Raw genomic sequence first — 42,036 nt, forward strand, 5'->3', positions numbered from 1 at the left:
CGGGGACGGGCGCGATGGACGGCGACCGAGACGCCGTCCGGTTCGGTCGCGTCGGGCGGGAGTACGTGAGCGCGCCGCCGACGTCTCCGGCGAAGCCCTACGAGTACGTCGACGCCGTCGAGCGCCTCGCCGCGACGGTCGAGGCGGGGTCGCCCTCGCGGGCGGGCGGGCGTCGGGGCGCCCACGTCGTCGCCGTCTGCAACGCGATCGAGGCGGCCGCCGAGGGGGACGGACCGGTCGCCGTCGACGACTGCGGGGCGACCGCCGACCCGCCGCCGGCGCCGGTCGTCAGGCCGGCGTCGGACGGGTGTAATACGGGCACCGGGGTCGAGGGGACGCCGGGCGCCGCCGCGATCCGCCTCCCGCCGGTCGGCTTCGGCTGCTCGCGCTACCGCGACGGGGAGTACGTCGAGCGCGCCGACTCGATCGCGACCGCGCTCGACGCCGGCTACCGCCTCCTCGACTCCGCCGAGCTGTACGGCAACGAACACCGGATCGGGGAGCTGCTCGCCGCGCCGGGCGCGCCCGACCGGGAGCGGGTGTTCCTGCTCGGGAAAGCGTGGCGCACCAACCACCGCCGGGAGCGCCTGCTCGCCGCCTGCGCGGGCAGCCGCGAGGAGCTCGGGATCGACGCATTCGACTGCTACGCGCTCCACTGGCCATCGGCGCTCGAACACCGGGGGGAGCTGAGCCGGCTCGCCGAGGAGCCGGTCGAGCGACAGGAGGCGCTCGCCTTTCCCGAGGACGCGGACGGCGAGCTCGCGACCGACGACGTGTCGCTGGCGACCGCGTGGGAGAACCTGGAGGCCGTTTACGAGAGGGGATGGGCCCGGACGCTCGGGGTCTGTAACGTCTCGCGGGCGCAGCTGGAGACGGTGCTGGAGACCGGCGACGTCGACCCGGCCTTGGTGCAGGTGGAGCGACACCCCTACCGCCCTCGGACCGGTCTCGTCGACTGCTGTCACGAGCGCGGAATTCGGGTGGTCGCGCACTCGCCGCTGTCGGCGCCCGGCCTCCTCGACGAACCCGTGCTGGACGCGATCGGCACGGATCGGGGTCTCTCGCCGGCCGCGGTCGTCGTCGCGTGGAACGCCTCGCGAGGGGTCGTCCCGATTCCGTCCAGCACCACGGAATCGCACGTCGTCTCGAACCTGGCCGCCGGGAGCGAGCGGCTGACCGCCGACGAGCTCGCGCGGATCGACGCCCTGCGCGACCCCGACTTCGAGCGGTAGGGCGCCGGAGTCGATCGCCCTCGTCCGCTCGGGCGGTATTTCTATGTGACAGAAGTCCATGTGTGTAATATGGCAACAACCAAGTCGCAGCGGCCCGCGGTCGACATCGGCTCGCTGAACGGCCTCCACTGGGTGGGTATCGTCGCGGCGCTGGTCTCCGCCGCCGTCCACCTCTTTCTCGGCGTCAGGATGTTCCCCTCGCCGATGGGTATCAGCTTCGTCCTCGCGGGGCTCGGCTTCGTCGGTGGCGTCACCCTCCTCGCGATCGACTACCGCCGACGGACGGTGTACGCGGTCGGGATCGCTTTCACCCTCGTCCAGATCGTCTTATGGTACGTCATCAACTTCGCGGGCGGGACGAAGTCGTTCCCGGCCGACGTCGGGACGCTCGGCGGCGTCGACAAGGTCGCGCAGGTCGTGTTGATACTCGTTCTGGTCGCCCTGCTGCGCCGGTAGCCGTGGCGGACCGCGAGCGCCGACGGCGACGCGAGCACGCCGTCGCGATCAGCGACGCGCTCCCCGACGGCTCGGCCGTCGACGCGGGCGTAAACGCGACCGTTCGGCGCGTAAACGTATCCCCGGGCGGCGGACCCCTCGCGGGCCCGGTCGCGACCGGAGGTGGCGTGTAGATGGCCGAGATCCGCCGTCGACGCTCCGTTCGCGTCGGGATCGGTTTCGGGCTCCCGCTCCTCGCCGCACTCACGCTCGCCGCGCTCCTCCTGCGGCTGTTCCCCGCGGACGCGATGGGCCGCTGGGGACTCTCGCCCGCCGTCGTCGCCGGCCTCTGTTGGGCCGGACAGCTCTGGTACGTCGGGTACGGGCTCGATCCGGAGGGGCTGACCGGCGGCTTCTGGCGACAGCTGTTCGGACTGGCGAACGCGGTCACGCTCGTTCGCGGGGCGCTGTACGCGGTCGTCGCCGGATTCGTCGTCGCGCCGCCGGAGACGGCGCTCGCGTGGGTGCCGGCGCTGTGTTACGGGACCGGCGTCGCCCTCGACAACCTCGACGGGAGCGTCGCTCGAACGGTCGGGCGGGAGACCGAGGTCGGCCGCCGGCTCGACATGGCGTTCGACACCTTCGGATTCGTCGCCGCGCCGCTCGTGGCGGTGTTGTGGGAGCTACTCCCGATCTGGTACCTCTCGATCTCCGCCGCGCGCTACGTCTTCCGCGGGGCCGTGTGGCTGCGGCGCGTCCGCGGGCTCCCCGTCGGCGACCTGCCCGACAGCGACCTCGGCAAGTACCTCGCGGGCGTCCAGATGGTCTTCGTGACGGTCGCGCTCGTCCCGCCGGTGCCGACCGACGTCGTTCGGACCCTCGCGCCAATCGTCCTCGCGCCGTCGCTGGCGGTGTTCGCGCGCGACTACCTCGCCGTCAGCGGTCGACTCCCGTCTCGCCGGTGAGAAAGCAGACGGTCACGAGTACTCCAGGATGACTTGGACCGCCGCGTCGGGTTCCGAGTCGAGCAGTTCGTACGCTTCCGGCGCGCGCTCGAAGGGGATCCGGTGGGTGATGAGCTCGGCGGCGGGGATCGCGTCGATCCGGTCGAGCGCCGCCTCCATGCGGCGGTCGCGGTCCCACCGCCCGCGCAGCTCCGGGCTGATCGTCGACACCTGACTGGAGACGATGTCGATGCGGTCCCGGTGGAACCGCCCGCCGAGGTCGATCGGCTCGCGCTTGGTCCCGTACCACGAGCCGACGACGATCCGCGCGTCGTAGCCGACGACCCCGATCGCGTCGTCGAGCGCGCTCGGCTGGCCGGACAGCTCGACCGCGAGGTCCGCGCCCCCGATGGCGGAGTCCCCGGCGAGGTCGACGGCGCCGAGTTCGGCCGGCGTCGTCGTCCGGTCGGCGCCGAACGCAGCGGCGAGCGTTCGGCGGCGCTCGATCGGGTCGACCACGACGAGCGACTCCAGCGGAAAGTCGGCCAGCAGGCGGACGACGCAGAGTCCGATCACCCCGGCGCCGAACACCACGACCCGCTCTCCGAGACGGGGGGCGGCGTCGAGGACGATGTTCGTCGCGGTCTCCACGGAAGGGAGGAGCGAGCCGGCGGCCGGCGTCGTCTCCGGCGGGAGCGCGACGACCGAGTCGGGGGTCGCGCGGAAGCGCGTCTGGTGGGGGACGAACGCGAACACCGACCGGCCGACCCACTCCGAGTCGACCTCGGCGCCGACCTCGCGGACGACGCCGCTCGCGGCGTAGCCGTACCGGAGCGGGTACGAGAGGTCGCCGTCGAGCGCGTCGAGCGCCTCGTCCGCCGGGAGATCCGCCGGCGTCTGGTCGCGGTACACGAGCAGCTCCGTCCCGGCGCTGATCGCCGACGCGCGGGTCTCGACGAGCAGCTCGTCGTCCGCCGGCGGTCCGACCGTCGCCTCGCGCACCTCGACGGTCTCCGGGGCCGTGAAGTAGAGCGCGGCGTCGGTCATCGGGTCGCGGACCCGGTCCGGTCGCGGGCGACGCCCGAGCGAGGCCACGGGCTTCGGCTCGGCTGGTGGCGTAACACGTGGATCCCCACGCACTGTGCGATGTTAAGTCCTCGCGCCGTCCGACGGGTCAGACCCGGAGGTAAGCGAGCGGATCGGCGTCGACGGCGCGAAAGAGAGACGGTCGATCGGAAAGCGAACGACTGCGACGGCGGCGGTCCGTCAGCGACGCCTAGCGGATGACGTCGAGGCCGTTGTTCCGCTCGGTCTGCTCGGTGCCGCCGTCGGACTCCCAGCCCCGGTCGGCGCCGCCGGAGGCCGTCGCGCCGGCCGTGCCGTTCGCCTCGGCGGCGCGCGAGCGCGAGTCGCCGAGGTCCTCGGCTCCGGCCGCGGCGCGGGACTTGTCGGCCTGCTTCTGGGTCGACGGGCCGAGCACCTGCGCGCTCTGGACGCCCGTCATGATCGCCATGACGCGGACCTTCCCCTTGTACTCGTCCTGAATTCGGGCGCCCCAGATCACGTTGGCGTTCGCCTCCAGCCGCTCGGTGATGTTGTTCGCGATCCCCTCGGCCTCCTTCAGCGTGAGGTCCGGACCGCCCGTGATGTGGACGAGCCCGCCGGAGGCGCCGCGGTAGTCGACGTCCAGGAGCGGGTGGTTCATCGCGTCGTTGACCACTTCCTGGGTCTTGTTCTTGTCCTGGGTCTCGCCGACGAGCATGACGGCCACGCCGCCCTGGTTCATGATGGTGGACATGTCGGCGTAGTCCAGGTTGATGAGGCTCGGCTGGGTGATCGTCTCGGAGATCCCCTTCACCGTCTCCGCGATGATCTGGTCCATCACGGAGAACGCCTTCCCGATCGGCAGGTTCGGCACGTAGTCGAGCAGCCGGTTGTTGTCGAGGACGATGATCGAGTCGGCCTCGTTGCGGAGGGTCTCTAAGCCCTCCTCGGCCTTCACGGTGCGGGCGCGCTCGACGTTGAACGGCGTCGAGACCATTCCGACGACGATGGCGCCCTGCTCTTTGGCGATCTTCGAGACGACCGGCGCCGCGCCGGTGCCGGTGCCGCCGCCCATTCCGGCCGTGACGAAGACGAGGTCGGCGTCGCCGAGCACCTCCTTGATCGTCCCCTGGGCCATCTCGGTGGCGCGCTCGCCCATCTTGGGGTCGCCGCCGGCGCCGAGCCCCTGCGTGAGCGACTTGCCCACGAGGATCTTGGTGTCGGCCTCGACCATCTTGAGGTGCTGTTTGTCCGTGTTGATCGCGACGGTGTCGGCGCCGTCCACGCCGATGTTGTACAGCCGGTTGATCGTGTTGTTTCCGGCGCCGCCGGCACCGACGATGACGATCCGGGGGTCCCCGAACTCGTCGTCGTCCATATCGACGGAGTCCATGTCGCGCTTCTCCGCTTCCGCGTTGTCGAGGGCGTCCTGAACGAGATCTTGCATCAGTTCACACCTTCGCCCAGTTGCGGTTGCGGCCGCGCTCGTCGCGCTCGCCGTCCTGTTCGTTCAACATGTCGCGAACGGCCGACCGGATCGCCTCGCTCCGGTTCGGGAACTCGCCCGTTTCGACCATCTGTTCGACCTCGTCTATCTGCTGTTTCGGGATTCGTAGTGTCACACGCTCCATTGGTATTCCCCCGGTAAGACGGCGAGCACGCGACGCGTGTGTCTTACAGCGACGAATCGCCCGTCGACGGGATCATCCCCGCCGCGGACGGCCGCTGTAAGACGACCGTCTTACGCAGTTCAATTCACCGAGTCTACCAATATAAAGCTATCGCCGAGTGTAAGACAACCACCCGAAGAGACGAATTCGGCCGACTGGCGGCCTGAGTCAGGCGTTACCTATCATTTAACACGTCTGCGGCGGGGGTCCGCCGACCGCAGCCGGGGCAGAACGCCCAGTCGGTCCGCAGCTCGTCGCCGCACTCGCAGAACGCCCGGTGAGACTGCTTTTCTCCGCAGTTCGGACAGTACACGTGTTCTTCAGGGACGTTCTCTCCGCAGCCGCCGCAGGCGTTTTCGCCAGCGTTCGCGCTCGCCGGCGTCTTACGCGTCTCCGTCTCAGCGTCCGCCGACGTCTCACGTGTCACACGCGTGTCGGCGGCGTCGGCGTCAGGGGCGTCGAGAGAGACGTTCACGTTGACCTCGGCCGGGTTCCCCGACGCATACGTCGCGTCGGACGGAGCGCGCCGTCCGCCGAGGCGGTCGTCCAACGCGGCGTCGAGCCGCTCCGCGATGAGGTCGTCGACGCGGTCTGCCAGCGCGGCGCCGACCGTCTCCTCGGCCGTCGGACCCGCGTCGGGAGCAGTCGCCTCCTCGGCGTCGTCGAGGTGGGTGCGGAGGGCCTCCCGCATCACCTCGCTCTTGGAGGCGTCACACGCTTCCAGCCGCTCGACGAGGTCGTCGTCGGCCCGGAAGGTGATCTTACTCATACGGACGCCATATCGACCGTACTACAAGTATCTTCCCCCCGATATCGGACGGTAGCCGCGAGACGTTTCAGCCCCCGGAAACGAGCGCGCCGAGCCGCCGCGGTCGGCGAAAATCATGTCACATGGTCACACGTGTGTCTGACGCAGATTTATACGGCCCGCGTGGGCATACGTGTGTATATGAGTAACCGCGTCGAGGACCTCGAACGACAGGTCGCGGAGCTGCAAGCGGCGGTCAACGGGCTCACCGAGGAGCTGGTCGAAATGAAGGAACGCGTCCGACAGCTCGAGGACGCCCAAGAGGTGTCCGTACGGGCGGACGCCGCGACCGAGGAGGCGCGGGAGACGGCCGAACCGGCCGAGGAATCGACAGAGTCCGCCGGCGGCGAGACGCGGACCCACTCCGACGACCACGTCGAGGTCGTCGAGCGGACCGACGACGGGAGCGCGTCGACCGGCGGCGAGGGCGACGACGACATGGTCGTCCCCGAGCAGGAGGCGACGACGCCGGACGCCGAGGCCGGCGGGGCGGAGGGAGAGAGCGACGACGAGGAGTCGGACAGCGACATCATCGTCGCGTAATCCGACCTCGCACTCCCGCGTCACATGCACATTACGGAAGTCGTTTTGGACGGATTCAAGAGCTTCGGGCGGACGACGAGGATCCCCTTTTACGACGATTTCACGGTCGTCACGGGACCGAACGGCTCCGGGAAGTCGAACATCATCGACGGAGTCCTCTTCGCGCTCGGATTGGCGCGCACCCGCGGGATCAGAGCGAAGAAGCTCACCGACCTGATCTACAACCCCGGTCACGACGACGGCGACGGGACCGGGGGCCCGAACGAGGCGTCGGTGACCGTCGTGCTCTCGAACGAGGACGGGGCCTTAGACCGGTCGCAGGTCGTCTCCGCGGCCGGCACGGAGAACGTGGGCGACGTCTCCGAGATCACGATCAAGCGCCGCGTCAAGGAGACCGAGGACAACTACTACTCGTACTACTACCTCAACGGACGCTCGGTGAACCTCTCCGACGTGCAGGACCTGCTCGCGGCCGCCGGCGTGACGCCCGAGGGGTACAACGTCGTGATGCAGGGCGACGTCACCGAGATCATCAACATGACCCCCTACCAGCGGCGGGGGATCGTCGACGAGATCGCGGGCGTCGCCGAGTTCGACGAGAAGAAGGAGGCCGCCTACGAGGAGCTGGACACGGTCGAAGACCGGATCGGCGAGGCGGACCTCCGCATCGGCGAGAAGCAGGACCGGCTCGACCGGCTGTCCGACGAGCGCGAGACCGCCCTCCAGTATCAGGAGTATCGGGACGAGCTGGAGGAGTACCGCGGCTTCCTCAAGGCCTCCGAGCTGGAGGAGAAGCGGGAGGCCCTCGGCGACGTCGAGGACGACATCGACGACGCGGAGGCCGAGCTCGAAGAGCTCCGCGCGGAGCTCGACGCGAGACAGGGGAAGCTCACCCGCCTCGAGGAGGACCTGGCCGACCTCAACCACGAGATCGAGACGAAAGGCGAGGACGAGCAGATCCGGATCCGCTCGGAGATCGAGGAGGTCAAAGGCGAGATCTCCCGGCTCGATGACAAGATCGAGGCGGCCGAGGAGCGCGCCGCGGAGGCCGAGACGGAGCGGCGCGACGCCTTCGTCCAGATCGACCGGAAGGAGGAGACGATAGCGGACCTCGAAGGCGAGATCCGCGAGGCGAAAGTCGAGAAGGCCTCGGTCAAGTCCGAGATCGCGACGAAGCGGTCCGATCTCGCCGACGTCGAGGCCGAGATAGAGGGCGCCGACACCGAGTTCGACGAACTCAAAGCCGAGCTCGCCGACAAGAAAGAGGAGATCGAGTCGCTTCGCGAGGCGAGAAACGAGACGCAGCGCGAGAAGGACCGCCTGCTCGACGAGGCGCGCCGGCGCTCGAACGCGGTGAGCGAGGCGCGGACCGACCTGGAGGAGGCCCGCGAGTCGATACCGGAGCACAAGGCGCGGATATCCGAACTCCGCAGCGAGCTCGACAAGGCCGAGAAGAACGAGGAGAAGATCGAGGAGGTCGTCGCGGACCTCTTCTCGGAGAAGGCCGAACGGAGCGAGGACCTGGAGGCGGTCGAAGCGGACCTCCGGGAGAAGCAGAACGAGTACGCGAAGCTGGAGGCGGCCGCCGACGAGCGCGGCGATACCTCGTGGCCGCGGGCGGTGACCGAAGTGAAGAACGGCGGCATCGACGGGGTCCACGGCGCGGTCGGCGAGCTTGGCTCGGTCGAGGCCGAGTACGCGGAGGCGTGCGAGACGGCCGCCGGGGGGCGGCTCGCGAACGTCGTCGTCGACGACGACGGCGTCGGGTCGACGTGTATCGACTACCTCAAGCGGCGGAACGCGGGCCGGGCGACGTTCCTCCCCATCACGGAGATGGACGACCGGAGCCTCCCGCGGAAGCCCTCGCTGCCGGGCGTCGTCGACTTCGCGCGGAACCTCGTCGACTACGACGGCAGGTACGCCTCGATCTTCTCGTACGTGCTCGGCTCGACGCTCGTCGTGGAGGACATGGCCACCGCCCGCGAGCTGATGGGCGACTACCGGATGGTCACGCTCGACGGCGACCTCGTCGAGAAGTCCGGCGCGATGACGGGCGGCTCCGGCGGCGGCTCGCGGTACGCGTTCACGAAGTCCGGCGGCGGGAAGCTCGAACGGCTCGCGACGGAGATAGCGGAGCTGGAGGACGAGCGGCAGTCGCTGCAGTCGGAGATCGACGACCTCGAGGGCGACGTCGACGACGCGCGCGACCGGAAGGCCGACGCCGCCGAGCGCGTCCGGTCGCTTGAGGCCGACGTCGAGCGCGCCGAGGACGAGCTGGCGGACGCCGAGGAGCGCATCGACGAGGTGGAGACCGAGCTCGAGGAGCTGGAGGCCGAACGCGAGTCGGTCGACGCGGAGATGAGCGAGCTCGACGCGGAGCTCGACGAGCTCGATACGGAGATAGCGGAGTTAGCGTCCGAGATCGAGGAGATCGAGGCGGAGCTCGCCGACTCGAAGATCCCGGAGCTCTCCGAGCGCGCCGACGAGATCCGCGCCGAGATATCCGACCTGGAGGACCGGATGAGCTCGCTCGACGGGCGGCAGAACGAGCTGGAGCTGGAGAAGGGGTACGCCGAGGACGCCGTCGACGAGCTCCACGACACCGTCGAGGAGGCACAGAATCGGAAGGCCGAGGCCGAAGAGCGGGTCGCCGAGCACGAGGCCGCGATCGAGGAGCGGGAGGCCGACCTCGCGGAGAAGAAGGAGGCGATCGCCGACCTCGAATCGGAGCTCACGGAGCTGAAGGCCGACCGCGAGGACCTCCGCGAGGAGATCAAGGCGGCGACCCGCGAGCGAGACGAACAGCGCGCGCTCGTCTCGGAGGCGGAGTCCGACCTGGACGATCTGACGGACCGCCGGGACCGACTGGAGTGGGAGATCGACGAGCTGGAGTCGCAGGTCGGCGAGTACGACGCCGGCGAGATCCCCGACCTCGGCGAGGTCGAGTCGCGGATCGAGGAGCTGGAGGCCGAGATGGAGGCGTTAGAGCCCGTCAACATGCTCGCGATCGACGAGTACGACGAGGTGCAGGAGGCGCTCGACCAGCTCCAGGAGCGCCGGGACGTGCTCGTCGAGGAGCGCGACGCGATCGAGGAGCGCATCGAGGGGTACGAGGCGGCGAAGAAGGAGACGTTCATGCAGACGTTCGAGTCGATCAACGACCACTTCGAGGAGATCTTCGCGCGCCTCTCGGCCGGCAGCGGCGAGCTCCTCTTGGAGAACCCCGAAGACCCCTTCGAGGAGGGGCTGACGATGAAGGCGCAGCCCGCGGACAAGCCGGTCCAGCGGCTCGACGCGATGAGCGGCGGCGAGAAGTCGCTGACCGCCCTCTCGTTCATCTTCGCCATTCAGCGGCACAACCCGGCGCCGTTCTACGCGCTCGACGAGATCGACGCGTTCCTCGACGCGGTCAACGCCGAGCGCGTCGGCGAGATGATCGAGGAGCTGGCCGCGGACGCGCAGTTCGTCGTGGTCGGCCACCGCTCGGCGCTGTTGGAGCGCTCCGACCGCGCCATCGGCGTCACGATGCAGGGCGACAACCTCTCTGCGGTCACCGGGATGCAGTTCGGCGACGATCGCGACGGCGACGGGGAGGTGACCGCGGATGACTGAGCCGCCGGAGTCGGCGGGCGCGGGCGGCGGATCCGGCGACCACGTCCCGGACCTGGACCTGACGAGCGAGCGGGACGGCTCGGCGCGAGACGGAGCGATGCCGGAGACGCCCGGAGGAGACGGGGCCGCGACGGGCGACGGCGAGTCGAGGGACGGTGCCGCCGGCGACGAGGCGGACGGCGGGGAGTCCGGGGACCCCGGCGAGGACGGGAAAGTCGAGCCCGTCGAGCTCCTCGTCCAGCTCGCCGAGGAGGGCGAGATCGAGCCGTGGGACATCGACATCGTGCAGGTGACGGACGCCTTCTTAGAGCGGCTCGACGAGACGGACCTCCGGACGACGGGGCGGGCGCTGTTCTACGCCAGCGTCCTGTTGCGGATGAAGAGCGACGGCATGCTGGCCGACGACGACGAGGACGAGGAGCCCGAGCCGGAGCCGTGGGAGGTCGCGATGGAGGGCGGCGCGCCGGACCCCGCCGCCGACGACTTCGATCCGGTCAGCGAGCTGGAGGCGGAGATGGACCGACGCCTCGACCGGAAGAGCACCCGGGGATCGCCGGAGACGCTCGACGAACTGGTCCGGGAGCTCCGCGAGGCCGAGCGCGGATCGTGGTGGAAGGACTCCCGCGAGTACGACACCTCTGAGTCGCCGCACGGGTACGACCGCGGCACGCAGACGCTCGACTACCACACGGGCGACGAGTTCCGGCGCGACGGGGAGCCGACCGCGGGCGAGGCGACCGACCGCACCCACGACGAGGATATCGAGGAGGTGATAGTGGAGATCGACAACGCCCTCCGGACCCACTTCGACCGCGGGCGCACGGAGGTGCTGTTCGGGGAGATCGAGAGCGCGGGCGGACGCCCCTTCATGACGTACCTCGCGCTGCTGTTCATGGCCCACCGCGGGTCGGTCCGCCTCCAGCAGGACGACCTGTTCGGCGACCTGTGGGTGAAAGACCCCGCGGCGATGACCGGGGAGTCGGAAGCGATCGCGGACTAGTACGTTTTCGAGAGCGGTGCCGATTCTGGATTCTGTGGTGATCATTTATAATCAGATGAAGCGGTGGCGCGTGCCTGCGAGCGCCCCTTGGGCGCGAGTCAGCACGCGCGAGGGAGTCGCTGGCTCCCGAAGCGAAGCGGAGGGTGCCAGCGACGAGGCTGGGGAGGCGTGAGGCTGCAGTTGCGGGGCGGGATTCAAAGGGGCAAGTCGCGAGGTGGACGCAGGCGACGTAAGGACCGCAGGGAGCGTGCGTCCCCCTCGCGACTGGGGCTTTAGCGGTGTTCTCCGTCGATCCGGAGTTAGCGATTTATAAGTAGTCGCCGAGCAGCGGCTCGACGCGCTCCTGCGTTTCCTCGGGGATCGCCTCGGTCGGCGTGTTGACGGTGCCTTCGAGGGAGGTGTGAGCGTCGCACTCCAGGTCGTCCGGGAGCGTCCGAACGGCCTCCTCGACGGCGGCCTTGATCGCCTCCTGGTTCTGCTCGGCGTTCTCGAGGACCTCTTCGAGCGTCACCTCGCTGTCCTCCTTCCAGACGTCGTAGTCGGTGACGCCGGCGATCGTCGCGTAGGCGATCTCGGCCTCGCGGGCGAGTTTCGCCTCCGGGATCGCCGTCATGCCGACGAGATCCCATCCCTGCGACTTGTAGAACTCCGACTCCGCGCGCGTGGAGTACTGCGGGCCCTCAATGCAGACGTAGGTGCCGCCCTTCACGACGTCGGTGCCGGCGGGCGCGGCGGACTCGGCGGCCGCGGTGAGGTGGTCGACCAGCTCCGGGCTGTACGGGTCCGCGAACGGCTGGTGGACGACGACGCCGTCGCCGTAGAAGGAGAGGTCGCGGCGCTTGGTCCGGTCGTAGATCTGGTCGGGGACGACGAGGGTGCCGGGCTCCAGCTCCTCCTTGAGGCTCCCCACCGCGTTCGACGCAAAGACGTGGGTGACGCCGGCCTGCTTCAGCGCGTACATGTTCGCGCGGTACGGGAGGTCTGTGGGCGAGACGCCGTGCTCGGAGCCGTGCCGGGGGAGGAAGGCGACCTCCGTGCCCGTGTCGGCGAACTCGCCGATCGTGATCGCGTCGCTCGGCTCGCCGTAGGGGGTGTCGTACTCCACCTCGCGCACGTCGTTCAGGGGCAGCGCCTCGTAGATGCCGCTGCCGCCGATGAACCCGATGGTGCTCATACCCGGAGTCCGGCCGCTCGCTACTTATAGGAAGTGAACGCGGTCGACGGGGGCGTCGCCGAGAGCGAACCGACTCAGGCCGGCGTCGCCGTCTCCGCTTCGATCTCGGACTCAATCTCGGCCTCGATGAGGTCCCGCGTGTTCTCCAGGTGGGCCCTGAGCTGGCGTTCGTTGTACCGCCTCGCGACCGGCTCCAAGAGGCGGTCACGCAGCGAGTCGCCCATCTCGTACTCCGTCCGATGGAGGATCCGGGTCCCGTCGCCGCTCGCGACGTAGCGGTTGCGCGTTTCGCCGCGCATCCCGTCGCTGTCGATCGCGACCGCGATCTCCGCGTTCGGCTCGACGACGGTTAGCTCCATCTCCATCTCCGTCGCGATCCCGAGCAGCTTGTACGTCGTGCGCATCTCAGCGCCGGTCTCGGTCTCGCTCAGCACCTCGAAATCGCGCAGGCCGGCCATCGTTCGCGGCCAGTTCTCGGGGGCGCTGTTGAACGCGAAGACGCGTTCGACGGGCGCTGCGATCTCGATCTCGTACTCGAATGTTGTCATATTACTCAACTCGGTCGTCGAACCGAACGGTGCGGTACGCCGCCGGAACGGGTCTCGGAGCGGTCGCCTCGGTTGACTCCCTTATATAGGGGCGCTGAGATATTAAATAGGCGTTCACCACTTAGAGACCGTCTGCTCGCTGAGAACGCCCGAGACGAAGCTCAAAGCAGCCACCGCACCGCCGCCAGCGCGAGCGCGCTCACGACGAGCAGGTGGACGAGGACGGCGCCGACGGCGGCGCCGCCGACCTCGCGCATCTCGCGGAGCCGGATCGAGAGCCCGAGGCCGACGAACGCCAGCGTGAACAGCGCGTCCGACACGCGCCCGATCGACTCCAGCACGGCCGGCGAGAGGAGCCCGCTGTTCGCGATCGCGGCGACCGCGAGGAAGCCGAGGAGGAACTTCGGGAACTCCGCCCACAGCCGTCGGACGCCCGGGTCGGTCGCCGACCGCGCCGTGTACGCCAGCGAGTAGGCGACGGCGACGCCCCCCAACAGGGAGTTGCGCGCGAGCTTCGTCACGGTCGCCCACTGGCCCGCCTCCGGCGAGTGGGCGAACCCCGCAGCCGCGACGGGGCCGGTCGAGAACATGCTCACGCCGGCCCAGACGCCGAACTGGCGGCCGGTGAGCCCGAGCCACTCGCCGGCGATCGGGAACGCGACGAGCGTGACGGCGTCGAAGAGGAGCACGGTCGCCGCCGCGAACGTGATGGCGGTGCCGCGCGCGTCGAGCACGCGCCCGATCGCGACGACCGCGGAGACCCCGCAGATGCTCGCGCCCGCCGCCAGCAGCGAGGGCGTGGTCCCGTCGAGTCGGAAGAGCACGCGTGCGATCAGCTCGGCGAGGAGGAGCCCGCCGCCGACCGCGACGACGACCAGGCCGAGCACGGTCGGTCCCGCGGCGAGGAACTCCTCGACGACGACCGCGGCGCCGAGCAGGACGATCCCGGTCTCCAAGAACAGCTTGTCGACGCCGACGCCCGGTTTCGCGAGGTCGGGCGTCCCGACCGCGTTGCCGATGAGCGCGCCGAGCGCGACCGCGACGACGAGCGGCTGGAGCCCGTCGACCGCGCCGGCGATGAGGTGCGCGAGGAGCGCTCCGGCGGCCAGCAGCGCGAGACCGGGGACGAACGGCCGAGCGGCGTCGACGACGCGCATCAGAAGACGCCCGCGGCCTGTCCCGCGACGTGAGCGGCGACGATCCCCAGCCCGAGCGCGAGCGCCTGCCACCCCCGGTCGAGCGCGACCCACCGGTCGACGATCGGCGATCCGGTTCCGGGAGCGCCGTCGGCGTCGGCCGCTCCGTTCCCGGCGTCGCCCGTGCTATCGCCGGCGGTCCGCGGTCCGTCGGCGGCGTCCCGTGCCATGCCCGCGGGTCGGCGCGCTCGGTATTTATAAGAACGGACTCGGGCAGGGCACGCGCTCGACCCGGAACCGAAAGAGGCAGGTTCCGGGCGGTCGTTTCACGGACGCTCGGATGTCGACCACGCAGATCAAGGACCCGGTGCACGGCTACGTTGAGCTGCCGGACGCGCTCGTCGACGGCGTCCTCGACACCCGGCCGTTCCAGCGGCTGCGGTACGTCCGCCAGCTCTCGGCGACGCACCTCGTCTACCCCGGAGCGAACCACACGCGGTTCGAGCACTCGCTCGGCGTCTACCACCTCGGCCGCACCGTGTTCGAGAACCTCCGCAGGCAGTCGTACTTCGCGCAGGGCGCGACGACCGACGAGCTGGAGGAGATCCAACGCACGCTGGAGTGCGCCTGCCTGCTCCACGACGTCGGCCATCCGCCCTTCTCGCACCTCTCGGAGGGGTTCCTCGACGAGGGCGTCCTCCGCGAGCGAGTCGACGCCGCCGGGCTGGTGGACGCCTTCGACCGGGCCGGCGTCGGCGGCGCGCCGCTCCGGTCGGCGAGCCCGCACGAGCTGCTCGGCTGCGTCCTCATAATCGAGGAGTACGGGGACGCCCTGCGCTCGTTCGACGTCGACCCCGTCGAGGTGTGCGCGTACGTCCTCGGCTACAGCCTCGCGTACGAGCGCGGCGCGCCCTGGCAGTACGGGGTCGGCGCGCAGCTGCTGCACTCCCCCATCGACGTCGACCGGCTCGACTACATCACCCGCGACAACCGCATGACCGGCGCGGGCGTGTTGAGCTTCGATGTCGACCGGATGGTCGACGCCTACACGGCCCACCCCGAGGAGGGGCTCGCGCTCACCGAGAAGGCGCTCTCGACGATCGGTAACTACCTCGAGGGCCGGATCGCGCTGTACATGTGGGTCACACAGCATCACAAGGCCGTCTACGCGAACCGGCTCCTCCAGGAGCTGCTCGGCGAGTACGAGCGCGTGACCGGCGAGAGCCCGGTGACCGTCGACGGGGTCCTCTCGCGGGAGTTGGACGACAACGCCGTGCTCGAACGCCTTCGGACCGCCGCCCGCGAACACCCCGATTCGACGCTCGCGTCGATGTACGACCGGTTCCGCGGGCGGCGCTTCCCGGCCACGTGTTGGAAACACCGGATCGCACTCGCCGACCGGATCGGCGGGGACCTCACGGGTGAGGCCGGCGCCGGTCTCGACGAGTTCACGGCGTGGCTCACCGAGGGCGACGACCGGCTGGAGCGGCTCCTCGCCGACGCGCTCGACGTCCCGGTCCACGAGGTGTGGATCGACCGCTCGTACGTGCCCGCGTACGACCCCGACGAGCTGGAGGACATCCCCATCGCCTACGGTGGAACGACCCGGTCGGTCGGCGACTGGGGGCTGTACGGCGACCGCGCGTTCGACGTGCCCATCCCCTTCGTGTTCGTCCCCGACGGGACGAAGCGGCGGGCGATCCGCGTGCTCAGGGAGGCGTTCGAGCGGGAGGTCGAGGAGCGGAAGCACGCGTAGCCGGAGCGACGAGGGGGTCCGGGGCGGAACTCGTCGGTGCTCGCGTCAGTCGTCGGCTTCGGCGGGGACGCGGTCGTCGGCGTCGTCGTCCTCGGGAGCGTCGTCGCCCTCGGCCTCCGCGGCGTCGTCGGCCTCTGCGTCCTCGTCGTCGACGCGCGGGAAGTGCTCGATCGTCGCCTCGCGGAACGCCGCCTCGTCGAACTCGTGGTCGGCGTCGAAGAAGTCGAGGACCGTCTGCACGTCGGTCATCGCGTTCTTCAGCGCGGTCGAGGCGCCGGGCGAGGGGGTGATGTTGAACAGGACGCCGTCGCCGGTGATCTTCGCCTCGCCCATGTCGAGCTCTCTGTTCTCCGTGTCGACGATCTGGGGGCGCACGCCGCCGTACCCCTTCGCGCGCTCGATGTCGTCGGCGTCGACGCTCGGCACGACCTTCTGAACGTCCGGCAGGAACGCGCGCTTGCCGATCTCGGGGATGTCGTACACGAGGTTGCGCACGACGTAGGGGAACAGGATGCGGTCCGAGAGGATGTCGACGTAGCTCAGGACCGACGCGGGCGAGAAGCCGAACACGTCGGCGAAGTCGCTCACGGTGGAGAGCTCGCCGCGCTCGAGCGCGGGGACGAGCTTCGCCGTCGGGCCGAACCGAGTGACGCCGTCGTCGTGGACGTCGGCGTCGCCGTGGACCGCCGCGAACGGGAGCTTCTTCATCTGGAGCGTGTACACCTTCCCGTTCAACAGGTCGTCGGCGAGGAAGAAGCTCCCCGCGACCGGCAGCAGGGACATGTCCTCGCCGTATCCCATCTCCTTGGCGAACTGGAGGCTGTGGGAGCCGGCGGCGACGACGACCGCGTCGGCCTCGAAGTCGCCGTCGCCGGTCTCGACGGCGAACCCGTCGCGGCCCTCGTCGACGCTCTCGACCGCGGTGCCGAGGTGGACGGAGACGCCGTCCTCTGCGCGGGCGTCCTCGACGAACGACTTCGCGACCGCGCCGTAGTCGACGACGTAGCCGTCGGGGGTCTGGAGCGCCGTGAGCCGGGTGTCCGGGTCGCGGCCCTCGACGACCTTCGGCTCCAGCTCCGCGATCTCCTCGCGGCCGATCTCGCGGAGCTTCGGGAAGAGGTCGCCGAACCCGTTCTCGTGGTAGCGCTCCTCCAGCTTCTCGGCCTCCTCGTCGCCGACGCCGAGCACCATCTTGCTCCGCTTGCTGTGCATCTCGCGGTCGGGGTCGGTCCCCTCGAGGTAGCCGGCGAGCAGCTCCGCGCCCTCCTTGACCTCTTCGGCCTTCTCTAAGGTGTAGTTCGTCTCGATGTCCCCGAAGTGGAGGGTCTGTGAGTTGTTCGTGCGGTGGGAGTTCACCGCCGCGATCTCCCGCTCCTTCTCGACCAGCGTGACGTCGTCGACGTCGGTGAACTTCGCGACCGCGTATAAGAGCGACGCCCCGCTGATACCGCCGCCGACGATGACCAGGTCAGTGTGTTCGGACATGCGTGATGAAAGCTCACTCCGCGAGACGGACTCGTCCGTTAACGGTCTTGCTATTCTCGGCGCTAATCCGCCGTCAGAGGGGCTACAGTCGTCGTTTTAGAGGTTCGACGAACGTCGAACAGCTCGGGCGCCCCCGGAGGGCGACCGTCGGGCTATCCCTCGTCGCGAGCTGTTCGGTATCGATTCCGGAGCCGGGCGAACAGCGCCCGGCCGGTATCGGTCCGCAGGCGGGGCTCTGTCGTCGCGAAGAACTCGTCGAGGTCGTCGTACTCGCGGAACGCGTCCGGCTCGCCGTCGGCGGGGTCGTACCGGTCGCCGCGCTCGTAGATCACCGCCTGCAGGCAGACGTCGAGGAGGTCGCACTCCTTCGCCAGTATCGCCTCCGGCGAGTCGCGGGCCTCGTACGACTCCCACGCGTCGCGGACGCGGTCGGGGAGCGGTCCGGCGAGGTCGGCCATCGCCTCGCGCTCGGCGGCCTCCTTGGCCGCGGGATCCGCCGAGTCAGCGGTCGAGTCGGCCCGGGTCGCGACGTCGCCCGTCTCGGCCTCGGCGACGTCGTGGACCACGGCGAGCCGGAGCGCGCGGTCGAGGTCGAGCCCGGGGAGATCCTCGCGGAATCGGTCGCCGAGCGCCAAGACGAGGTAGGCGACGCCCCACGCGTGCGCGGCCACCGACTCGGGGTCGCCGACGCCGCGGAGCTGCCAGCCCGTGCGCCGCTCGTCCTTGAGCGCGTAGGCGTCGAGGAGGGCGTCGATCGCGGGCTCAGCGTCCGATTCCGGGTCGTCTCCGGCCATCGCGGGGGGGGTTACTCGGCGAGCGTCCAGGCGTCGTCGCCGGCGGACGCGGCCACGTCGCGGCGGACCATCTCGTCGAGCACCTCGTCGAGGCGGCCGGGCTGGGCGACCTCCATCTCGATGCGGCCGATGCTGTGGTACTCCTCCAAGTAGTGGCGGACGTCCTCGCGGTCGAAGGTATCCCGGTCGGCACGCTCCATCGCGCCCTCGGTGAGGTCGATCATGTCCTCCAGGAAGTTCCACGGGTAGACGACCCACGTCCACTGTTCGAGCCGCTCGCCGACGAAGTCAGGCTGGAACTCGGAGGTGCCGAGCAGCTGGAGCGTCGCGGTGCGGATCTCGGCGGCGTCGCGGTCCTCGACGTACTCCTCGGCGCGGCGGATCGAGCCGCCGGTGTCCGCGATGTCGTCGATGATCAGGACGTTCTTTCCGTCGACGCTCCCCTCCGGCATGGGGTAGCGGATCTGGGGCTCGTCGGTCTTCTCCGCCGCGCCGACGTAGTGCTCCATCTTGAGGCTCGTGAGGTCGTTGAGCCCGAGGAAGTCGCAGACGCACCGCCCCGCGAACCAGCCCCCGCGAGCGAGCGCGACGACCATGTCCGGCTCGAAGTCGGCCCGTTTCACCGCGTTCGAGACGTTGCGGCAGAGCCCGTAGATGTACTCCCAGTTGGTGAGGGTGCAGTCGAAGTCGTCCGGGAGGTCGCTCATACGGCCGTTCCTCCCACCCGCGCGCTCATAAGGGTTTAGCAACGCCGCCGGAGAGGAGAGCGAGGCGAGCACTTCGGCGCGGTTCACTCGGAAAACGCTGCGGTGGCGCGTGCCTCCGAGTGGCCGCCCTCGGCGGCCGCGAGGAGCACGCGCGAGCGACGAGGCTGGGGAGGCGTGAGGTACGGTCGCGGTGCAGGCGGGCGGGACTCAAAGGGGCAGCCGGGAGGCGGGCGCAGGCGACGCAAGCACCGCAACGAGGGAGCGAACGAAGTGAGCGACCGAGTGAGGAGCACAGCGAGCGTGCGCCCGCCTCCCGGCTGGGGCTTTGGAGGTGTTCTCCGTCGGTCCGTAATCAACGATTTATAACCGTGCGACCGGAGCTTTGGAGGTGTTCTCCGCACCACCGACGGGAACGACGGAGAGAAAGGGGCCACGAACGCCGGAATCCACCCAACTCCGGCGGTAATACACGACGTATCGGTCCCGACACGATTTAGGTGGCCCGCCCGCAACGGGTCGGTAATGAATACTCAGGCCGCGACGGAGGAGCGGACGGTCGTGATCGGGCTGGAGGTCCACGTCCAGCTCGAGACCGACACGAAGATCTTCTGCGGCTGTTCGACGGAGCCCGGAGACGAGGAGGAACCGAACACGCGCACGTGCCCGACCTGCCTCGGGCTCCCGGGCGCGCTGCCGGTCCTGAACGAGGCCGCCGTCGAGGCCGCGGTGAAGGTGGGGAAGGCGATCGACGCCGACATCCCCGAGACGACGACGTTCCACCGGAAGAACTACTACTACCCCGACCTGCCGAAGAACTTCCAGCTCACCCAGTACGACGCCCCGATCTGCCAGTCCGGCGAGCTCGAGGTCCGCGTCGACGGCGAACCGCGGACCGTCGGGATCACCCGCGCGCACCTCGAGGAGGACCCCGGGAGCCTCCAGCACGCCGGCGGCTCCATCGAGTCGGCGACGCACACGCTCGTGAACTACAACCGCGCCGGGACGCCCCTGATGGAGATCGTCACGGAGCCCGACTTCCGGTCGCCGGCGGAGACCCGAGCGTTCCTGGCGAAGCTGGAGGAGGTCCTCGAATATCTCGGCGTCTTCGACCCGACCCGCGACGGGAGCCTGCGCGTCGACGCCAACGTCTCCTTAGTCCCGGCGGACCGGGTCGCCGACGACGGGGCGATCACCGACGACGCCCTCGCGGACGTGAACCGCGCGGAGGTGAAGAACATCTCCAGCCACAAGGGCGCCGAGCAGGCGCTCGCGTACGAGGTCACCCGACAGGAGAACGTGCTCCGTCGCGGCCGCGAGATCGAACAGGAGACGCGCCACTGGGACGAGTCGCGCGGCGTCACCGTCTCGATGCGCTCGAAGGAGGCCGAGAAGGACTACCGCTACTTCCGGGAGGCCGACCTCCCGGCGCTGGAGGTGTCGGACTGGAAGGAGCAGATCCCGATCCCCGAGCTGCCGGACGCCCGGCGGGAGCGCTTCCGCGAGGAGTACGGGCTCGACCGCGAGTCCGCCTCGAAGCTCACCTCGACGAAGGCGGTCGCGGACTTCTTCGAGGACGTCGCCGAGTCGTTCGACCCAGACCTCGCCGCGACCTGGGTCGCCGACAACCTGCTCGGCGAGCTCAACTACCGAGAGATGGCGATCACGGACGTCGAGGACCGGCTCGACGAGTTCACGCGCCTGATCGAGCTGGTCGACGCCGAGGAGCTCACCGTCAAGAACGCCGAGGAGGTCGTCTTACGCGAGATGCTCGACGCGGGCGAGGACCCCGAGACGGTCATCGAGCGCGAGGGGCTCGGCGTGGCCGACTCCGGCGAGGTCGAGGCCGCCGTCGACGCCGCGATCGACGACAACCCGGACGCGGTCGCCGACTACCACGACGGCGACGAGGGCGCGATCAACTTCCTCGTCGGTCAGGTGATGCAGGCGACGGGCGGCAGCGCCGACCCCGGACAGGTGAACGGGCTGCTCCGCGAGCGGCTTGACGGGTAACCGAATGCGTACCACCGACGAGGCGCTCCGCCGATGAACGTCGCCGTCGATGTCGTCGGCGAGGGGACCCGCGAGGTCGACCTCGACGCCGACGCGACCTACGCGGACCTCATCCGCGAGGCGGGATACCACCCGCAGGAGGCGTCGGCCCTCGTCGACGGCTCGCCGGTCCCCGGCGACCGCGTCGTCGACGCCGAGGAGGTCCGGCTGCTCCGACTGGTAAAGGGAGGCGCGACGGACGGCGACGCGAGGGACCGGACCGCGGCGAACGACGGCGCGTGAGCGGGGAGCGAGACGCGGACGGCGCGGACGGTGCAGACGACGCAGACGGCGCGGACGGTGCAGACGACGCGGACGGCGCGGACGGTGCAGACGACGCGGACGGCGCCGGCGACACCGCGGCGACGGCCCCCGGCGGGTTCGCGGTCGAACCCGCCGACCCCGACGACCGGCTCGACGTCCTCCGCGTGCTCGACGCCGCCATGCTGGAGACGGACCCCGAAGTCGTCGACGCCGCGATCGACGCCGGCGACGCGCTCGTCGCCCGATTCGAACGGACGGGCGCGGTCGTCGGCGCGCTGGTCGCGACGCGACCCGAACCGGAGCGACTCCGCGTCGACGCCGTGGCCGTCAGGCGGGCGCGTCGCGGTCGCGGGGTCGGCTCCGCGCTCGTCGCCGCGGCGGTCCGGCGCGCCGAGCGCGACGCCGGTGTCTCGGTCGTCTCCGCGGCGTTCGACCCCGGTCTCCGGGGGTTCTACGAGGGACTCGGATTCGCCGTCCGGCCCGTCGACGCCGCTACCGACGCCACGGGCCGGGGTTCGGACCGCCTCGCGGGACGGGTGCCGGTGAACGGGCGCGACCGGTCGTGAACCGCCCGCAAGCGGCGCGTCCGACTCCCGGCTGACTGACCTTTTTCTACGTGGTATGTGTACACATATCTCACTCAAGAATGCCCTCTACATCCGGCTCATCCGAGACGTCCGGTGGTACCGACGTCGAGACGGCGGACTCCGAGGACGGTCCGCGGCTTCGAGTAACCGCGTCGGTGGGCTCGGCGAGCGACCGCCGTCCCGGCTACCACCACCGCGTCCGCGTCGCCGCGCTCGCGGCCGAACGCGAAGCGCTCGACGAGCAGGTGGACGCGCTCAGGGCCGAGATGGAGGCGCTCGAAGCGGAGGTCGAAGCGCTCGAACGAACCGTCGAGTCGAAGGACCGACAGCGACAGCAGGTGATCGACAACTACGAGACGATCGTCGCGAACCGATCGGAGCCCGACCGCGAGTCCGAGTCGGAGTCCGCGACGGCGGCGGAGTCGACGGGGCGGGGACCGCTGGCCGCGGTCGCGTCGCGGATCAAACGAGTGATAGCGCGGGTACGGCACTCGGACGAGTAGCCGGAGCCCGCGTCCGATCGGGGGGAGCTCGCATCCGATGTCCATTTCCGGGTCGACCTCCTCGTTCCGGGTATGAACGCCGATTCGCCCGCGGTTTCGACGAACGCCCGACCGCGATCCGTGGTGGGAGACGTATGAGCGGAAAAGACGAGTACTACAACCGGTCGAAACAGCAGGGGTACCGGAGCCGGGCCTCCTACAAGCTGAAACAGCTCGATGAGAAGTCGGACCTCTTCGAGCGCGGCGACACCGTCGTCGACCTCGGGGCCGCCCCGGGCGGGTGGCTCCAGGTCGCCGCCGAGGAGGTCGGCGAGTCGGGGACCGTCGTCGGCGTCGACCTCCAGCGCATCGACGACCTCGAGGAGCACGACGTGGAGACGATCCGCGGCGACATGACGGAGGAACGCACCCGTCACTACCTCCGCGAGGCGGTCGGCGAGGGCGGCGCGGACGTGGTGCTCTCGGACATGGCGCCGAACATGACCGGCGAGTACTCCCTCGACCACGCCCGGTCCATCCACCTCGCGCGGCAGGCGTTCGACGTGGCCGAGGAGCTGCTCGCGCCCGGCGGCGACTTCGTGGTAAAGGCTTTCCAGGGAGAAGACCTCGACGCCTTCCGCGAGGACGTCCGCGCGGAGTTCGAGTACCTCCGGACCGTCTCACCGCCCGCCTCCCGGGACTCCTCCTCGGAGGTGTACCTCGTCGCCAAGGGGCTCAACACCGCTCCCGTCGAGGCGGGCGACCGGCTGGAGGTGACGATCGAGGAGCTCGGCGACGAGGGCGACGGGATCGCGTACGTCGAGGGGTACTCCGTCTTCGTCCCCGGCGCCGGGGTCGGCGAGACGCTGACTGTCGTCATCGACGAGGCGAAGCCCCGGTTCGGCTTCGCCGAGCGCGTCGACGACGGCGAGTAGCGGCCCTCTTTTCGGCCGGTCGGCGACGAGTAGCGGCCCGCTTTTCGGCCGGTCGGCGACGTATCGCTCAGGAGGCGTCCGGGCGCCGGGCCCACTCGCGGAGGGTGAACCCCTCGTAGTCGGTCTCGTCCGCCACGCGCCACTCCGTCTCGTCCCACGCGGGGAACCGAGTGTCGCCCTCGTAGGCGCCGTCGATGTGGCTGAGGGCCATCCGATCGACGTGCGGCTGGAACAGCTCGTAGATGGCCCCGCCGCCGAGGACGTAGACGGGGGCGTTCGGGTCGGCGTACGGAACGTCGTCGGCCGGGCCCGTTCCGGCGGGCGACGTCTCGCCGGCGACGGCGGCGTCCGTTCCGCCGGCGACGCCGTCCGCCGCTCCGAGGCCGGCCCGCTCGCCGACGAGCTCGCGGGCGAGCGAGATCGCCTCGTCGACGCCGTCGGCGACCACCGCGGTCGGCACGTCCACCGCGTCGACGCTGCGGCTCACGACTATCTGTCGGCGTCCGGGGAGGTCGCCGCGCATGGAATCGAAGGTCCGTCGACCTAAAATGACCGGCGAGCCGGCGACGCGTTCGCGATACTGGCGGATGTCCTCGGGGAGATCCGGCCACGGGACGCCGCCGTCGTTCCCGATCACCCGGTTCTCCGCGAGCGCGGCGACGCTGACGAGTTGCACGGGATCGGTAGGGGCGGCGGCGGTAAAAAGCGGTCGGGGCGTCCCCGGCTACTCCGCGAGGCCGAGCAGGTCGAACGGGTAGCCGTTGTCGACCGCGTCGGCCTGCTCGTAGACGACGCGGGCGGCCGCCACGTCTTGGATCGCGAGGCCGGTGGAGTCGAAGACGGTGACGCCCGCGACGCCCTCGGCGCCCGTCCCGGGGGCGCTCCCGCCGGCGTCGATCCCCGCCCGACCGGGGCGGGTCCCGACGACGATCTCTCCGATCTCGCCGTAGATGTCCTCGTCCGTGAGCGTCCCCGTCGCGTAGGGGACGTTGATCTCGCCGGAGTGGGTGCACTGCTCGTGGTCGTCGATGACGACCGTGGCGTCCAGCAGGAGCTCGTCAGCCAGTTCGTGTTTCCCCGCGGCGTCGGCGCCCATCGCGTTGATATGGGTGTGATCGCCGACGTCGTCGGCGCCGACGACTGGGTCCTCGACGGGCGTCACCGTCGAGAGCACGTCGCAGTGACCGGCCTCACTGATCGAACCCGCCCGCACGTCGAACCGGTCGTCGAAGGCGTCGACGAAGCGAGCGACGCGCTCCTCGTCGAGATCGCTCACGACGACCTCTCGGATGTCTCGGACCTCGGCGATGGCCTCCAGTTGGGTGTACGACTGGACGCCGGCGCCGACAATCCCGAGCGAGGTCGCGTCGGGGACCGCGAGGTGGTCGGTGGCGACGGCGGCGGCCGCGCCCGTTCGCTTCATCGTGAGCGTCGTGCCGTCGAGGATCGCCAGCGGGAACGCCGTCTCGGGGTCGGAGTAGATCATCGTCCCCATCACTGTCGGGAGGTCGTGGTCGGCGGGGTTGTCGGTGTGGACGTTCACCCACTTGATTCCGGCCGCGTCCCAGCCGGTCTCCTCGTCGGTGTCCTCGGTCCTGACGTCGAGGTAGGCCGGCATCGACCGGAAGTCGCCGTTGTACTCCGGGAGGTCGATGTACGACTTCGCGGGCATCTTCGCGTTCCCGCGCTCGTAGGCGGTGAACGCGCCGCGCACCGCGTCGATGACGCGGTCCATGCGAGCGTTCTCGTCGACGTCGTCGGCGTTCAAAAGCAGCGTCTGCATGTCGCAAGCTTTGCCAGAGGAGTACTTGAACCCTGTTGAATCGACGGCGGGGACGGGGACCCCGGAGTCGGACCCACAGGCGGCGATGCGTCGGGTGTCCACCGGAAACGCTGCGTCAGTGGTTCCGTTGGAACCCGTAATCGAGAAAGTATTCGCACATTCTACTGATATTATATATTAAGCTGACACAGGATTTTAATACCTCGGTGCGCCTTCGAAAGACGATGACTGACGAAGTCGAGACCGGGTTCGAGAATCCGGTAACTGAGGTATGCTCTCCCCAGCAGATGCTGGAGTCAGATCACGTCTACGAGGTGTTAACTCATGCTCGGCGTCGATACGTCTGTTATTCGCTTCTCGGAGACGCGGAGCGGTCGCTGACCGATCTGGCGACGAAGATCGCCGGGTGGGAGAACGACGTCCCCGAACGCGCGGTCACCGAGCGACAACGAGAGCGGGTGTACATCGCCCTCTATCACGCGCACGTCCCCAAGTTGGTCGAGGAAAACGTCGTCGCGTTCGACGAGGCGAGCGAGACGATTTCGCCCGCCGAGAACGCCGACCGAGTCCTGGCGGCACTCGAAGGGACGGGGAGCGCTCTCGACGGCGATCGACGGGCGCACGGTCGCGGTTCCAGGGATGACGGGGACCGGTGACCCCGCGGCGACCGGTGATGGCGATCCGCTTCCCGACGGAGGCGCTCGCTGGCGTCAAGTCGTCGAGCGACGCCACGAACCCGAGCGAGACGACGGACTCACGACGGCGATCGTCTCCGCGATCGCGGACGCGGGGAACGTCTCTCCGAGCAGCCTGAAATCCCCGCCGTTGTACGAGGTGGTCGACGCGGCCGAAATCGAACAGGCGTTCCTCGGTTTGAACGCCGGTGAGAGCGCCCGAAGAGGGACGGGAAGCGTCGAGTTCCGCTACACCGAGTACCTCGTCGAAGTCGGGAGCGACTGGTGGATACGGGTCTACGAGCGGATCGAGGCGGGGGACCCGGATCCGAATACGTCGCCCGCGGAGGAGGTCGACGACGCCGGCGGACTGTGATCGAACGGTCCGCCCGTCAGACGGGCTCCGGAATCGCCGACGACTGCGGGGAGACGGGCTCCGGAATCGCAGACGACTGCGGACGCGAACGGCGCGGAGGGCCGGGAACACGATTATACGGTCTCACCGTCCATATCGACCCATGAGTCTCTCGCTCGACGCCGACCAACTCGATCGGTACTCCAGGCACGTCATCATGGACGAGGTCGGCCCGGAGGGGCAGAAGCGGCTCCTCGACGGGCGCGCCCTCGTGGTCGGGGCGGGCGGGCTCGGCGCGCCCGTCGTCCAGTACCTCGCGGCCGCGGGCGTCGGGACGCTCGGGGTCGTCGACGACGACGTCGTCGAGCGCTCGAACCTCCAGCGACAGGTGATCCACGGCGACGCCGACGTGGGCGAGCCGAAGGTCGACTCCGCGGCGCGGTACGTCGACCGACTCAATCCCGATATCGACGTGGAGACGCACGAGACGCGCCTCGACGAGGGGAACGTCCACGACCTCTTGGCCGGGTACGACCTCGTCGTCGACTGCGCGGACAACTTCCGGACGCGGTACGTCGTCAACGACGCGGCCCGCATCGAGGGGCTCCCCGTCGTCCACGGAGCGATCTACAAGTTCGAGGGGCAGGCGACGACCCTCGTCCCCGACGGCCCCTGCTACCGGTGCCTGTTCCCCGAGGCGCCCGAGCCCGGAACGGTTCCCGACTGCGCGGCGACGGGCGTGCTCGGCGTGCTTCCCGGCACGGTCGGCTGCATCCAAGCGACCGAGGCGATCAAGCTCCTCCTCGACGCCGGGGAGACGCTCGACGGTCGGCTCCTGTTTTACGACGCGATGGACCTGACCTTCGAGACCGTCCCGTATCGTCGCAATCCGGACTGTCCGGTGTGCGGCGACGACGGTATCGAAACGATCGACGGGATCGACTACTCGGGCGGCTGTCGCGTGGACGCGGACTAGCGGTCGCGTCGCTCCCGCCGCGATCCGTGGACGCGGCCGGCCGAAGCGGGGTCGATCCGACCGCCGCTCACAGCGAGCGCTCGGTCATCGTCGGGCCGCCCGCGGCGCCCGAGCCGTCGGCGGCGAACCCCGACCGGACGCACCACCGGCAGTAGCGGAAGTCGGGGCGGTTCTCGGCCCCGCAGTGCCGGCAGACGACGGTCTTCCCGTCGACGTCGAGCGGCGGCGGGTCGCCGTTCGGGTCGGCTCCGGTCGCCGCCGAGCCGGCGTCGGCGCCCGCGGCGAACTCCGGACCGGCGGCCAGGGCGCCGTCCGCGTCGCCCTCGGCGTCCGCGTCCGACGGCGACGAGTCGCCGGTCGAGCCGAGCGCCCCGGGCGGCTCCCAGTCCCGTCTCGCGAGGAACCACGCGAGCGCGACGTTGGCGGCGAGCACCGCGACGAACACCGCGGCGACCGGAAGGAGGTTACCTCCCGTCATGTGTCGTGTGTTAGCAGGCGAGGAATATATGACCAGCGGTGAGCGCGGGGTGATCCGTCCCGGTCCGCCCGAGGGGCCGTCCGCTCTCGTCGGGATCCGCTCCGGTCCCGAGCGGCGGTCCGCTCCGGTCCCCGGTACTCTTACCGCGGCCCGCCGAACGGGAGGGCGTATGAAGGAGATCGTCCACACAGACGCGGCGCCCGAGGCGGTCGGAGCCTACAGCCAAGCGACGACGACCGGCGAGCTCGTGTTCACGGCCGGGCAGATACCGCTGACGCCCGGCGGCGACCTGCTCGACGACGCGCCGATCGCCGAGCAGACGGAGCGGGCCCTCGACAACCTCGTCGCCGTGCTCGACGAGGCGGGCGCGACGCCGACGGACGTGCTGAAGACGACCGTCTTCCTCGACGACATCGACGACTTCGACGAGATGAACGAGGCGTACGCGGGCTACTTCGACGAATCGCCGCCGGCGCGGTCGGCGGTGCAGGCTGGCGCGCTCCCGAAGGGCGTCGGCGTCGAGGTCGAGGCCGTCGCCGCCGTCGAGTAGATGGGCGGCGAGGGCGGCGAGGGCGGCGAGGGCGGCGAGGACGGCGAGGACGGCGAGACCGGAGGGAGAGCAGACGCGGCGGAGCCCCCCGCACGGCCGACGAGGCGCGCCAGAGCGAAATCGGCCGCGCTGTGGGGTATCGTCGGCGGATTCGCCGTTCTCGTGCTCTCGCAGGGGTTCCTGATCGTCGCGGGCGACCTCCCCGTCGGATACGGCGGGATAGTCGGGTTGGCCGCGGCGGTCTCCGTCGCGTCGGGCGGAATCGCTTACGCGGCCGAGCACCGACTGCGGGCGAAGCGCGTGAAGAGAAGGACTTAACAGTCACAGCGGATTACCTCAGACTGAGCCAGGATGGCCGAGTGGTAAGGCGCACGCCTGGAAAGCGTGTTCCCTTCCGGGATCGGGGGTTCAAATCCCTCTCCTGGCGTTCCTTGACGACGCAAACCGACGAGCGACGCGTGCCGTCTCCGCTTCGTCGCTCAACGTCCTCGTCCCTCCGTCGCTCAACGTCCTCTGACGTCGCTAGACCGGTCGTACGTCGCTGAACCGTCTCGTATCTCGACAAAAGACTCATATGTGTGGGTATAGTTGACACGGGTGACGATGCCAGACACGAAATCGGGTCGCGAGCGGAAAGGGAGGAACAAGCGCCGACAGCTGGAGAGCCGCCTCAACCGACGCGAGCTGGACGCCGCCGAGGAACCGCCGGAACCGTCCCTCGACGAGGTCGACTCGGAGTACCTCGACGAGGACGAGTTCGATCGGTGAGCGCTCGCGACCGAACGCCGCCCCCCGCTTTTCATCCGTGACTGAACTCCGCGAGCGACGCGTCTACGCCGCTTCCTTCCGAGGTTGACGCGCCCGCGCCGCTTCCTGCAGAGGTCGACCCGACGCCGAGAGCCGCGTGTCGTCGGTCGCGTACCTCGGTATCGCGGCGAGCGACGAGCGACGACACATATAAACGAGCCGGGTTCAGCGGTCGTGCTCCGGTGAAGATCCGTGCTAACTATCCTCATAAATGTCGAGAGAGCGAACCGGAGTCATGCGGTTTCCGAGGCTCGCGGACCGTCGGTCCGGGCTCCGCTCGATCGCTCCTCAACGACGGGTTTATATAGAATCACAATCAATCAAACGCTGTATGAGCCAGCGAATGCAGCAGGGTCAGCCGATGATCATCATGGGCGACGACGCCCAGCGCGTCAAGGACAAGGACGCACAGGAGTACAACATCTCCGCGGCGCGCGGCGTCGCCGAGTCCGTACGCTCGACGCTCGGACCGAAAGGGATGGACAAGATGCTCGTCGACTCGATGGGCGACGTCACCATCACGAACGACGGCGTCACCATCCTGCAGACGATGGACATCGACAACCCGACCGCCGAGATGATCGTCGAGGTCGCCGAGACGCAGGAGGACGAGGCCGGCGACGGCACGACGAGCGCGGTCGCGATCGCGGGCGAGCTGCTTAAGAACGCCGAGGACCTCCTCGAGCAGGACATCCACCCGACGGCGGTCATCAAGGGCTTCAACCTCGCGAGCGAGTACGCCCGCGAGCAGGTCGACGAGGTCGCCACAGAGGTCGACCCCGACGACACGGAGACGCTGAAGAACGTCGCCGAGACGTCGATGACCGGGAAGGGCGCCGAGCTCGACAAGGAGACCCTCGCCGACCTCGTCGTCCGCGCGATCCAGGGCGTCACCGTCGAGGCCGACGACGGCTCCCACGTCGTCGACCTGGCGAACCTCAACATCGAGACCCGCACCGGCCGCGCGGCCGGCGAGTCCGAGCTCCTCTCGGGCGCGGTGATCGACAAGGACCCCGTCCACGACGACATGCCGACCGACTTCGAGTCGGCCGACGTCCTCCTCCTCAACGACCCGATCGAGGTCGAGGAGGCCGACGTCGACACCTCCGTCAACGTCGACTCTCCCGACCAACTCCAGAAGTTCCTCGACCAGGAGGAGAAGCAGCTGCGCGAGAAGGTCGACCAGATCGTCGACAGCGGGGCCGACGTCGTCTTCTGCCAGAAGGGGATCGACGACCTCGCACAGCACTACCTCGCGAAGGAGGGCATTCTCGCGATCCGCCGCACGAAGAAGTCCGACCTGGGCTTCCTCAAGAACGTGCTCGGCGCGCCGATCGTCACCGACCTCGACTCGCTCTCCGCGGAGGACCTCGCGGTCGGCTCGATCGAGCGCGACGAGGAGGAGGGGCTGTTCTACGTCGAGGGCGAGGACGCCCACGGCGTCACCCTCCTGCTGTACGGCACGACCGAACACGTCGTCGACGAGATCGAGCGCGGCATCGAGGACGCGATCGACGTGGTCGCGACGACCGTCTCCGACGGCCGCACGCTCCCCGGCGGCGGCGCCATCGAGGTCGAGCTCGCCCGTCGGCTCCGCGACTACGCCGACTCCGTCTCCGGCCGCGAGCAGCTCGCGGTCGAGGCGTTCGCCGACTCGTTGGAGCTCATCCCCCGCGTGCTCGCCGAGAACGCCGGACTCGACGCCATCGACCTCCTCGTCGACCTGCGCGCGGCCCACGAGGCCGGCGACGCGCACGCCGGGCTGAACGTCTTCTCCGGCGAGGTCGAGGACACCGCCGAGGCCGGCGTCGTGGAGACGGCCCAGGCGAAGGAGCAGGCGATCGCCTCCGCCGCGGAGGCCGCGAACCTCGTGCTGAAAATCGACGACATCATCTCCGCGGGCGACCTGTCGACCGGCGGCGACGACGACGAGGGCGGCGCCCCGGCCGGCGGCATGGGCGGCATGGGCGGCATGGGCGGTGCGATGTAAGCGAGGTTCCGTAGGAAGACACCACCAGCGACCCGCTCCGACCGCGTACCGCCGTTCGAACACGCACGCTCGCGTTTCCCCGTTTTCGTTTTTTCACGAACCAGTCACGGAGAGCCGCGGCGCTCGTCGGTCGAGCGTTGCGAGCAGAGAACTGCGCAAGCCGCGGCGGCGTTGTCACTAAGCGGCTGATAAACGGGGAAATCCGGCGGGACCGCGGTCGGCTTACTTGCCCTGACGGTCGTTGCCGGTGACGCTCGGACGGGTCTTCTCCGTGCCCTTGCCGCGCGTGCGCTGGCCGCGGCCCTTCGTGCCGGCAGAGGTGAGCCCGCGGAAGGCGCGCCCGCGGTGGTCGTCCGAGGTGATCCACCCGAGGTCGTCGTCGTTCTCGATCGCGGGGTGGGCGGGGTCCACGAGGATCACTTCGTGCCACTTCTGCGAGCCGTCCTCGCCGACCCAGTAGGAGTTGAGCACGCGGAGGTTGCGGTACTTCCGCGAGGCGCGCTCCTCGGCGATCCGGTGGATCGACTTGCGGCGCGAGAGTCGGTTGACGCCCTGTCGCTTCGAGCGGCGACCGGCCTTGTGACGCTGCTTGCGCGAGCCGCCCTTGCGGACGCTCACGCGAGCGACGATCACGCCCTGCTTGGCCTTGTAGCCGAGCTCACGGGCCTTGTCGAGGCGCGTGGGGCGCTCGATGCGCTCGATGGCGCCCTCGTCGCGCCACTGCTGTTTTCGCTGCCACTGCAGCTCTGCCAGTTTCCCCTCCTTGGGGGACCGCCACGCCTCCTTGATGTGCGAGTAGAAGCTTCGTGCCATATGTTGTCCGCGGACGGTTGCGATTCAGCCGCGAAGCGGCCACATTTCGTCTCGTCCCGGGGAGCGTCGACGGCGTTGACGAGCTCCGCTCGTCAGCCCATCAGACGCGGTCTGATGACGTCGACGAGGCCCCGGCGGCGAGTGCCCGCTGTGTCCGCACCAGCGAGTTGCTCGTACTTCCCGCGGTTCGCCCTTAACCGCTTCGCTACGGCGTTCGCGTGGGTTGGCGTGGCACGCGAGAACGCGGCCGCGTCGTCATAACCCTGAGCGATCGATGGGGCGCTCACCGACGCGGAGCGATCGATGGGGCGCTCACCGACGCGGAGCGATCGATGGGGCGCTCACCGACGCGGAGCGGGTCACGCGTCGACGAACAGCCCGTCGACGACCGTCTCGATCAGCGCGTCCTCGACGCGCTCGTAGGCGGCGTCGCTGTCGGCGCCGATCGGCGCGTTCCGCGAGCGCGCGGTGAACACGAGCGAGACGAACAGCTCGTCGATCAGCTGCGGGTCGTCGTATCGGAACGCGTCGAGATCGGCCAATCGGCCGGCGAACGGCAGCCCCGAGTCGTACGCCGCCGACTCGATCCCCCCATCCTCGCCCTCGGCGTCGGCGATCCGGTCCTGTAGCTCGCGGAGCTCCCCGTCGACGATGAGCGAGGAGATGAGGGGGTTCGACCGCACCTCCGCGAGCGTGGTCTTCAGGAGGACCCGCACCTCCTCGCGGGGCGTGTCCACCGCCGCGACCGCCTCCGCGATCGACGCCTCCAACTCCTCGCGCTCCGCGACGAGCACCTCGACGTACAGCGCCTCCTTGGAGTCGTAGAAGCGGTAGAACGTGCTCGTACCGATGTCGACCGCCTCGGTCACGTCCTTGATCCGCGTGCGCTCGAATCCGAAGCGCTCGAACAGCTCTCGGCCCGCCGCCACGAGTTCCGCTCGAATGCGCTCGCGCTCCTCGCCGGAGAACCCGCTCATCGCTCGTCCTCGTGGCCGTGGACGCCGACCGATCTATGTGCGCTCATGTCCGTCGCTACGAATCCAAAAACAAAGACGTTATTGATTCGTAGGTTCACGATCAGACGTGAAACGCGCGGCTGCGACGCACGGCCCGGTTCGACGCGATCGGCCGAAGCGGACTCGTGACCCCGGCTCGACGCCGGATCCGGGCCGCCCGGCCCCCGACGCGGGGCCGCGGGACGCCGCCGCGACGTTCGATTCAGCATGAGACGCAACACAGTTCTCGTCGTGATCGTGGTACTGGCGCTTGTAACGAGCGGGACGGCCGGGTTCGCCGTGGGGGCGACGCCGACCGGGGAGGCGAGCGCGGCGAGCCTCGACGCGGACGCGGCGGTCGCGACGCCGAGCGCCGGCGCCGCGACCGGCGGGACGACGCCCTTCCAGACGGGAGGCGGGCTCGTCCGAGGCTCGCCCGAGCTGAGCGTGACGACCCCGAGCGCGACCCTCACTCCAGGGCGGACGAACGAGCTCACCCTGCAGATATCGAACGACGGCGACATGGACCTCGGCACCGGCCAGACGCGCGAAATCGTCACCACCGCGCGAAACGTCCGCGTGACCGCCGACGCCGGCGGCACCCCCCTCGACGTCGAGACCGGCACCCTCGCGATCGGCTCGGTCACCGAGAACCGGCCGGGCGAGGCGACCGTCGCGGTGAACGTCCCCGAGGACGTCGAGCAGGGGAGTTACGAGCTCGACGTCGAGCTGGAGTACTCGTACACCTACCAGCAGTCCGGCGGCGTCACCATCGACCGCGAGGAGACCGTCGACGCCGAGGTCGACGTCCGCATCTCAGACGACGCCCGCTTCGAGGTCGTGAACGTCACGACCGACGCCCGGATCGGGGGCGAGGGAACCCTCGAAGCCGAGATCGAGAACGTCGGCGCCGACGTCGCCCGCGACGCGACCGTCGCCTTCGAGTCCGCGAGCGGCGGCCTCGCGTTCGGCGAACGCGCCAGCGACGCCGCCCGGATCGACGAGCTGGCGCCCGGCGAGACGACGACCGTGCGGTACGATGTCGGGTTCGCACCGGGCGCGCCCGTCCGCGAGTACGCGCTGAGCGGGACCGTCACGTTCGAAACGAGCCAGGGCCTCCAGCGCGTCGACGAGAGCGTCTCCGCCGGCGTGGTCCCCGGGCCCGAACAGCGCTTCTCGGTCACCGGCGTCGAGTCCGACCTGCACGTCGGCGAGGAGGGCGAGATCACCGGCACCGTGACGAACGAGGGGCCGGACGAGGCACGCAACGTGGTGATTCAGTTCGCCGAGCAGTCCCAGAACGTGATCCCCATCGAGCGCAGCGTCGCGGTCGGCACGCTGGCGCCGGGCGAGTCCGGCGAGTTCCGGCTCCCGGTCGAGATCGGCGAGGAGGCGAAGGCGATCGACCGGACGGCCGACATCGCGGTCCGGTACCGCAACGCCGAGTTCGAGACCCGCGCGTACCAGGACGTCGAGCTGCTCTACGAGGTGCAGCCGGAGCGGGACCAGTTCCTCGTGGAAGTCGACGACCGCGAGATCGAGGCGGGCGGACAGCGCGCCCTCGAGGTGACGCTGACGAACAACCTCGACGAGCCGGTCCGGGACGTCGAGGCGCGGCTGTTCGCCGACTCCCCCCTCGACAGCGGCAACGACGAGGGGTTCGTCTCCGAGCTCGCGCCCGGCGAGTCGACGACCCTCACCTTCGACCTGTCGGCGGCGGGCTCGGGCACGGCGAAGACGTACCCGATATCGTTCGACTTCCGCTACGACGACGCGGACGGTAACAGCCAACTGTCGGACACGACCCGGGTGCCGATAACCGTCGTGGAGGGCGAGGGCGGGTTCCCCGTGGGGCTCGGTCTCGTCGCCCTCGTCGCGGTGGTCGTGATCGGAGCCGGCGCGTACGTGCTCCAGAGGGAATAGATGGGTCGAGCGGGCCAGTGGGTCGAGGCGAACGTCGAGCGGCTCAACGAGCTGATCGTCACGCGACCGCGGGCCGTCGTCGCGCTGTTCCTCGTGGCGACGGCCGTCTTCGCCGGCGGGATGACCGCCGTCGAGACGCAGACCGACGCTACTGAGGGGTTCTCCGAGGACCTCCCGGAGCAGGAGGCGCTGGACGCGATCGAGACCGAGTTCGAGGACCCGTTCGCGACCGACGAGGAGACCACGCAGCTGATCCACGACGGAACGAACGTCCTCGACCGCGAGGAGCTGCTCACGATGCTCCGGCTGTTAGAGCGGCTCGACGAGCGGGAGGACCTGCGCGTGGCGTCCGCGAACGGCCCCGCGACGGTCGTCGCGCAGACGCTCGACCCGACGGCGCGGACGCCGGCGGCCCAGCGGCGCGCGGTCGAGTCGGCGACCGACGCGGAGGTCCGGCGGGCGATCCGGCGGGCGAGCGAGAGCGAGCGGTTTTCGGCCGTCGTCTCGGACGACTTCAACCCGAACTCGGCGTCGGCGTCGACGACGGTGACGGTGATCTCCCACGACGTCCCGAGCGGCTTCGACGACCTGCAGGGGCTTCAGACGGACGTCCGCGCGCTCGCCGACGACAGCCCGGCCGACGTCCGCGTGTTCGGCTCCGGGATCATCAACGCCGAGACGGGGCAGATCATCGGCGACTCGCTGCTCATCGTCATGCCCATCGTCGTGGTCCTGCTGTTGGGCTTCCTCGTCGTCGCCTACCGGGACCCGATCGATCTCGCGCTCGGGCTGTTCGCGCTGTTGATGACGCTGATCTGGACCTTCGGATTCCTGGGCTTCTCCGGGATACCGTTCGACCAACAGCAGATCGCGGTGCCGGTGTTGCTGCTGGCGGTCGGCGTCGACTTCGGGATCCACTTCGTCAACCGCTACCGCGAGGAGACGGTGCAGGGGTACGACGCCGTCCCCGCGATGCGGATCGCGGCGAACCAGCTGGCGATCGCCTTCGTCATCGTCACCGTCACCGCGGTGTTCGGGTTCGGCGCGAACGTCGTCTCCGACCTCGACCCGATCCGGAACCTCGGGGTCGTCTCGGCGGTCGGGATCGTGTTCACCTTCCTGATCTTCGGGCTGTTCCTCCCGGCGGCGAAGCTGGAGATCGACCGGCTCCGCGAGCGCTACGGCGTCCCGGAGTTCGGGTCGACGCCGATCGCCTCGGAGGAGTCGGCGCTCGGCCGGTTGCTGTCCGTCTCCGTGACGGTCGGCGAGCGCGCGCCCGCGGTGTTCATCGCGGTCCTCCTCGTCGCCTCCGCGGGGCTCGGCGCGTACGGCGCGGGCATCGACACGACGTTCGAACAGGAGGACTTCCTCCCGCCGGAGGAGGAAGCGGGGTACGTGGAGTACATCCCGGAGCCGTTCGCCCCCGGCGATTACACCGTGACGGAGACGCTGAACCTGCTCGAGGACAACTTCGCGGCGAGCCAGGACGCGTCGATAACGATATTTGTAGAGGGGTCGTTACGCGAGGACCACGCGTTAGAGGCCCTCGCAGAGCCCAACGACGATCCCCCGGGGACGCTCGCCGTCGGGCCGAACGGCGGGGCCGAGACGACGAGCATCCTGACGGTGATACGGTCGCACGCGCGGTCCGACGAGGAGTTCGCGGCGTTGGTCGCGCGCAACGACAGGGACGGAAACGGGATACCCGACCGGAATCTCGAACGCATCTACGAGGAGCTGTTCGACTCGCCCGCCGGGGACCGGGCGTCGCGGTATCTCACCGACGACCGCCGGGGGGCACAGATCGAGTACACCGTCGAGAGCGGCGCGACGCAGAGTGAGATCGCCGCCGACGCGAGCGAACAGGCGGACCGGTTCCGCTACACCGCGACCGCGACCGGCCAGATCGTCGTCTTCGACGCGATCACGGGGATCATCTTCGAGTCGGCGATTCAGGGCCTCGTCCTCGCCGTGGTGTTGACCGGCGTGTTCCTCGTGATCACCTACGGGGTCTTAGAGGGGATGCCCCTGCTCGGGATCGTGAACGTGTTCCCGATCGTGATCGCCGTCGCCTCGTTGGTGGGAACGATGCGGCTGCTCGGGCTGCCGCTCAACGCCCTGACCGCGACGATCCTCTCTATCGCGATCGGGATCGGGATCGCCTACTCCGTCCACATCACCGCCCGGTTCATCGACGAGTTCAAAGAGAACGACGACGTCGCGGCCTCGCTCCGCACGACGCTGACCGGGACCGGCGGCGCGCTCACGGGTAGCATGCTCACGACGGCGCTCGGTACGGGCGCTCTCGCGCTCGCCATCACGCCCGTGCTCGGCGACTTCGGGCTGTTGATCGCGTTGAGCGTCGTCTACTCGTTCGTGCTCTCGGTGGTCGCGCTGCCGCCGGCGCTGTTCCTGTGGGACGACTATCAGAACGGCGGCTCGGTCGTCGGCCGCGCCCGCGACGCTTAAGGGCCGACCCCGAGAGCGGTTCGCCGTCGCGCCGCCCGCGCCGTTCGTGCGCCGGGAGCGCCCACCTGCAAGAAGGTCAAGCCCGCGGAGGCCGTACAAGTCCCCCGGCGCGGTCGAACGCGGGGCGAAAGCGCAACCTCTCGTTGCGGCCGGCTGAAAGCCGCCGGCGACTCCTGCGACTTCGGGTAGGGGGTCGTACCCGACCGCGTCGCGTTCCCCCGACGCTCCGGGCGGTTACCCCGGCGTCGGCTCGCCGCGGGTCGACCCGCGGAGGCACACGCCGCGCTCGCGCGGCCCGCGATCAGACCGATCGACGGCGACGACCGCGAATCGACCGAACCGCGACGCTGCCCGGACGATATTCCCGAGAGAGTCCTCGAATAAGAACGCTCTTAGTAATCCGGAGTGGACGGAACGATATGCCCAAGATAAGCGTCGAGATCCCGGGCGAACTGCTCGAGGACCTCGACGAGCACGTCGGCGACGACGGGAAGTTCGTGAACCGCAGCGACGCCGTCAGAGCGTCGATCCGGAAGACGCTCGATCTGCTCGACGAGATCGACGCGCGCCACGGCCGGCTCGAAGCCGCGAGCGACGAGGCGAGCGATGAGTAGCCGGACGCGGGGCGCCACCGGGACCGGCGGCCCCTTCGCGGTCGACCCCTTCGACCGCGCCGCGCTCGCGGCGGTCGGACTGATCACCCTGTTCGTCGTCGCGCTCGCGACCGCACAGCTCACGGCCGCGAAGGTGATCGCGCTCCCGCTCCCGGTCGCGCTCCCGGTCGTCGGCCCCGAGATCACCCTTCCGGGCGCCGCGCTCGCGTACGCGCTGACGTTCCTCGCGTCCGACTGCTACGCCGAGCTGTACGGCCGCCGCGCGACGCAGGTGGTCGTCAACGTCGCGTTCCTCGCGAACTTCCTCGTGCTCGCCTTGGTCTGGTCGACGCTCGCCGCCCCGGGCGTGAACCCCGAGGTCTCGGCCGCGTTCGAGACCGCGCTCGCCCCGGCGACCGGGGTCGTCGCCGGTAGCCTGCTCGCGTACGTGGTGAGCCAGAACTGGGACGTGTTCGTCTTCCACGCGATCCGCGACCGCACCGGTCCCGACATGCTGTGGCTGCGCAACGTCGCCTCGACCGCGACGAGTCAGGCGCTCGACACCGCCATCTTCGTGAGCGTCGCGTTCTACGCGGCGCCGATCCTGCTCGGCACCGGCGAGCCGTTCGACCCGTCGCTCCTCCTCGCGCTCGGACTCGGCCAGTACCTCCTCAAACTCGCGATCGCCGTCCTCGACACCCCGATCGTCTACCTCGTCGTGGGCGCCGTTCGGGAGTAACCCCCCTCCGGTTACTCGCCGGTCAGTCGCTCCCGACGGCCAGCGCCCGCGCGGCTCGCCCGGGCAGGGTCGCCGACACGCGCTCGAAGGAGTCGCCGGCGTCGCCGGTGCGATACAGTCCCTCGTCGTGCAGCGCCCAGATCTCTCCGGACTCCCGCCCGCTCGCGAGGACCGCTCGGTAGGTGCCCTCGCCGGTGGGGATCCCCCGGTCGTCGAGCCGCTCGAAGCGCGGCCCCGAGGCGGAGTCGACGCCCGGAGTCCGGCGATACAGGTACGCCTCGCCGCGGCGGTGCGCCGCGCCCGCGCCCGACGCCGCGCTCACGAGGACGGTCTCCGGGTCGCCGGGGTCGACGGCGATCCCCCACACGTAGCCGTGGGCGAGCCCAGCGTCGACGGCGCGCCACGTCTGCCCCCGATCGCGGCTCTCCGCGAACCCGTCGCCCGCGGCCGCGTAGACCCGGTCGGGCGCGTCCGGGTGCGTCGCGAGCGCGTGGTTGTCGCGCCGGGAGCCCTCGGGCCGGTCGACCCACGTCTCCCCGCCGTCCGGCGTGACGACGAGCGCGCCCGCCTCGACGCCCACGAACCACCGCTCCGGGTCCGCCGGGCAGGGCTCGATCCACCGGACGTGGTGGGTGTCCGGACGCGGCGGGAACGACCACTCGGACGCCGACGGAACGGCGGTCAATCCCCCGACCGGCTCGACCGTCTCCCCGCCGTCGGTCGAGCGGTAGACCCGCGATGGCTCCGTTCCGATCCAGACGACCGAGGGGTCGTGCGGGCTCGCCGCGACCGCGGTGACCGCGTCCGGGCCCGAGCCGCCGGGTCCGAGCGTCTCGGCGGCGACCCGGTCGAACGTCTCGCCGCCGTCGACGGAGCGGAACAGCCCGGCGTCGAACGTCCCGGCGAACACGCGGGCGCGGGCGGCCGCGGGCCGGGCCCCGTCGCTCCGCTCGGCGCCGGGAGCGATCAAGAGGCACTCGACCGCGCGGTCCGCCAGCCGCTCGTCGACCGCCCCCGTCTCGGGGTCGACGACTCTGAGCCCGTCGTCGTAGGCCGCGTAGACGCGTGTGCGCATGGTACGGAGTTCGACGCGTCGCGACAAAAGCCTTCGACGGGCGCAAGAGACTTACCCGGCGCTGCCGTGTGAACGGTAAGCATGGATCTCCGCGTGCAGGGTGACGTTCCCCCCGACCCGTTTCTCGGCGCCGCCGACCTGTTCGAGACCGAGTGCTCGCTGGCCGACCCCGTCCACGTGAAGGTGCGCGGGGACCCCGACGAGCGGACGTGGGCCGGTCACTACGACGGCTACCACGTCCTCAACGTCTCGAAGCGCGCCGCCACCAGCGCGATGGCCCGCGAGCTGGCCGTCCACGAGCTCTCGCACATGGCCCGCTACGAGGAGGGCCACGCCTCTCACGTCCAGTCGACCGAGGAGGCGCTGTACTTGGGCCTCGCCGGGGAGAAAGTGGAGCGCCGCAAGCTCGCTCACTGCTACCAAATCGCGAACCACATGAAAGACATCTACGCCGACGACATCACCCTCTCCGTCGCGCCCGCGGACAAGCTCCTCGGCTTCCTGGAGTCCACCCTCGCGGCGGCGGTGGCCGACCGCCCGGCCGTCTCGCGGGACGGCTCGCCGCCCGTGACGGCCGGCGCCGACCCGGAGATCACCGCGGTCAACGCCGCGTTCGCGCTCGCGCTCATCGAGCGCCACGACATCGCCGGCCCGGACCACCGGATCTACGACCTCGCGCGCGCCGCCGGCAGCGACACCGATTCGGTCGACGTCGACGCGTTCAAGGAGCGGTTCCTCGCGCTCGGTCCCGACCCCACCGAGAGCGACTACCGCAAGGCGCTCGTCGGCGCCGCGCGGGCGTACGCGGTGTGAGAGCGCGGGGAAGGGTTGAGGGCGACGGTTCAAACGCGGTACGAGCGACTGGGGACGATCATTTATAAATGAACAGTGCGGTCGGCGCGTGCCTGCGAGGCCGCCTCGCGGCCGAGGAGCACGCGCGAGGGAGTCGCTGGCGCCGTCGGCGCCAGCGACGAGGCTGGGGCTTTGGAGCCGTTCGCCGGAGATCTGGTTTCAACCGCGTACGGCCGAGCGGCTGGGACCTCACGGATGTACTACGCGCCGCTGGCGACGACGGTTATTTATAAATCGACACGGTGTCGGCGAATCCTCTCCGCGCCACTGACGAAAACGTCCGTTTGACATCCTCCCCGCCCTGAAGGGCGAGGATTCCCGCGTTGGGATATTAAGATTCGCGGTTAACAACCTGTTCTCGTGGGGCGAAAACACCCTCACTACGGTCGAACAGGTGAACCGCTGGCTGTGCCAACCAGCCGTTATCCCTATCACCGCCATCTGTGGCGAGACTCGGGAGTACCTTTTGTCGAATGTTCTCCGCACCGTTCACGTCCGCGTTCGCAACCGTATCGCACTTCTCACACACGTACAGACCGCGTTCAACTCGCTGGTTGTCATCTGTGTGGCCGCACGCCGAACACGCCTTCGACGTATCGCGTTCGGACACCAACTCCACGTCGATGCCTTCCGCTTCAGCCTTGTAGTGCAGAAGCGTCGTGAATCGGTCGAACGCCCACCCGTGCAAGTCGAGATTACCGTGGTCGCCCCAATTTCGGGGTTTGCCGTTCTTGTTGCCTTCTCGGATGCCGCCGAGGTCGCCCACGACAAGGGTTCCGACGCCTCGTTCGACGCACTCCTCTACGATTGCTTTCGAGAGTGCGTGCAAGAAGTGCGTCCGGCGACCCGTTCGCTTTCGGTCAAGACGGGTAGCCTCACGGGACGAAGAATCGTCGCACTTGGCTTTCTTCTTCGTGAAGTAGTATTCGTCTTCTTTGAGTGCGCCACCGGGATACAACACGGATTCTCCGCCGAACGAGACGGCGGCGAAGTTGCATATCCCGAGGTCTACACCAGCTACCTCATCGCCCGGTGGTTCCGGGTCGATGGTGGTGCGACAGATGAATTGAAGCCGCCACTCGTCGCGTTTGTAGACGGCTCGAACTTGTTGAATGTCCCACTTGGTCAGGTCAACGTCCGGACGAGTCTGGTACTCGCAGAGGATGAAGTCTGAACGGTGTTCTTTGAGGTTACGGCCTTTCGAGAGGCGGACACGGGTGAACTGTCCGTCGTGCTTGAAACCAGCCGATTTGAACGACACGGTTGAACGTGGGTGAGAGTCTCCGTTTTTGCGGTAGCCGGGCGGTCGGGCACGGTTGTCGCCGTTCCGGCGCTTACCGAACCAGCCGTTGAACGCTTCAGCGAGTTCTTCGAGAACGCGCTGACTGGATTGAGAATGCAAGTCCGTGTAGCGTTTGTGGCCTTTGAGTTCGGCTTTGAGTTCCCCATCATCGGGAATCTCGCCCGTTTCGTCCCACTGTTCTTGTGCGTAGTAGCGACCGACGTTCCAGAGCTTTGAGGCAGCCCATCCGAGTTGGTCGAGGCCGTCACGAACCTGTTGCTGGTTCGTAATCGTAGCCTCGAAGGTTCGGATGGTTCGACCCATTTTCTGGCTTCATAACTGGTTATGCGTACCGTTTTGTTAATGATATCGGTTGGCGTGGCATATCGGGCTGTGCTATCGAACGCGGTCAGTGGAGGGTTTGTCGGCTGTATCCCCGCCCTGAAGGACGGGGTTTTAGCCTTGTAACTTTCATAA

The 42,036-nt window shown here is 69.3% G+C and carries 42 protein-coding genes and 1 tRNA gene; 25 read left to right on the top strand and 18 right to left on the bottom strand.

Going from position 1 to position 42,036, the window contains the following annotated elements:
- From DJ74_RS17665 to DJ74_RS17675, 3 genes are all read left to right on the top strand, one after another.
- A partial coding sequence (locus tag DJ74_RS17665) for an aldo/keto reductase (RefSeq protein ID WP_141212756.1) occupies positions 1-1,232 on the top strand: 1,232 nt, incomplete at its 5' end.
- Positions 1,233-1,301: 69 nt separating this feature from the next.
- Positions 1,302-1,688, top strand: coding sequence for a hypothetical protein (locus DJ74_RS17670; RefSeq protein ID WP_094524859.1), 387 nt, complete (start codon positions 1,302-1,304; stop codon positions 1,686-1,688).
- A 173-nt stretch (positions 1,689-1,861) separates the two neighbouring features.
- Positions 1,862-2,632 carry a CDP-alcohol phosphatidyltransferase family protein gene (locus DJ74_RS17675; RefSeq protein ID WP_094528130.1) on the top strand — a complete coding sequence of 257 codons (771 nt, stop codon included), beginning with the start codon at positions 1,862-1,864 and terminating at the stop codon, positions 2,630-2,632.
- Between the two features lie 12 nt (positions 2,633-2,644).
- Here DJ74_RS17675 and DJ74_RS17680 read toward each other — a convergent pair whose 3' ends face one another.
- The 4 genes from DJ74_RS17680 to DJ74_RS17695 all read right to left on the bottom strand — a co-directional run bounded on the left by DJ74_RS17680 (position 2,645) and on the right by DJ74_RS17695 (position 6,094).
- A complete protein-coding gene (locus DJ74_RS17680) occupies positions 2,645-3,658 on the bottom strand; it encodes a zinc-binding alcohol dehydrogenase (protein ID WP_094528173.1) in 1,014 nt (337 codons plus the stop codon).
- Positions 3,659-3,887: 229 nt separating this feature from the next.
- Entirely contained in the window at positions 3,888-5,102 is a 1,215-nt protein-coding gene (gene ftsZ / locus DJ74_RS17685; RefSeq protein ID WP_094528131.1) for a cell division protein FtsZ, read from the bottom strand.
- A gap of 4 nt (positions 5,103-5,106) precedes the next feature.
- Positions 5,107-5,286, bottom strand: coding sequence for a ribbon-helix-helix domain-containing protein (locus DJ74_RS17690; protein WP_004595187.1), 180 nt, complete (start codon positions 5,284-5,286; stop codon positions 5,107-5,109).
- A gap of 214 nt (positions 5,287-5,500) precedes the next feature.
- Positions 5,501-6,094 carry a zinc ribbon domain-containing protein gene (locus DJ74_RS17695; RefSeq protein WP_094524856.1) on the bottom strand — a complete coding sequence of 198 codons (594 nt, stop codon included), beginning with the start codon at positions 6,092-6,094 and terminating at the stop codon, positions 5,501-5,503.
- Between the two features lie 180 nt (positions 6,095-6,274).
- Here DJ74_RS17695 and DJ74_RS17700 point away from each other — a divergent pair, with 180 nt between their 5' ends.
- From DJ74_RS17700 to DJ74_RS17710, 3 genes are read left to right on the top strand one after another with little or no spacing between them, the layout of a single operon-like run.
- Entirely contained in the window at positions 6,275-6,676 is a 402-nt protein-coding gene (locus DJ74_RS17700; protein ID WP_094524855.1) for a hypothetical protein, read from the top strand.
- A gap of 24 nt (positions 6,677-6,700) precedes the next feature.
- On the top strand, positions 6,701-10,288 hold the full coding sequence (smc, locus tag DJ74_RS17705) for a chromosome segregation protein SMC (protein ID WP_094528133.1): 3,588 nt from the start codon (positions 6,701-6,703) through the stop codon (positions 10,286-10,288).
- Positions 10,281-11,288, top strand: coding sequence for a ScpA family protein (locus DJ74_RS17710; RefSeq protein ID WP_094528135.1), 1,008 nt, complete (start codon positions 10,281-10,283; stop codon positions 11,286-11,288). Before smc ends, DJ74_RS17710 begins: the two co-directional genes overlap by 8 nt.
- A 307-nt stretch (positions 11,289-11,595) precedes the next feature.
- Here DJ74_RS17710 and mtnP read toward each other — a convergent pair whose 3' ends face one another.
- The 4 genes from mtnP to DJ74_RS17730 all read right to left on the bottom strand — a co-directional run bounded on the left by mtnP (position 11,596) and on the right by DJ74_RS17730 (position 14,376).
- Positions 11,596-12,462: an S-methyl-5'-thioadenosine phosphorylase gene (gene mtnP, locus DJ74_RS17715; RefSeq protein WP_094528137.1), complete on the bottom strand. Its 867-nt coding sequence runs from the start codon at positions 12,460-12,462 to the stop codon at positions 11,596-11,598.
- Positions 12,463-12,536: 74 nt separating this feature from the next.
- Positions 12,537-13,010, bottom strand: a complete 474-nt coding sequence (locus DJ74_RS17720; RefSeq protein ID WP_094528139.1) for an SRPBCC family protein — start codon at positions 13,008-13,010, stop codon at positions 12,537-12,539.
- A 161-nt stretch (positions 13,011-13,171) separates the two neighbouring features.
- A complete protein-coding gene (locus tag DJ74_RS17725) occupies positions 13,172-14,167 on the bottom strand; it encodes a YeiH family protein (protein ID WP_094528141.1) in 996 nt (331 codons plus the stop codon).
- Positions 14,167-14,376, bottom strand: coding sequence for a hypothetical protein (locus tag DJ74_RS17730; protein WP_094525005.1), 210 nt, complete (start codon positions 14,374-14,376; stop codon positions 14,167-14,169). The genes DJ74_RS17725 and DJ74_RS17730 overlap by 1 nt, the downstream gene beginning before the upstream one ends.
- Positions 14,377-14,486: 110 nt before the next feature.
- Here DJ74_RS17730 and DJ74_RS17735 point away from each other — a divergent pair, with 110 nt between their 5' ends.
- Positions 14,487-15,902 carry an HD domain-containing protein gene (locus DJ74_RS17735; RefSeq protein WP_094528143.1) on the top strand — a complete coding sequence of 472 codons (1,416 nt, stop codon included), beginning with the start codon at positions 14,487-14,489 and terminating at the stop codon, positions 15,900-15,902.
- Between the two features lie 45 nt (positions 15,903-15,947).
- Here DJ74_RS17735 and DJ74_RS17740 read toward each other — a convergent pair whose 3' ends face one another.
- From DJ74_RS17740 to DJ74_RS17750, 3 genes are all read right to left on the bottom strand, one after another.
- On the bottom strand, positions 15,948-17,387 hold the full coding sequence (locus tag DJ74_RS17740; RefSeq protein WP_094528145.1) for an FAD-dependent oxidoreductase: 1,440 nt from the start codon (positions 17,385-17,387) through the stop codon (positions 15,948-15,950).
- Positions 17,388-17,539: 152 nt separating this feature from the next.
- Positions 17,540-18,181 (bottom strand): HD family hydrolase, encoded by a 642-nt coding sequence (locus tag DJ74_RS17745; RefSeq protein ID WP_094528147.1) that lies wholly within the window; start codon positions 18,179-18,181, stop codon positions 17,540-17,542.
- 11 nt (positions 18,182-18,192) lie between these two features.
- A complete protein-coding gene (locus DJ74_RS17750; protein ID WP_094525009.1) occupies positions 18,193-18,888 on the bottom strand; it encodes a phosphoribosyltransferase in 696 nt (231 codons plus the stop codon).
- Between the two features lie 522 nt (positions 18,889-19,410).
- Between DJ74_RS17750 and gatB the strand changes: the two genes are divergently transcribed.
- From gatB to DJ74_RS17775, 5 genes are all read left to right on the top strand, one after another.
- Positions 19,411-20,898 (top strand): Asp-tRNA(Asn)/Glu-tRNA(Gln) amidotransferase subunit GatB, encoded by a 1,488-nt coding sequence (gene gatB, locus DJ74_RS17755; RefSeq protein ID WP_094528149.1) that lies wholly within the window; start codon positions 19,411-19,413, stop codon positions 20,896-20,898.
- A 33-nt stretch (positions 20,899-20,931) separates the two neighbouring features.
- Positions 20,932-21,180, top strand: a complete 249-nt coding sequence (locus DJ74_RS17760) for a ubiquitin-like small modifier protein 2 (protein ID WP_094528151.1) — start codon at positions 20,932-20,934, stop codon at positions 21,178-21,180.
- The gene (locus tag DJ74_RS17765) at positions 21,177-21,767 is read left to right on the top strand and encodes a GNAT family N-acetyltransferase (protein ID WP_321166845.1); all 591 of its coding nucleotides are present in this window, start codon (positions 21,177-21,179) and stop codon (positions 21,765-21,767) included. Before DJ74_RS17760 ends, DJ74_RS17765 begins: the two co-directional genes overlap by 4 nt.
- An 80-nt stretch (positions 21,768-21,847) precedes the next feature.
- Entirely contained in the window at positions 21,848-22,291 is a 444-nt protein-coding gene (locus DJ74_RS17770) for a hypothetical protein (protein ID WP_094528153.1), read from the top strand.
- Positions 22,292-22,425: 134 nt separating this feature from the next.
- The gene (locus DJ74_RS17775; protein WP_094528155.1) at positions 22,426-23,205 is read left to right on the top strand and encodes a 23S rRNA (uridine(2552)-2'-O)-methyltransferase; all 780 of its coding nucleotides are present in this window, start codon (positions 22,426-22,428) and stop codon (positions 23,203-23,205) included.
- 67 nt (positions 23,206-23,272) lie between these two features.
- Here the strand turns inward: DJ74_RS17775 and DJ74_RS17780 are convergent, their stop codons facing one another.
- Both DJ74_RS17780 and DJ74_RS17785 read right to left on the bottom strand, forming a co-directional pair.
- Positions 23,273-23,881 carry a dihydrofolate reductase gene (locus tag DJ74_RS17780; protein ID WP_094525014.1) on the bottom strand — a complete coding sequence of 203 codons (609 nt, stop codon included), beginning with the start codon at positions 23,879-23,881 and terminating at the stop codon, positions 23,273-23,275.
- A 48-nt stretch (positions 23,882-23,929) separates the two neighbouring features.
- Complete coding sequence (locus DJ74_RS17785) at positions 23,930-24,988, bottom strand: ornithine cyclodeaminase family protein (RefSeq protein WP_094525015.1); 1,059 nt, start codon at positions 24,986-24,988, stop codon at positions 23,930-23,932.
- 224 nt (positions 24,989-25,212) lie between these two features.
- On the opposite strand from DJ74_RS17785, the gene DJ74_RS17790 reads away from it, so the two are divergent.
- The 3 genes from DJ74_RS17790 (at position 25,213) to DJ74_RS17800 (ending at position 26,993) form a co-directional block, all read left to right on the top strand.
- Positions 25,213-25,644, top strand: a complete 432-nt coding sequence (locus tag DJ74_RS17790; RefSeq protein WP_094525016.1) for a hypothetical protein — start codon at positions 25,213-25,215, stop codon at positions 25,642-25,644.
- Positions 25,628-26,038, top strand: coding sequence for a HalOD1 output domain-containing protein (locus DJ74_RS17795; RefSeq protein WP_094528157.1), 411 nt, complete (start codon positions 25,628-25,630; stop codon positions 26,036-26,038). The genes DJ74_RS17790 and DJ74_RS17795 overlap by 17 nt, the downstream gene beginning before the upstream one ends.
- 142 nt (positions 26,039-26,180) lie before the next feature.
- Positions 26,181-26,993: a molybdopterin-synthase adenylyltransferase MoeB gene (locus DJ74_RS17800; RefSeq protein ID WP_094525018.1), complete on the top strand. Its 813-nt coding sequence runs from the start codon at positions 26,181-26,183 to the stop codon at positions 26,991-26,993.
- A 67-nt stretch (positions 26,994-27,060) separates the two neighbouring features.
- Here DJ74_RS17800 and DJ74_RS17805 read toward each other — a convergent pair whose 3' ends face one another.
- Positions 27,061-27,471: a hypothetical protein gene (locus DJ74_RS17805; protein WP_094525019.1), complete on the bottom strand. Its 411-nt coding sequence runs from the start codon at positions 27,469-27,471 to the stop codon at positions 27,061-27,063.
- A gap of 169 nt (positions 27,472-27,640) precedes the next feature.
- Here DJ74_RS17805 and DJ74_RS17810 point away from each other — a divergent pair, with 169 nt between their 5' ends.
- The 5 genes from DJ74_RS17810 (at position 27,641) to thsB (ending at position 30,818) form a co-directional block, all read left to right on the top strand.
- Positions 27,641-28,021, top strand: a complete 381-nt coding sequence (locus tag DJ74_RS17810; RefSeq protein WP_094528158.1) for a Rid family detoxifying hydrolase — start codon at positions 27,641-27,643, stop codon at positions 28,019-28,021.
- On the top strand, positions 28,022-28,339 hold the full coding sequence (locus DJ74_RS17815) for a hypothetical protein (RefSeq protein ID WP_094528159.1): 318 nt from the start codon (positions 28,022-28,024) through the stop codon (positions 28,337-28,339). It begins immediately after the preceding gene.
- Positions 28,340-28,366: 27 nt separating this feature from the next.
- A tRNA-Ser gene (locus DJ74_RS17820) sits at positions 28,367-28,448 on the top strand.
- A 176-nt stretch (positions 28,449-28,624) separates the two neighbouring features.
- Positions 28,625-28,789 carry a hypothetical protein gene (locus DJ74_RS19360; protein WP_170938361.1) on the top strand — a complete coding sequence of 55 codons (165 nt, stop codon included), beginning with the start codon at positions 28,625-28,627 and terminating at the stop codon, positions 28,787-28,789.
- Positions 28,790-29,171: 382 nt separating this feature from the next.
- A complete protein-coding gene (thsB, locus tag DJ74_RS17825) occupies positions 29,172-30,818 on the top strand; it encodes a thermosome subunit beta (RefSeq protein ID WP_094528175.1) in 1,647 nt (548 codons plus the stop codon).
- Between the two features lie 222 nt (positions 30,819-31,040).
- Here thsB and DJ74_RS17830 read toward each other — a convergent pair whose 3' ends face one another.
- Together DJ74_RS17830 and DJ74_RS17835 are read right to left on the bottom strand one after the other, a co-directional pair.
- Positions 31,041-31,631, bottom strand: coding sequence for a 50S ribosomal protein L15e (locus tag DJ74_RS17830; protein WP_094525022.1), 591 nt, complete (start codon positions 31,629-31,631; stop codon positions 31,041-31,043).
- A 359-nt stretch (positions 31,632-31,990) separates the two neighbouring features.
- Positions 31,991-32,608, bottom strand: coding sequence for a TetR/AcrR family transcriptional regulator (locus DJ74_RS17835; RefSeq protein ID WP_094528161.1), 618 nt, complete (start codon positions 32,606-32,608; stop codon positions 31,991-31,993).
- Between the two features lie 246 nt (positions 32,609-32,854).
- On the opposite strand from DJ74_RS17835, the gene DJ74_RS17840 reads away from it, so the two are divergent.
- From DJ74_RS17840 to DJ74_RS17855, 4 genes are all read left to right on the top strand, one after another.
- Entirely contained in the window at positions 32,855-34,549 is a 1,695-nt protein-coding gene (locus DJ74_RS17840; protein WP_094528163.1) for a COG1361 S-layer family protein, read from the top strand.
- The gene (locus DJ74_RS17845; protein ID WP_094525025.1) at positions 34,550-37,018 is read left to right on the top strand and encodes an RND family transporter; all 2,469 of its coding nucleotides are present in this window, start codon (positions 34,550-34,552) and stop codon (positions 37,016-37,018) included.
- 419 nt (positions 37,019-37,437) lie between these two features.
- Positions 37,438-37,632, top strand: a complete 195-nt coding sequence (locus tag DJ74_RS17850; RefSeq protein ID WP_094528165.1) for a CopG family transcriptional regulator — start codon at positions 37,438-37,440, stop codon at positions 37,630-37,632.
- Positions 37,625-38,350, top strand: a complete 726-nt coding sequence (locus DJ74_RS17855) for a queuosine precursor transporter (RefSeq protein WP_094528167.1) — start codon at positions 37,625-37,627, stop codon at positions 38,348-38,350. The genes DJ74_RS17850 and DJ74_RS17855 overlap by 8 nt, the downstream gene beginning before the upstream one ends.
- Positions 38,351-38,372: 22 nt before the next feature.
- Here the strand turns inward: DJ74_RS17855 and DJ74_RS17860 are convergent, their stop codons facing one another.
- Complete coding sequence (locus DJ74_RS17860) at positions 38,373-39,425, bottom strand: hypothetical protein (RefSeq protein WP_094528169.1); 1,053 nt, start codon at positions 39,423-39,425, stop codon at positions 38,373-38,375.
- A gap of 81 nt (positions 39,426-39,506) precedes the next feature.
- Here DJ74_RS17860 and DJ74_RS17865 point away from each other — a divergent pair, with 81 nt between their 5' ends.
- On the top strand, positions 39,507-40,238 hold the full coding sequence (locus tag DJ74_RS17865; RefSeq protein WP_094528171.1) for a DUF5781 family protein: 732 nt from the start codon (positions 39,507-39,509) through the stop codon (positions 40,236-40,238).
- A 370-nt stretch (positions 40,239-40,608) separates the two neighbouring features.
- Here the strand turns inward: DJ74_RS17865 and DJ74_RS17870 are convergent, their stop codons facing one another.
- Positions 40,609-41,883 (bottom strand): RNA-guided endonuclease TnpB family protein, encoded by a 1,275-nt coding sequence (locus tag DJ74_RS17870; RefSeq protein WP_094524433.1) that lies wholly within the window; start codon positions 41,881-41,883, stop codon positions 40,609-40,611.
- Positions 41,884-42,036: the final 153 nt, after the last annotated feature.

Source organism: Halorubrum sp. Ea8 (genome assembly GCF_002252925.1).
Taxonomy (GTDB): Archaea; Halobacteriota; Halobacteria; order Halobacteriales; family Haloferacaceae; genus Halorubrum.

Excerpts from the sequence above, each read along its gene's own strand:
- DJ74_RS17690 (WP_004595187.1), bottom strand. The coding sequence starts at position 5,286 with ATGGAGCGTGTGACACTACGAATCCCGAAACAGCAGATAGACGAGGTC.
- DJ74_RS17815 (WP_094528159.1), top strand. The coding sequence starts at position 28,022 with ATGGGCGGCGAGGGCGGCGAGGGCGGCGAGGGCGGCGAGGACGGCGAG.
- DJ74_RS17800 (WP_094525018.1), top strand. The coding sequence starts at position 26,181 with ATGAGTCTCTCGCTCGACGCCGACCAACTCGATCGGTACTCCAGGCAC.
- DJ74_RS17735 (WP_094528143.1), top strand. The coding sequence starts at position 14,487 with ATGTCGACCACGCAGATCAAGGACCCGGTGCACGGCTACGTTGAGCTG.
- DJ74_RS17675 (WP_094528130.1), top strand. The coding sequence starts at position 1,862 with ATGGCCGAGATCCGCCGTCGACGCTCCGTTCGCGTCGGGATCGGTTTC.
- DJ74_RS17810 (WP_094528158.1), top strand. The coding sequence starts at position 27,641 with ATGAAGGAGATCGTCCACACAGACGCGGCGCCCGAGGCGGTCGGAGCC.
- DJ74_RS17805 (WP_094525019.1), bottom strand. The coding sequence starts at position 27,471 with ATGACGGGAGGTAACCTCCTTCCGGTCGCCGCGGTGTTCGTCGCGGTG.
- DJ74_RS17760 (WP_094528151.1), top strand. The coding sequence starts at position 20,932 with ATGAACGTCGCCGTCGATGTCGTCGGCGAGGGGACCCGCGAGGTCGAC.
- DJ74_RS17700 (WP_094524855.1), top strand. The coding sequence starts at position 6,275 with ATGAGTAACCGCGTCGAGGACCTCGAACGACAGGTCGCGGAGCTGCAA.
- DJ74_RS17830 (WP_094525022.1), bottom strand. The coding sequence starts at position 31,631 with ATGGCACGAAGCTTCTACTCGCACATCAAGGAGGCGTGGCGGTCCCCC.
- ftsZ (WP_094528131.1), bottom strand. The coding sequence starts at position 5,102 with ATGCAAGATCTCGTTCAGGACGCCCTCGACAACGCGGAAGCGGAGAAG.
- DJ74_RS17745 (WP_094528147.1), bottom strand. The coding sequence starts at position 18,181 with ATGGCCGGAGACGACCCGGAATCGGACGCTGAGCCCGCGATCGACGCC.
- DJ74_RS17710 (WP_094528135.1), top strand. The coding sequence starts at position 10,281 with ATGACTGAGCCGCCGGAGTCGGCGGGCGCGGGCGGCGGATCCGGCGAC.
- DJ74_RS17770 (WP_094528153.1), top strand. The coding sequence starts at position 21,848 with ATGCCCTCTACATCCGGCTCATCCGAGACGTCCGGTGGTACCGACGTC.
- DJ74_RS17740 (WP_094528145.1), bottom strand. The coding sequence starts at position 17,387 with ATGTCCGAACACACTGACCTGGTCATCGTCGGCGGCGGTATCAGCGGG.
- gatB (WP_094528149.1), top strand. The coding sequence starts at position 19,411 with ATGAATACTCAGGCCGCGACGGAGGAGCGGACGGTCGTGATCGGGCTG.
- DJ74_RS17840 (WP_094528163.1), top strand. The coding sequence starts at position 32,855 with ATGAGACGCAACACAGTTCTCGTCGTGATCGTGGTACTGGCGCTTGTA.
- DJ74_RS17870 (WP_094524433.1), bottom strand. The coding sequence starts at position 41,883 with ATGGGTCGAACCATCCGAACCTTCGAGGCTACGATTACGAACCAGCAA.
- DJ74_RS17845 (WP_094525025.1), top strand. The coding sequence starts at position 34,550 with ATGGGTCGAGCGGGCCAGTGGGTCGAGGCGAACGTCGAGCGGCTCAAC.
- DJ74_RS17680 (WP_094528173.1), bottom strand. The coding sequence starts at position 3,658 with ATGACCGACGCCGCGCTCTACTTCACGGCCCCGGAGACCGTCGAGGTG.
- DJ74_RS17835 (WP_094528161.1), bottom strand. The coding sequence starts at position 32,608 with ATGAGCGGGTTCTCCGGCGAGGAGCGCGAGCGCATTCGAGCGGAACTC.
- DJ74_RS17855 (WP_094528167.1), top strand. The coding sequence starts at position 37,625 with ATGAGTAGCCGGACGCGGGGCGCCACCGGGACCGGCGGCCCCTTCGCG.
- DJ74_RS17670 (WP_094524859.1), top strand. The coding sequence starts at position 1,302 with ATGGCAACAACCAAGTCGCAGCGGCCCGCGGTCGACATCGGCTCGCTG.
- mtnP (WP_094528137.1), bottom strand. The coding sequence starts at position 12,462 with ATGAGCACCATCGGGTTCATCGGCGGCAGCGGCATCTACGAGGCGCTG.
- DJ74_RS17750 (WP_094525009.1), bottom strand. The coding sequence starts at position 18,888 with ATGAGCGACCTCCCGGACGACTTCGACTGCACCCTCACCAACTGGGAG.
- DJ74_RS17790 (WP_094525016.1), top strand. The coding sequence starts at position 25,213 with ATGACTGACGAAGTCGAGACCGGGTTCGAGAATCCGGTAACTGAGGTA.
- DJ74_RS17730 (WP_094525005.1), bottom strand. The coding sequence starts at position 14,376 with ATGGCACGGGACGCCGCCGACGGACCGCGGACCGCCGGCGATAGCACG.
- smc (WP_094528133.1), top strand. The coding sequence starts at position 6,701 with ATGCACATTACGGAAGTCGTTTTGGACGGATTCAAGAGCTTCGGGCGG.
- DJ74_RS17865 (WP_094528171.1), top strand. The coding sequence starts at position 39,507 with ATGGATCTCCGCGTGCAGGGTGACGTTCCCCCCGACCCGTTTCTCGGC.
- DJ74_RS17725 (WP_094528141.1), bottom strand. The coding sequence starts at position 14,167 with ATGCGCGTCGTCGACGCCGCTCGGCCGTTCGTCCCCGGTCTCGCGCTG.
- DJ74_RS19360 (WP_170938361.1), top strand. The coding sequence starts at position 28,625 with ATGCCAGACACGAAATCGGGTCGCGAGCGGAAAGGGAGGAACAAGCGC.
- DJ74_RS17785 (WP_094525015.1), bottom strand. The coding sequence starts at position 24,988 with ATGCAGACGCTGCTTTTGAACGCCGACGACGTCGACGAGAACGCTCGC.
- DJ74_RS17720 (WP_094528139.1), bottom strand. The coding sequence starts at position 13,010 with ATGACAACATTCGAGTACGAGATCGAGATCGCAGCGCCCGTCGAACGC.
- DJ74_RS17695 (WP_094524856.1), bottom strand. The coding sequence starts at position 6,094 with ATGAGTAAGATCACCTTCCGGGCCGACGACGACCTCGTCGAGCGGCTG.
- DJ74_RS17795 (WP_094528157.1), top strand. The coding sequence starts at position 25,628 with ATGACGGGGACCGGTGACCCCGCGGCGACCGGTGATGGCGATCCGCTT.
- DJ74_RS17860 (WP_094528169.1), bottom strand. The coding sequence starts at position 39,425 with ATGCGCACACGCGTCTACGCGGCCTACGACGACGGGCTCAGAGTCGTC.
- DJ74_RS17775 (WP_094528155.1), top strand. The coding sequence starts at position 22,426 with ATGAGCGGAAAAGACGAGTACTACAACCGGTCGAAACAGCAGGGGTAC.
- thsB (WP_094528175.1), top strand. The coding sequence starts at position 29,172 with ATGCAGCAGGGTCAGCCGATGATCATCATGGGCGACGACGCCCAGCGC.
- DJ74_RS17850 (WP_094528165.1), top strand. The coding sequence starts at position 37,438 with ATGCCCAAGATAAGCGTCGAGATCCCGGGCGAACTGCTCGAGGACCTC.